Genomic DNA, 57,671 nt, shown 5'->3' on the forward strand with positions numbered 1-57,671 from the left:
TCCTGGCGATGACGGCGTTACATATACCGTGCGGATTACGGATGAAAACCATCCACTAACAGAAGGAGTGGACGATTTCGAAGTAGTCTCTGAACAGTATTACATGCATGTCGATCCCGCTGTGAAAGTCCATGCTGTCACAAAGTTTCCGGAGGCTGAAGGTCCCCATGAGCCGAATGGAGAAGTAGATATGCCGGTTGTATGGAGTAAGAAATGGGGAAAAGGAAAAGTGTATTACTGCTCGTTAGGACATGTTGCAGAAATCGTACGTATGCCGGAAGTAATGAAACTGATGAAAAACGGCTTTCTCTGGGCCGTAAGGGGACAGTAATATGAAATCATTAAAAGCAGGACTTGTAGGCTGCGGGCATATCAGCGATATTTATTTGCAAAATGCCAGAAAGTTTCCGTCGTTTGAGATAGTCGCGTGTACGGATTTAAATGAAGAAGCGGCACAGCAGAAAGCTGTGGACTATAACATAGCCAAAGTTTGCAGCCGGGAAGAGATGATGAATGATCGTGATATCGATTTTATTATTAATTTAACACCGCCGGCTGTTCATGCAGAGGTCGCACTGGAAGCCTTGCATGCCGGGAAGCATGTGTACAGCGAAAAACCGATCTCCATTTCAAGGGAGGATGCAAGTCAGGTGCTCCAGACAGCGAAGGATAAAGGACTGCATGTAGGAAATGCACCGGACACCTTTTTAGGCGGCGGCCTGCAGACATGCCGGAACCTCATTGATCAAGGACTCATCGGCCGGCCTGTTTCTGCAACAGCTTTTATGATGATCCCTGGCCATGAAAGCTGGCATCCGAACCCCGGCTTTTACTATCAAAAAGGCGGTGGGCCGATGTTTGATATGGGTCCTTACTATTTAACAGCGCTCGTATTTTTAATGGGACCGGTCGTAAGAGTGACGGGATCTGCAAAAACGACTTATTCTGAGCGTACGATTACGAGCCAGCCAAAATCCGGCCAGAAAATTCAAGTAGAAATCCCGACTCAAATCAACGGGGTGCTTGATTTCAAAAATGGGGGTGTGGCTTCTATCATTACGAGCTTTGATACGTGGCATCACCAGCTTCCCCCTATTGAAATTTACGGCACAGAAGGCAGCCTGTCTGTACCGGATCCGAATCATTTTGGTGGCAAGGTTCAGATCAGGCGCTTCGATGAACAGGAGTGGAGGGACCAGCCACTAACCCATGGATTTACCGAAAACAGCCGCGGACTTGGAGCCGCTGAATTCGCGCAGGCGATTATGAATGGAGAGTCCCCGAGAGCCAGCGGTGAATTAGCACTGCACGTACTTGATATTATGCAAGGCATACACGACGCTTCCCAGCAGGAAAAGCATTATAGGATCCAATCCTCCTGTGAGCAGCCGAAAGCTTTACCGCAGGGTCTGGAAATGGAAAACTTTGTGAGCATGCTTCATCATTAAACGAAATGGTGGAAAGGATGAGAGAAAGAATGAGCCGTAAAGAAATTAATATTGGAATGATTGGCTATCAGTTCATGGGGAAAATGCACAGTCATGCTTACCGTGATTTATCTTTCTATTTTGAGGACACATTAAAGCCCGTCCTCAAAGCCATTGCCGGGAGAAATGAAACCGCCGTTATCCAGGCTGCTGAACAAATGGGCTGGGAAAGCTATGAAACGGACTGGCGCCGTCTCGTGGAACGCGACGATATTGATGTGATTGACATTGTCACTCCGAACCATACACATGCGGAAATCGCGATTGCGGCGGCTGAGCACGGAAAGCATATTCTTTCTGAAAAACCGCTGGCACTGACGGTAGAAGATGCAGAACGAATGAAGGAAGCCGTCGAAAAAAATGGCGTGCTTCATATGATCTGCCATAACTACCGGTTTGCACCGGCTGTTCAATATGCGAGGAAGCTGATTGAGGAAGGCAAGCTCGGTCAAATTTATCATATGCGTGCGAACTACCTTCAGGATTTTATTATGGATCCATCCTTTCCTCTCATCTGGAGATTGAATAAAGAGGTCTCGGGCTCTGGGGCATTAGGTGATATCGGTGCCCACAGCATTGATTTAGCGAGATTTTTAGTCGGAGAGATTTCTGAAGTCAGCGGGATGATGGAAACTTTTATTAAAGAAAGGCCGCTCCCCGGTGCTGGGCAGGGACTGACCGCTAAAACGGAAAACAGCGAGTATGGAAAAGTGACCGTCGATGATGCCGTTGCTTTTCTTGCCCGCTTCGAAAACGGAGCCATGGGAACCTTTGAAGCCACCCGCTTTGCCGGCGGAAATCGTAATAAGAACAAATTTGAAATTAACGGATCAAAGGGCTCGGTACGCTGGGATATGGAAAATATGAACAACCTGGACGTTTACTTTGAAGATTCGCCTGCCGGACTTCAGGGCTTTCGGAGTATTAATTGTACAGAAGAAGTGCATCCATATGCGGAGGCTTACTGGCCGCCGGGCCATATTATCGGCTATGAACACACGTTTATTAATTTAATGCATGCATTCATGAAAGGCATTGAAGCAAAAGAAAGTCCTTCCCCTAATTTTGTAGACGGTGTGAGGAATCAGAAGGTGCTGGCCGCTGTGGAGACGTCCGCTAGTGAACGGAAATGGGTATCTATTTCCAGGTAGGATAGGCGAAAGGTTCTGTTATTTTCAGAATAGCAAAACTTGACCGAATTTTTCGTAGCTTATATATTGATGGTACACCATAAAGAGAAGGAGCTTCCTAGAATGCCTATTATTCAATCCGTAGAAAGAGCTTTTAAAATACTAGATTTATTTAATGAATTCACTCCTGCATTGAAAATTACAGAAATCAGCCGACAGATGAATTTAAATAAAAGCACCGTGCATTCCCTGCTTAAGACATTAAAGGAATATGGATACATTAAACAGGACACAGAAACAGGCAAATACAGTCTTGGTATGAAGCTGGTCGAGCGTTCCAGCCTGTTGATGAACAGTATTGATATCCGCTCGATCGCAAGACAGCCGTTAGTCGAACTCTCTAAAGCTGCGAATCTTTCGGTCCATTTAGTCGTATTAGACGGCCAGGCGGGAGTATACATAGATAAGGTAGACTCCCCCTCGGCCGTTATCGGCTATTCCCGGGTCGGCCGCCGTGTTCCCGTTCACTCCAGTGCGGTAGGTAAGGTGCTGCTGGCGTACCAGCCGCAAGACGTACAAAACGACATTTTAAGAAACTACCGTTACGTCAAACAAACCGATCGAACGATTGTCACGAAAAAGGATTATATAGAGGAACTGCAGCGAGTGATCGAAAATGGCTATGGTATCGATGATGAAGAGAATGAGCCAGGTATTACGTGTCTCGCGATTCCTATTTATGACTATAAGGCACGAGTAATGGCGGCTATCAGCATCTCGGCGCCTACAGCGAGATTTTCCGGAGGTAATATCCATACGGCTATCACACAGCTGAAGGAAACAGGAGCCGTTATTTCTCGCAAACTGGGCTATTCCTCTCCTATATTTCAAGTGTAAAGTCGCTTTTTTTTAACAATATATCGAAACTTAGTTTTATATTATAAAACGAAAGGGAGATTAAATGAATATTATTAAATTTGTTCAGGAAGATGATTCGCTCCAGCTAGCCGCTGTGACGGAGGATAATACTGTCTATCCGCTGCCCTATGAAGACTTTCTTGAGATTATTGAAAAATCAGAGGACGAGGGGGTTTCTTGCCTGGAGCTTGTGAGTGAAGCGGTTCAGCTCACAGAGCCGCTGGCAAAAGACAACGAAGGCCTGAAGCTGACTCTGCCGCTTGATGCTTATGAAGTCTGGGCCGCGGGCGTGACATACTTAAAGAGCAAGCATGCCCGTAACTATGAAGCCTACGGAGAGGAGGAAAAAGTCATATCGTATTATGACAAGGTGTATGAAGCGGACCGCCCGGAAATCTTCCTTAAATCCACAGGGCGAAGAACAGTAGGACCCAATCAGCCTGTATATATCCGCTCCGATTCCAACTGGCAGATTCCTGAGCCGGAACTCGGACTAGTGTTAAACAGCAGTGGAAAAATCGTCGGCTATACCGTCGGCAATGATATGAGCAGCCGTGATATTGAAGGAGAAAACCCTCTTTACCTGCCACAGGCGAAAATTTGGAAGCATTCCTGCTCCTTCGGTCCGTCCATCAGACTAGCAGAGACGGTCGAAAATCCTTATGATTTGCTGATTACTTGTAAGATCACAAGACAGGGGGAGGTCGTTTTTGAAGAAAGTGCCAGTACTGCTCAGCTTAAACGAAAATATAATGAACTAATCGAATACTTAACACGTGATAATGAAGTGTTTTCAGGGACTGTGCTCTTTACAGGCACCTGTATTATCCCTGGAAATGATTTTACATTAAATGAAGGGGATGTTGTGGAAATCACCATTCCTGAAATCGGCACACTCCGTAACACGGTGGAGAAACAGCCGGTAAAAGATACATTAACAACACCTTAAAAATTACGAGGAGGATGATGAAAGATGGCAACAACTACAAATACGAAAAGCTTTTCAAATTATATTAATGGAAAATGGAGCCCATCCGAGTCAAGCGAGGTGATTCAAAGTACGAACCCCGCCAAGCCGGATGAAGTGGTAGGAACGGTCCCCAGCTCGACAAAAGGAGATCTGGAAGAAGCCGTTCAGGCCGCTAAAGCCGGACAGCAGAAATGGAAAAAGCTATCTGGAGCAGAGCGGGGAAACGTCCTCTTTAAAGCCGCAGAAGTATTAGAAAAGAACCTGGAAGAAGTGGCAGAAACGATGACGAGAGAAATGGGAAAAACCCTGCCGGAAGCGAAAGGGGAAACAGCAAGAGGTGTGGCGATTCTTCGTTACTATGCAGGTGAAGGCATGCGCAGTGATGGGGATGTTATTCCTTCCACAGACCCTTCAGCCCTAATGTTCAGCAAACGTGTTCCGCTCGGTGTCGTCGGCGTAATTACACCATGGAACTTCCCTGTAGCGATCCCAATTTGGAAAATGGCGCCAGCGCTTATTTACGGAAATTCCGTCGTTATCAAGCCGGCCTCAGAAGGTGCTGTCACAGCGGCTAAAGTAATCGAATGCTTTGATAAAGCCGGATTTCCGGAAGGTGTTGTCAATCTCGTGACAGGAAAAGGATCTGTCATCGGCCAGGGGCTGGCGGAGCATAAGGATGTGGCTGCTTTAACGTTTACCGGCTCCAACGCCACAGGCACCCATATCGGTCAGACCGTTGCGGCACGAGGCGGCAAATACCAGCTGGAAATGGGCGGAAAGAACCCATTAATTGTCGCAGAAGATTGTGACATCGATTTAGCAGTAGACGCTGCGATAAGCGGCGGCCTAAAGTCCACAGGGCAAAAATGTACGTGCAGCAGCCGTGTCATCATTCAAGAAGGGATTTATGATAAATTCAAGCAAAAGCTTCTTGAAAAAGTAGGAGAAATTACGGTCGGCGACGGCTTAGAAGAGCACACATGGATGGGACCGTGCGCGACGAAAGAACAATATGACAGTGTGCAAAAATATATTGAAATCGGCCAACAGGAAGGAGCAGAGCTGATCTACGGCGGCAAGACAGTATCCAGTGAGAACAACGGCTATTACGTAGAGCCGGCAATCTTCGATCAAGTGGAGTCAACGATGAAAATTGCTCAGGAGGAAATCTTCGGCCCGGTGCTTGCTTTAATGAAGGTGAAAACCGTGGAAGAAGCGATCAACCTCGCTAACGATGTCGATTACGGCCTGAGTGCTTCCATTTTTGCGAAGAACATTGACCATATTCTCGACTTCATTGAAGACGTCGATGCAGGACTAGTACGAATCAATTCTGAAACAGCAGGAGTAGAGCTTCAGGCGCCATTTGGCGGCATGAAAGCCTCCAGCTCTTATTCGAGAGAGCAGGGTCAGGCAGCGAAGGAATTCTTTACGACGTTTAAGACAGTTTTTATAAAGAGGTAAACATCAATGGACACCTTTGTTCCGATTACGGAGCAAAGGTGTTTTTTTATTTCAGTTGGAAAGAAGATTACTTTTGCCATTTAAGGTAGTGGCAGAAGAAAATATTTTAGATATTCACAAGTGTAACGTACAAGTAAGGAAATTAAATAGTTAAAAACACTAGAAAAATAAGAGGTGCAACCGTTATTATATAACTTTCTTTATAAAACCTAAACAAAAACATTGATTGTACGTACGTATTGTTATATTATCTACATAAACATAAAAATATACGTACAAGGAGAGTGGTAACCTTGTTAGATGATTTAAAACAGCAGGTTCTGGAGGCTAACCTTGCTCTTCAAAAGCATAACCTTGTAACTTTTACATGGGGGAATGTAAGCGGTATCAATAGAGGGGCAGATCTGATTGTAATCAAACCAAGCGGCGTTTCCTATAAAGATATGACTGTTGAAGATATGGTGGTTGTCGATTTTGATGGCAATGTGGTGGAAGGGCGATTAAAGCCTTCTTCTGACACACCGACACACCTCGTATTATATAAGCATTTTAAAGACATAGGAGGGGTTGTTCACACCCACTCCACATGGGCAACTTCTTGGGCTCAATCAGGTAAAGAAGTCCCTGCCCTTGGAACTACTCATGCGGACTATTTTTATGGACCTATTCCATGCACTCGTCCGATGACTCAGAAGGAAATTCATCAAGATTACGAAAAAGAAACAGGAAACGTAATTGTAGAAACCTTTAGAGACAGAGACCCCAAACAAATGCCTGGGGTGCTTGTACATAAGCATGCTCCATTTACATGGGGGGCAAGCCCGGCGGAAGCAGTTCACAACGCGGTTGTACTTGAAGAAGTCGCTAAAATGGCTTTGCTTTCTCATCAGTTGGATCAGCAGGTGGAGAATATGGCTCAGGCTTTATTAGATAAGCATTATTTACGTAAACATGGCTCAGGCGCTTATTACGGACAAACCACATAGGAGGCAAATAAGTATGGGGAATAATAAATATTCGATTGGAATCGATTTTGGTACCGAATCCGGACGGGCTGTGCTCGTCAGGTTGGAAGATGGCCAGGAAATTTCTGAACATGTCACTTCTTACCCGCATGGAGTGTTGGATCGTAGACTTCCGCATAAAAACATAGAGCTTGGTCACGAATGGGCGCTCCAGCATCCCGGGGATTATCTGGAGGTTATTCGTCGATCCGTACCGGAAGTAATGAAAGATTCGGGAGTTAATCGTGAGGATGTGATTGGTTTGGGTATTGATTTTACAGCCTGCACAATGCTGCCGATCGACCGGAATCTTGAGCCGCTTTGTTTTCATTCAACCTATCAAGATAATCCCCACAGCTGGGTAAAGCTGTGGAAGCATCATGCTGCTCAGGATCAGGCCAATCGTTTAAATGAAACAGCCGAACGCAGAGGGGAAGACTTTTTGTCACGCTATGGCGGTAAGATTTCTTCCGAATGGATGATTCCGAAGATTATGCAGATTGCTGAAGAAAGCCGGGAGATTTTTGACAAAACCGATCGATTTATTGAAGCGACAGACTGGGTCATTTCTCAGCTGACAGGAGAATTGAAAAGAAATAGCTGTACGGCAGGATATAAATCCATTTGGCATAAGAAGGAAGGCTATCCTTCTTCAGAATTCTTTGCGGCGTTAGATCCTAAATTAGCTAATTTGAAGGAAACAAAGTTAAAAGGTGAAATTTTGCCGCAAGGTTCAAAAGCCGGGCGTTTAAAAAAGGAAATGGCGGAAGCCGCAGGTTTGAATCAAGGGATTGCAGTCGCTGTAGGGAACGTAGACGCCCACTCGGCTGTACCGGCGATGGGAGTAGTAAGTCCAGGTAAAATGGTTGTGGTAATGGGTACATCGACTTGCCATATGCTGCTGGGCACGGAAGAGAAGAAAATCGAAGGAATGTGCGGTGTTGTAGAAGACGGAATTATTCCTGGGTATTACGGATATGAAGCCGGACAGTCAGCGGTCGGCGATATTTTTGGATGGTTTGTTAAAAATCAAGTTCCTGCCTACGTTTACGCTGAAGCAGAAAAAGAAAATATCAACGTTCATACATGGCTTGAAGGAAAAGCAGCTACATATCAGCCGGGAGAAACGGGCTTATTAGCTTTGGATTGGTGGAACGGAAATCGTTCAGTTCTTGTCGATACGGATCTCAGTGGCATGATTTTGGGCTTGACTCTGCAGACAAAGCCGGAAGAAATTTATCGAGCTTTATTGGAAGCGACTGGTTTTGGAACAAGAAAAATCGTCGATGCATTTCATCAAAATGGAGTGGCTGTTGATGAAATATACGCTTGCGGCGGTCTGCCGCAGAAAAATAAATTATTAATGCAAATATATGCTGATATCACCAATCGAAGGATTATTATTGGGGATTCCGTCCAGACTCCAGCAGTGGGGGCCGCGATGTTTGGGGCTGTGGCAGCTGGCGGTGAGTATGGAGGATTTGATTCCATTCTTGAAGCGGCTGACCACATGGCAAGAGTCAAAGATGAAGTTATCGAACCAATCCCTGAAAATGTTGAAATATATGAGGAGCTGTATCAAGAATATGAAAAGCTTCACGATTATTTTGGACGCGGAGAAAACGAGGTTTTAAAAAGGTTAAGAACGATCCGGTCTCATTCTGGGGAACAATTATTGATACAGAAATAAAGGAGGAAATTAGATGCTAAGTGGAAAGCAGTACCTCTTCTGGTTTGTGACCGGGAGTCAGTACTTATACGGGGAAGAAGCTTTGCAGCAAGTAGAAAAGAACTCAAAGGATCTTGTTCAGCAATTGAATGAGAATGGAAATTTTTCCTATTCTATCGAGTTCAAGCAGGTGGCAGTCAGTTCCGATGATATTTATCAGTTAGCGATGAAGGCTAATGAGGATGAGACATGTGCCGGACTGATTACATGGATGCATACATTTTCTCCGGCTAAATTATGGATTGCCGGCTTAAAGGCACTGCAAAAGCCGCTGCTTCATCTGCATACTCAATATAATAAGGAAGTACCTTGGGATACTATTGATATGGACTTTATGAATTTAAACCAATCGGCCCATGGAGACCGAGAATATGGATTTATGGGGACTCGTCTCAATAAAGCAAGAAAAGTTATTGTCGGTTATTGGGGAAATGAAGAGATTCAAAAAAGGATCGCTTCCTGGATGAGAGTAGCCATCGGGTTCAATGAAAGTCAGCACCTTAGGGTGGCCAGGTTTGGAGATAACATGAGAAATGTTGCTGTTACCGATGGAGATAAAATTGAGGCACAGATTAAGTTTGGCTGGACGGTAGATTATTACGGAATTGGGGACCTTGTGGAAGAAATTAATCAAGTGAACGAGAGTAAAATTGAGACACTATTGGAGGAATACCAGGCGAGCTATCATTTACCCGAAGATCAACAGGACCTGTACAATGTTCGGGAACAGGCCCGAATTGAACTTGGACTTCAATCCTTTTTAGATAAGGGTAATTATCATGCATTTACAACGAATTTTGAAGATCTCCACGGTATGGATCAGCTGCCCGGACTTGCAGCTCAGCGTTTAATGGCAAAAGGATATGGATTTGCCGGGGAAGGCGACTGGAGAACAGCAGCCCTCGTCCGATTGATGAAGGTGATGGCAGATTTTGAAGCTACTTCTTTTATGGAAGACTATACTTATCATCTCGAAGAAGGGAATGAAATGATTTTAGGATCCCATATGCTAGAAATTTGTCCGAGTGTTTCTGCAGCAAAGCCATCAGTACAAGTTCACCCGCTTAGCATGGGCAATAAGGCAGATCCTGCCCGGCTAGTATTTGATGGAATCGGAGGAGAAGCCATAAACGTTTCTATTATTGAACTGGGCGGCCGGTTTCGAATGGTCATCAACAAAGTTGAGGCCGTACAGCCGGAGAAGGAAACACCGCATTTGCCAGTAGCCAAGGTATTATGGAAGCCGCTTCCATCCTTAAGTGTGGCAACAGAAGCGTGGATCTTTGCAGGCGGAGCGCATCACACAGTCCTTTCATTTCGTTTAACGACTGAGCAGATGGAGGACTTTGCAGAAATAACGGGTATAGAATGCGTAACAATTGATGAAGAGACTAAGTTGAGAAACTTAAAAAAAGAGCTGCAGTGGAATTCGGTTATTTGGAAGTGAGAGATCGGCTGAACAAGCCGGTCTTTCTTTTTAGTATCTAATTCATGCAATAAGTACATAATATATGATATGCTAACTTATACGAATATGTTAAGGAACTTGGAGTGAAGCATATGCAAACAAAGTATGGAATCGTGAAGCAATCGATCAAATCAAAAATTTTGGACGGGACATATGAAGCCCATCAGAAAATACAATCCGAAAGTGAAATGATGAAACAATTCAATGTCAGCCGCCACACGGTGCGTCTGGCTATTGGTGAATTGGTCAGTGAAGGGTGGCTTTACAGAGAGCAGGGAGCTGGAACATTCTGTGCAGATCGTACAATACAAACAGCAAAAAACGGAATCATTTCCAGAAAAAATATTGCCATCGTGACCACATATATCTCTGATTATATCTTCCCCTCTATTATCCGCGGGGCAGAAGCTTATTTGAGTGAGCAAGGATACCACGTAAGTTTGTTCAGCACGAATAACAACCATGAGAAAGAAAGAGAGTATTTGGAAAAGATTATAACTCAAGGTTTTGATGGAGCTATTATAGAACCGACCAAAAGTGCTTATTCCAATCCAAATATAAATTATTACTTAAACCTCGAAAGGCTTAATATTCCTTATATTATGATTAACGCATATTATGAAGCGTTAGAGCCTATCAGTGTAGTGGTCGACGATGAAAAAGGAGCGTTTATGCAGACCGAGCATTTAATTAAGCAAGGGCACCGGGACATCGTGGGCTTTTTTAAGACAGATGATATGCAGGGGACACTTAGAATGAAAGGGTACTTAAAAGCACACCGGGTTCATAAAATTCCTCTCAATCCTAAGCTGATTACTACCTACCAAACGGATGAGAAAAATAGTAAGCCCCTTGAGAAGCTCAAACAATTATTAACAAATACAGAGGATAAACCAACAGCTATTGTCTGCTATAATGATGAACTTGCCATTATGCTTATCAATGTGCTCCGGGAAATGAATTTGAAAGTACCCCAAGATATTTCTATTGTCGGCTTTGACAATTCCTTTTTCGCAGAGCTTTCAGAAGTGAAATTGACATCAGTTGACCATCCTAAAGCCGAGCTTGGAAAAACAGCAGGAAAAATGATTCTTAATTTAATTAAACAGCAGGAAAATAGTAAAGAAGCAAAGAAACCTGTAGAAAGCGTTGTTTTTCCTACCGAACTGATTGTCCGAAACTCGACCAGGGAACTGCCGCTGAAAGGAAAAAGTTTAGAAACAATAAAATAATAGCCTGATTATATAAAACAAATTACTAGATAGCTGGAAACAGGGGCAAGGGAAACGGTGAGCCTCTCCTCAGACTTTTTACTTTTCGGGATCTCATCGTCGCCTCTAGCCCCTAATAAAAATATTATTAGGAACGGAACACATGCAGAAGAACGTTTTCTTTTAAATAGGAAACTTTCTTCTGCATGTGTTCCGATTTTTTTGTTGCAATTAAAAAGGGAAAGAAGTTGCGAGGTTTAAAAAAACTGTAAAAGCCTGCTGTGCGTGGCAGGTTGTTTTATTTAGACCATACAAGTAAGGCGGCGTTTTGAATGTTAAGCTTTTATCCCTTGTAACTGTTTTAGAGCTAATTTATCAACAAAAGAACTAATGGTTATTTTACCATTTTACTATAATTGAACTACATATTTAATAAGGTACGTATAAGTAAATGATTATTTTTTCTGAAGATTCATTGACTGATTTAAAACGTAATGGTACTATTTATTCAACTACTTACTGAACATTATAAAAGATGAAATGTATGCGCTGTCATTTACGGGGGTGGAGTCAGGAGAGAAGAATTAAAGTTGGTAAGCCCATCACTTTCAATTAAGGAGAGGTTCTTAATGAAAAAAAGTTTAATGCTTTTGTTGTTTAGTTTATTGGCGCTTGTCTTAGCGGCATGCGGGGGCGGAGGAGACAGCGAAGCTTCAGGAGAGGCGGAAGAAGTAGATGTCATAGGGGAAGATATAGAAGACGCCACTGAACTGACCTATTGGACGTTTGCAGGCCAGCATATCGACTTGTTCAGGGATGCTGCTGAACGATGGAATGAAGAAAACCCGGATAAAGCAGTTAAATTAGTAGCGGAAACATATCCATATGATCAAATGCACAACAACTTACTGCTGAGTTTGCAATCAGGTAAGGGAGCGCCTGATATCGCAGATATTGAGATATCAAAATTCCCTAACTATATGCAAGGAGAGCCGCAATTTGAATCTATGAACGAATATGTTGAGCCAGTCCTTGCCGAATCTGTTAAAGAGCGATTTGAAATTTACGCTAAAGACGGCACTTATTATGGACTGCCCACCCATGTCGGTGCGACGGTCATGTACTACAACACTGAAATTTTAAATGAAGCAGGGGTAGAAGTTGACTCTATTGAAACGTGGGATGACTTCGTGGAAGCTGGTAAACAAGTGGTGGAAAATACTGATGCTGTCATGTGGAATGTGAACACTGGTGATTATATTGATTATTGGCCAATGATTTCCCAACAGGACTCAGATTTCTTTGATGAAAATGGGGAAGTGACACTTGATAACGAAACAAATATAGAGACTCTGCAGTTTATGCAAGATGCGATTTATAAACACGAAATCGCTGAAATCACACCAGGAGGGGAGCCCCATGCTGAAGAGTTTTACGGTTATATGAACGATGGAAATGCGGCTGCCCTCCTTATGCCTATTTGGTATATGGGAAGATTTATTGAAAATATGCCGGATTTAGAAGGGAAAATGGCGATTCGTCCAATGCCGGCCTGGGAAGAGGGCGGAAAGCGCTCAGCCGGTATGGGTGGGACAGGAACCGTAGTAACTAACCATTCTGAAAATCCTGAGCTTGCCAAAGAATTCTTAGCTTATACCAAACTATCAGAAGAAGGAAATATAAACCTATGGAAAGTTTTAGGTTTTGATCCTCCGAGGTGGGATGTATGGGAAAGTGAAGAAGTAAGAGAAGATAATCAGTATTACCAATATTTTGGAGAAGGAATTTTTGATACACTTCTGGATATCCGTGATGATATTAATACATTAAACATTACAGATCAGACCCCGGACGTTCTCAATGAATATACGACAAACATAGCTCAGAACGCCATCAGGCAGCAAACTGAGACACCAGAAGAAGCTTTAAAACAATCGGCAGATAAAATTAGAGATATGCAATAAAGGAAGACATAAGAGAGCGGGTTAAATGCTCGCTCTTTTTTCTGAATAATTTTTAATTTTGAAAAAGTTGTTGAAATAGTGTGAAGATTTGGCTATAATTTATACATGTACTTATACGTACATGTTTAGATTTTTCTTCTTTTTTGAAGTTTTTGTTCGTATGTGACAGCAGTGTACATGATTTGTAAGTAGTTATTTTTAAAAGACTAATTGTAAACGCATACAAATGAAGAGGAGGATTTTATGAGTGACCAATTAAAAGCGACCATGATTTTGGATAAAAGCTATGAAATTAGTGATGTTGATAAACGTATTTACGGTTCTTTCATAGAACATTTAGGTCGAGCGGTTTATGGAGGGATATATGAACCTGGCCACCCTAAAGCAGACAAGCAAGGATTTCGCACAGATGTAATGGAGCTTGTGAAGAGTTTGAAAGTACCTATTGTGCGCTACCCTGGAGGAAATATGGTATCTGCTTACAATTGGGAAGATGGCGTAGGACCTAAAAAAGAACGTCCCCGCCGTCTTGAACTGGCCTGGAGAACGATCGAAACAAATGAAGTCGGGACAAATGAATTTGCAGACTGGGCGAGGAAAATAAACGCTGAAGTGATGATGGCTGTGAATCTTGGAACTAGAGGAGTCGAAGCTGCAAGAAATTTAATAGAGTATACGAACCACCCGAAAGGTACTTATTGGAGTGACTTACGCCGCTCGCATGGTTATGAAGACCCGCACAGTATTAAGACGTGGTGTTTAGGGAATGAGATGGACGGGCCTTGGCAAGTGGGACAGAAAACAGCTGAGGAATATGGAAAAATTGCCAAAGAAACTGGCAAAGCGATGAAACTTGTGGATCCAAGTATTGAGCTTGTCGCTTGTGGAAGCTCTCATACAGAAATGCCAACCTTCCCAGAATATGACGCTACTACCCTTGATATTGCCTATGATCAAGTAGATTATATATCACTGCATCGATACTATGGCAACAAGTCAAATGATCCGGCTAACTACCTTGCAAAGAATATGGATATGACTCATTTTATTAAAACCGTAACCTCTACCTGCGACTACATAAAAGCTAAACATCGCAGTAAAAAAACAATCAATCTAAGTTTTGATGAATGGAATGTCTGGTATCATTCCAATGATCAAGATAAAGAAATTGATCCTTGGACGATTGCTCCTCCTCAACTGGAAGATGTTTATAATTTTGAAGATGCCTTACTGGTAGGCAGTATGTTAATTACCCTTCTCCAGTATGCAGACCGTGTGAAAATGGCATGTATGGCTCAGCTTGTTAATGTCATTGCACCCATTATGACTGAAAATGAAGGGCGAGCCTGGAAACAGACCATCTTTTATCCCTATATGCATACATCCATTTATGGGAGAGGGACTTCTTTAAAGCCGATCCTCTCCTCTCCTAAATATGATAGTAAAGATTTTACCGATGTTCCGTATATCGACAGTGCTGCTGTATTTAATAAGGAAGAAGAAACCGTTACTCTTTTCCTAATTAATAAACATTTGGATGAAGATATTCCTTTGCAGGCTGATGTTAGAAGCTTTGAAGGTTATACCTTGGTTGAACATACTGTCCTGGAAAACGAGGATTTAAAAGCTGTAAATACAGCTCAGCGGGAGTCAGTGAAGCCTCATAATCGTGGAGAAGCCACTTTGAAAGATGGGAAATTAGAAGCTTTTTTAAAGAAGACTTCCTGGAATGTCATTCGGTTAAAAAAATAAGCTTTTGACAGTAACTAATTTACCTTTCTTTGATGAAGGGGTTAGGAGGGAAACTGGTGAACACACTTTCAAATAGCAGTACGAAATATCGGGAGAAAGCGAGAAGAGAGCCAAGTAAGATAGGGAAATTTTTAAATTCAAAAAAAGTTGTGCCTTATATATTTGTAGCTCCTTTCTTAATAAGCTTTTTGGTGTTAACTCTTTACCCGGCTATCCAGGGAATTATTATGAGTTTCCAAAGCGTACTTCCCGGCCAAGTGCAGTATATTGGGTTGGAAAACTATGTTCGGATCCCAAACGCGACCTTCTATAGAGCTTTATCTAATACAACCATATATGTCATCCTGACCGTAGTTATTCTTACCCTTTTTCCCATGCTTCTTGCTGTCATGTTGAATTCTAGAATGGTTAAGTTTAAAACACTTTTTCGGGCTTCGCTTTTTATTCCAGCTCTAACCTCCACTATTGTAGGGGGAATGATTTTCCGATTAATGTTTGCAGAGCAGGATAGTGCGATAGCCAACCAAGTGATGAATTTCGTGGGCTTCGATTCGGTCAACTGGCGTTATTCCGCCTGGTCCGGAATGCTGCTGATGGTTATCTTGACTTCCTGGCGCTGGCTGGGTGTAAATATTTTATACTTTCTCGCTGCCCTGCAGACGGTTCCTGAAGAATTATATGAAGCTGCAGATATAGACGGAGCCTCAAGGCTGCAGAAATTTTTGTTCATTACGATTCCACAGCTGAAGCCCATTATTATTTTTGTAAGTACAATTACGATTATTAATGGTTTCAGAATGTTTGAAGAAAGCTTTGTCTTCTGGGAATCAGGATCCCCCGGCAACATCGGGTTAACGATGGTGGGCTATATTTATCAACAGGGAATCCAGCAGAATGATATGGGATTCGGTGCGGCTGTAGGCGTAGTCCTTATGCTTATCATATTCGTAGTAAGTATTATTTATTTAATCTTCACAGGGACATTTAAGAAAGGAGATGCGTGATGAAGAAATATACTTTGCTTGCATGGATTGCGAATATAAGCATTACCATCGTTTCGTTCATTGCTTTATTTCCTATTCTTAGTTTGTTAATTTCTTCTTTTATTCCTTCCTCACAGCTCATGAGGAATGGGATTACCCTTAAAGTAGATTGGAACCTTATCAGCTCGGTCAACTATGAATATATTTTCAGCCAGGCCTCAGAATATTGGACATGGTATGGAAACAGCTTAATTATCTCAGCCTTAACCATAGTACTCTCTCTATTCTTTTCTTCTATGGTTGGGTATGCACTAGCCTTATACGATTTCAAGGGGAGAAACTTCTTTTTCATCCTTGTATTGTTTATTCTTATGGTTCCATTTGAGATACTTATGCTTCCTTTATATCAAATGATGATTAACACCCAATTAATTAATACCTATTTAGCCGTGATTCTTCCTATGGTAGTAGCGCCTATCGCAGTATTTTTCTTTAGACAATATGCTATAGGCTTACCGAAAGAACTCATGGATGCAGCCAGGATTGATGGAGCTACAGAATATGGGATTTTCTTTAGAATTATGCTCCCTCTTATGGGGCCCTCACTGGCTGCCATGGCCATCCTCCAGGGATTAGGAAGCTGGAATAATTTCTTGTGGCCGCTTCTAGTTCTTCGATCCAACGATATGTTTACATTACCCATTGGGTTAGCAACCTTGTTGACTCCTTACGGGAATAATTACGATGTTCTTATAGCCGGATCAGTCATGACCATTGTTCCAATCATTATCCTCTTTATCTTTTTCCAGCGATATTTCGTTTCTGGATTAACGATGGGCGGAGTGAAAGGATAACCTTTTTTAAAGGCTGTTCGTGAAGCGGACAGTCTTATTTTTATATTAACTTTCTCATATTACCTAACTATAATTATAGAATAGAACTAAAGGTGGTAATAGAGATGAATGTGGATAACATCGTGAAAAATCTTGATAAGCTTCTCATGTGGATTACAAAACTAACTTTATTAAATATGCTCTGGTTCCTTTATTCAGTTTTAGGGCTGGTAGTCGGGGGTGTGTTTCCAGCGACAGTTTCTGCACTTGGGGTTGCGAAAAAGTGGTTGGCAGGTGAAAGGGAAATAAAGACTCATCTTATGTTTAAAGAAATTTTCAAAAGAGAATTTAAATCGGCAAATAAACTAGGGTGGACGTTAACCATTATAGGGATTCTCCTTTATATCAATTATCGATTAATTGATAATGATCAAGGACAGCTTTCTATTCTTGTTCCTGCCGCCTTTTATATCATTGTATTTCTATATCTCTTGATTACTCTGTGGAGTTTTCCAATGCTGACTTATTACCAAACTACTACATTTAAGTATATAAAAAACTCACTAGTTATCGGATTAACTAAACTTCACATTTCACTAGCGATCGGGGTTTTACTTTTTGCTGTCACTTATCATTCTTTAAATATTCCTGTTCTTTTTTTGTTCTTTTATATAAGTAGTTGTGCCATTGGCTGGATGTGGTTAGCAATAAGAGTATTTACTGCTATTCCGGCTGAAAAGACTTAAAACAATTGGTGTGAAAATTTTATCATAAGGAAGTGGTCTTCATGAAGCTTTCAAAAGAAATTTTGAAACTAACTGATGAACATCCAATAAAGTTAAATCAATTGCCAGAAATAGAATTGAAGCAAGGAAGTTTGAAAAGCATTCCAGAATACATAAAGAACAAAAACTTTAAACACATAGTGTTAATAACAGATGCAAACACGGAAGAAGCTGCAGGTGCTCGATTAAAGGAAGAGATCATTAAAGCGGGATTACAGGCTACAATTATTCAGTTAATATCCAATCATCATGGGCAAGTGAATGCTGATGAAACTTCCCTTATGCAGGTAATGGTCGAAACCCCTGTGGACAGTGATGCTCTTATCGCTGTAGGAGCGGGAACTATCCATGACATCACCAGGTTCTGCAGTGAGAAATTGTCAATACCGTTTATTTCAGTTCCAACCGCAGCTTCTGTGGATGGTTTTACTTCTAAAGGTGCTCCTCTTATCTTAAGAGGAAAAAAACAAACGATCCAAACCTGTTCTCCTATAGCCGTTTTTGCTGATACTGAGATCCTGAGCAAGGCTCCAATGGCATTAACAGCAGCGGGATTCGGAGATATTTTAGGAAAGTTTACCTCGTTATTAGACTGGAGAATTTCTCATCTAGTAGCGAATGAGCCATACAATGCGACGGCCGCACAGATTACAATTAATTCCCTTGAAAAATGTATTAACTATGCCGATGAAATTGCCAAATCATCTGAGGAAGGAATACTTCTATTAATGGAGGCTCTCATTGAATCAGGACTTGTTATGCTGATTTTAAATTTTTCAAGACCGGCCTCAGGTGGCGAACATCACTTATCCCATTACTGGGAGATGGACCTGCTTAAAAATGATGCTCCACAGCTGCTGCACGGTGCTAAAGTAGGAGTCGCCACTTGTATAATCATAGACCTTTATAAAAAATGGAGCGAAACTATTAATCTTGGATTACTTTCAAAAGAAGATACATACACAGAAAATCTAAGGGAGCATTGGAAGGAGATTAAACAAGAGATAGATCAATTACCAGAGGCCCAATGGCTGCGTCTGACTCTTGAACAAGTAGGGGCACCAAGTATAGAAGGGCTGAATATATCAGAAGAATTAGTAAAACGAAGTCTAAATGAAGCCTGGAAATTAAGAGACCGCTGCACAGGTCTCTTTTTAATCAATCGTTATAAAGAGAACGAAATATCTTTTTCTGTGCACTCACCCTTTCTGGAGAAATAGAACTAACCACTAGTAAAAAAGAGCTTCCTTTCCTTTATTCAGGCGAGGGAGCTCTTTTCTTCTTCATGCTGTCGAGTTGGTTAAGTAAGTGGTCGAGTTCTTGAGATATTTTAATGACTTCTTCATATTCCATGCCCTGATTATAAGCTTCATACATTTTCATCCGTAATTCTTCGATTTTGGCTTCAACATTTGCTATATCTGACAAGTTCTCCACCTCTCTCCGTCAAACTATGTCTTATACTTCCCTTTTTTGACGAATTAATCTCAATTTTATCATTTTTTTTATTTAAATAAAAAATGATAGGTTTTACAGATGGAATTGACAATTTTCTGCAAAAGAATAACAATTTGTACAAAACAGAATTCTGGAAAATATAACTAAATTCTTGTTAAATTAAAATTAACGTCTTGGACACGTCTTCACAAATATTAACGTTCCGTGCATTTCTTCGCTATGTAAGAGATAAGGTTGAATGAAAAAATGCAAGCGTTATCAAAAGGGCGGTTAGCTCCTGTAAGGAGTACAGCAGCAAAAGCGGGAATACTGCACAGCAAAATTTTTTAAAAAAAGGAGGTACTCAGGGAAAGACGCAATCAATCGAAAGGGAGAGTTATCAATGAATGCTTTTATTACGCCTCAAAACATTTATCATGGAGAAAACTCTATCGAGCGTTTACGCACGATCGTCCGGGATTTACAGGTGAAGCATGCGTTTGTGTTAACAGATCCTGCGTTAAAAGAGCTGGAAGTCATCCAGCCGATTGAGGATATTTTAGCAGAAGAAGAGGTGCCATACGCTTTATCAACAAACGTTGTGCCAGAGCCTCCGCTGGCTGTAGGAAATGAAGTTCTGCAGGAAATTAGAGAAATGGAGCCGGATCTTGTCATCGGAATCGGCGGCGGAAGTGCGCTTGATCTTTCGAAAGCTTCTGCCGTGCTCGCCGATCATGAAGGAACTGTGGAGGATTATTTGAATTTATCAGGAACTCGTAAAATTCAGTCACCCGGTATTCCTACAGTGCTCATTCCTACAACAGCTGGCACAGGTGCAGAGGTCACGGATATCGCTGTTTTTTCCTTAGAAGATACGAAAGATGTGATTACCCATAAGCATCTGCTGGCCAACTATGCGATTGTAGATCCCCAGTTAACGTATACGCTCCCGCCTAAAGTGACGGCAGCGAGCGGGGTGGATGCATTAACACATGCGATTGAAGCGTTCACTTCCGTTAACGCAACACCGTTAACAGATACGCTCGCTTTAGATGCGATGACACGGATTGTCAATCATTTAAGAAGTGCCGTGTGGAATCCGAAAGCTTATGAAGCGAGAAAAGAAATGTCGCTCGGCAGTCTGATTGCCGGACTTAGCTTTTATAATGCAGGCGTTGCCGGGGTTCACGGGTTAGCTTATCCGCTCGGCGGTTTATTTAAAATTCCTCACGGTGAGGCAAATGCTGTGCTGCTTCCCTATGTCTATCATCGGATCTGGCCATCATGCTTGGATAAAATGTATCGCTTAGGAGAGGTTTTTAACCTGTCCCTGGAAGGGAAGAGTAAACGGGAGGCAGCTTTAGAAGTCGTCCAATCTCTCCATGAACTCGTGAAAGACGTTGGGCTGCCAACCTCGATCTCAGCTTACGACATTACATCAGAAGATATCGAGCAATTAACGAGCAATGGCCTTAAACAGACACGCTTACTGGCGAGAAGCCCGATGCCTTTTGATGGAGCGAGCATTCGTAGTGTGTATCAGCACGCCCTTCGCGGGTGGGAATAAGCATTAAATAAAAAGAGGAGGAGAACAATGACAACAAATGAAAGCCCATTACATTTATTAAACTATGTAGGTGGTGAATGGCAGGGGAAAGATGGCGATACCTTTGACATTATCAACCCGGCCACAAGTGAAGTAGTAGGAACAATGCCGCTTGGGACAAAAGAAGATGTGACTGCCGCCATCGATGCAGCAGAAAGAGCACTAGGCGAATGGCGCGAGTTATCTGCAGAGGAAAGAGCCGATTACTTAGAGAAGTTCTATGACCGAATCATCGAGCGTCAAGATGAAATTGCCCAAATTTTAACCCTTGAAAACGGCAAGCCGATCAAGGAAGCCAAAGGGGAAATATTATATGCCGCTTCCTTCATTAAATGGTATGCCGAAGAAGGAAAACGCGTATACGGCCGGACCATTCCTTCGAAAGGGCCGAATCAGCGCATCCAGGTGCTGAAGCAGCCGGTCGGCGTTGTAGCGGCGATTACTCCATGGAACTTTCCAGCAGCAATGATTACGAGAAAGTTAGCTCCGGCTCTTGCCGCAGGGTGTACCTTTATCGTGAAGCCGCCAAAAGAAACGCCGTTAACCGCAGTAAAAATCATGGAATGTGCCGAAGAAGCCGGCATTCCGCGCGGTGTTCTTAATTTGGTCGCATGTAAGAATAAAAATTTCAGTGAAACCATTCATGAAGATGAGCGTGTCCGCAAGCTCACCTTTACCGGTTCCACGGAAGTAGGAAGACTGCTCATGAAGCAGAGCGCCGAGCAAATCAAAAACATTTCACTCGAACTCGGTGGACAAGCGCCTTTAATTGTCTTAGATGATGCCGATGTCGAAACAGCTGTTGACCAAACTATCGCTTCCAAATTTAGAAATGCCGGCCAAACTTGTATTTGTGCCAACCGCATATATGTTCAGGAAGGCATCTATGATGAATACGTCAGCCGGCTGAAAGAAAAAGTCCAGGAACTTAAAGTAGGGAATGGCCTTGATGAGGACGTTGATATTGGACCACTGATCAATAAAGACGGCTATGAAAAAGTCGTCGAGCATGTGAAGGATGCAAAAGAAAAAGGAGCAGAAGTTGTAGTTGGAGGCGAAGGTAAATACGATGCCCCATTCTATGAACCTACCTTAATTCTGGATGCGAAAGAAAACATGCTGTGCATGACAGAAGAAACGTTCGGCCCTGTCCTCCCGGTTCAGAAGGTGAAAAGCGATGAAGAAGCCGTCCGTCTGGCGAATGATACACCATTTGGACTCGCAGCTTATTACTTCACGGAAAGCATGAACCGCGGTACAAAAATTGCCGAAGCCTTAGACTATGGCATTATCGGCTGGAACCACGGTGCCCCATCTGCAGCACAAGCCCCGTTTGGCGGTCTGAAGCAGAGTGGGTTAGGAAGAGAAGGGGGAGCGGAAGGAATCGAACCGTTCCTTGAAACGAAATATCTATCGATTGGGATTAAATAATTGATCTGTCAAAAGCCCTCCTGCTCCGGGAGGGCTTTTTTTATATATATAATGAAGCTTATCCTGAAATTGAGTAAATCTCGCTCAATTTAAATACTATCCTAATATTACCATTGAAAACGTTTACGAAATTCCTTATCCTATCCATCTATGAAATATTAAATAGTTTATGCACAAGTGGGTAGATAAATGGAAAAGTTATGTCAGAATATCGTGAATTGTTGGAAAACTAAAATTGGCATGATTTTTGCATTGTACATAAGTGAGAGGACCTTATGACCCAAGGTTCAATACATTTATAGGGAGAGGGATTTATTTTGAATGGTAAGTTCGATAAGAAGGCGGTTAAAAAACCATCGTTAAAAGTAGCTATGATTCCGATTGTGTTTATGATTGTATCTCTTTACTTTGGTATTGCAGTGTTTGAATTAGATGCTCATATTCCTTTACTTTTAAGTGGTGTCGTAGCAGCTATTGTGGCCATGTGGCTAGGTCATTCGTGGAGTGATCTTGAAACTTCATTTCTAAATACTATCCGGCTGTCCCTTCAGGCGGTCATTATTTTAATTATTATAGGGTCGATTATTGGTACATGGATTGCTTCCGGAATTGTGCCTACGATGATTTATTATGGATTGAATTTATTAGCACCAGGTTATTTCCTCGTGTCTGCCTGTGCCATCTGTTGTGTAGTAGCGATGGCCTCAGGAAACGCATGGACTGCGGCAGGAACAATTGGGATTGCAATAATGGGGATTGGTCAAGGACTCGGTCTTGATCTCGCTATGGTCGCAGGTGCTGTCATTTCAGGAGTATACTTTGGTGATAAAGTCTCCCCACTATCAGAAACCACAAACATGGCACCTGGAATTACGGGTGCTGAACTATTTGAACATATTAAGCACATGATGTTTACGACCATCCCTGCTTTGCTTATTTCTTTAGTACTTTATACCATTATTGGACTGCGATTTACTAGCAGCAGTGCCAGTATTTCTGAAGTAGCTGACTTGCAAGGTCAATTAAGTGATATCTTTACAATTTCTCCTTGGCTGCTGCTGGCGCCACTGGCTGTTATTATCATGATGGTTCGTAAAATGCCGGCCATCCCTGCTTTAACTATTGGTTCATTAATCGGTGTTGCATTCGCCGCTGGGTTTCAAGGGATGCCCATTGGAGAAGCATTCAGTGTAATGTATTATGGATATTCTCAGGAAGTGGGCGTTGAAGTTGTGGACAACCTGCTTAATAATGGCGGCATGGAAAGCATGATGTATACAGTCGCCTTAATTATGATAGCTATGTCTTATGGCGGAATTCTGGAGAAAGCCGGGATTCTTGAAGCAATCGTAATCGCTTTGCTATCATTTGCAAAAAATACAGGAAGTTTAATTGCGACTACTGTAGCCACATGTATTGCTGCCAACATTGTGGCTTGTGATCAATATCTCTCCATTATTCTTCCGGGCCGAATGTATTCTAAAGCTTATCAGGACCGGAATCTTCATCCTAAGAATTTATCAAGAACGATCGAAGATGCAGGTACAATGACTTCACCCCTTGTTCCTTGGAACACTTGCGGGGCTTTCATGTTTGCCACACTCGGCGTGTCTTCACTCAGTTATGCCCCATTTGCTTTCCTTTGTTTAATCAGTCCAATCATTGCAATCATATACGGCTATTGCAATATTAAAATTGAATACCTGCCTGCTCAATCAGAAGATCAAGGACAGGGGCTGGAATTAGACGAAAAGACAAGCGCAGAAGCGTAGTGTTGGAGGGACAGACTGTAAATGAGCGATTATGAATGGATTCTTTCCCCCTGTCAGGGATTTGTGGAAAAGATTTTTATTTCAGAGGAAAGCCGCATCGGAAAGTGGGATGTCTTATTTAAGATACGTACTGATTATGGTGAAATTGACGTTGTCTCTATCGATATTAACGGATGCGTTCAATCTTTGGAGGTCACCCAGGAAGAAGAGGTTTTCAAAGGAATGGTACTTGCCTATATCAAAGAAGATCTAGTGGAAAACAGCAAACATTAATGGTAAAAGAGGGGAAGTTGTCAAGAAAACTTCCCCTTTTGTATGTCGTTATAATGTGTAATTTTCCGAAAAATTAAATTTTTTGCTATAATTATGTATTAGATTGCCAGATAGGAAGGGGTACCACACATGAATAACACCATCTTAGAGAAAATGAAACAGTTTACAAAGGTATCGGTTTATCCTCCGGAGAAAAATATTAAAGAGAAACTGGTCAATGCGGAAGAACCGTTTTTTTTCTTAACAAAACAGGATGAAATCTATGCCTATGTTTATGGAGAAGATATGATGGACGAATCTGCCCTTTCATTGGAAGGCCTTCAATCATGTTCAGTTCCAATTTCTAATGTCGCAGAATGGAAAATTGCCGAACCTGTATCCCTCCCTATGATTTTTCAGGTGCTCGGGGAACATATTACGATGGTGAACAATGAAGGAAGTTTGGTCGGCTATTTAAGGCGCGAAGATGCTTTAATAGAACTGCTGCGTAAAGATAATAAGAATCTTGATCTGATAAAAGTCATGTTGTCCTCTATTCCAATGGGCATATTTATCGTTGATACCAACCGGCGGATCGTCAACTGCAATGAGTCGGGCCTGAAGATGATTAAGTCTACATATGAAGAAATGATTAACAGCTCAGCTAAAGATATGTTTGAAGAGGGACATATTGAGAAGGTTTTTGAGTCTGGTGAAACGATGCTTAATCAAATTCTCATTACCGAAGACTTAGGGGTGCTTGTTGATTATAGTCCTATACTAACAGATCACAAACTGGTGGATGGAATAATGATCATCGTACAGGATCTCCCGATGGTTGAGGAGATGGCCATGGAGATTGAATATGTTAAAAACCTTAATACTGATTTAAACGCTATTTTAGCTACTATGTATGATGAAATTTTAGTTGTTAACCGTAAAGGCGAACTGCTGCGTCATAGTGAAAATTTTATCTCAGGATTCTGGGGTGTTGATAATTTAAGTGAACTGATTGGAAGAAGTTTATTAGAATTCGAAAAAAGAGGAGCGTTTAGTCCATCCGTTGCCCGCCTCGTAATTGAGAAAAAGAAGAAGGTTTCTGTAGTGCAGGAAACATCAGATGGAAAAAGCGTGCTGGCTGTTGGAAATCCTGTTTTTAATGATGAGGGAGAAGTCCATAGGGTAATTATTGCCTCCAGGGACATTACAGAAACGACAAAGCTGAAGTCTGAGTTAAAAGAAACGAAGCGGATTTCAAAAAACTATAAAAAAGAACTTGAAAAATTAAAGAGCAAAGACAGGCCGGCTGATAAAATCATTTATTGCAGTTCTAAGATGGAACAGGTGATGAACAGAACAAGGAAGCTGGCGGATTTTAACTCAACGGTACTTATTCTCGGAGAATCGGGGGTAGGTAAGGAATTGATAGCTAAAATAATTCACCGTGAAGGGAACCGTTCACATAAGCCTTATTTAGCATTGAACTGCGGGGCGATTTCGGAAGATCTTCTGGAGAGTGAATTATTTGGTTATACGAAGGGTGCTTTTACCGGGGCCGATGCTAAAGGGAAAATCGGATACTTTGAACAGGCAGACAAGGGTGTTCTGTTTCTAGATGAGATTAGTGAAATCCCCCCTCGGCTGCAGGTGAAACTGCTGCGAGTTTTACAGGAAAGGGAAGTTACCCCTGTTGGAAGTACTCAGGCCCATTCAGTTGATGTTCAAATCATTGCAGCAACGAACCGTGACCTCGATAAAATGGTGGAAAAGGGCACCTTTCGTGAGGATTTATATTACCGGATTAATGTAATCCCCATTCATATTCCTCCTTTACGGGAGAGATCTGAAGATGTGCCGCTGCTTGCTTTTCACTTTCTCCAGCAGCTAAATGATCAATATAGTAAAAGCTATCATCTCTCTCCTGAAGCTCTCAATATGCTTGAAGTCTATGATTGGCCGGGGAATATCCGCGAACTCCAGAATCTAATCGAAAGGCTTGTTGTGACTACAGATGATAAGGTGATTTCAGCTGAGTTTGTAAGTCAGTCTCTGAAGTTCGGAGAATCCAAACAAGCCAAAACGATGGTCACAGGAATACTTCCGCTCCAGGAAGCACGTGATCATTTGGAAGAGCAATTGATCCTTCTTGCGATGAAAAAATATAAAACGACGACTCGAGCAGCGAAGGCACTTGAAATCAGTCAGTCAGCGGTCAGTCGTAAATTTCAAAAAATCACGGAGAAACAAAATAAAGTAGAGTTATAAATGCCTGGGACAAGCTCCCGGGTTTTTTTATGCGTAATAAAATAGGTTATGCATATTTGCATGAATTCTGAAAATGGGTAGTTGCTTGTCGTCGGCAGGACGCTATTTTAAAGGTTGGCACGGAACTTGCATTATACATAAGTGAAGAGGGGAAAAATGAATTCCAGGAGGTTTATATATGACAGATCAAGTTTCACTGCATACAACAGCAGCAAAAAATTTAGAAGAACTAGATAAAAAACATTATCTTCATCCAACAACGGTTCCCAAAACTCATGCGGAGCAAGGGCCAAAGCTAACTTTCACCGAAGGAAATGGAATCTATGTGAAAGATCGCAAAGGAGATCAATATATCGATGGACTATCTATGCTGTGGAATGTAAACCTAGGCCATGGGAATGAAGAGCTGGCAGAAACGGCTAAGGCTCAAATGTCGAAGCTTGCCTTCAGTTCATCTTTTGCAGGTTTTTCTAATGAACCGGCTGTAAGGCTTGCTGAGAAGCTGGCTTCCCTTTCGCCGGGAAATTTAAATACCGTCTTCTATACTTCTGGTGGATCCGAATCCAATGACACGGCATTTAAACTGTCGCGTTTTTACTGGACGCTTCAGGGACAGCCTGCGAAAAAGAAAATTATCAGTCTAAGACAGGGCTATCATGGTGTCACAATAGCTGCCCAGTCGGCAACGGCCATTCCGTTGTTTCACAATTTTTCTTCATCGGCTATACCAGAGATGCTGCATGCAGCACCTCATCTGACAAATTGTGAACAGGGAGATAAAAATGATCCACACTATCATGAAAGTATTCGCGGCCTGATCGAAAAAGAAGGGGCTGATACGATTGCCGCTGTCATCGTGGAACCTGTACAGGGCTCAGGAGGAGTTCATATGCCTCCTGAAGGGTATTTGCAGGCTGTTCGAAAGCTTTGTGATGAGTTCAATCTCTTATTTATCGCGGATGAAGTGATCTGTGGATTTGGAAGAACAGGAACGATGTTTGGTGTCGATAACTGGGGAGTCGTTCCCGATCTCATGTGTGTGGCGAAAGGGATTTCCAGCGGATATTCACAACTTGGCGCTGTATTAATGAGGGAAGAGATTCGTGACACACTGTCTCAATATGACGAGGTTCTGGCGCATGGGTTTACTTACAGCGGCCATCCCACTGCATGTACGGTTGCCTTGAAAAATATCGAAATTTTGGAACGAGATCATGTGGTAGCCAATGCAAAAGCAATGGAAAAGGTATTGAATGCAGGATTTGAATACTTAAAAGAAAAGCATCCGACCATAACGAAAACAAGAGCATTAGGCTTGCTTGCCGGCTTTGAATTATATGCAGACCGTGATCGAGGTCTCCCGTTTGATTCATCGGTTCTGCCATCGACAGAGGTCGTTGAGGAATGTTTTCGCCGAAAGCTGATTTTGCGTCCGTTAGCTTCAAATGTGGGAAGAAATATCGTTGCTATTGCCCCGCCATTAATTATTAATCACCAGCAGGTAGAAGATATGGTCCATATTATTGATGAAGCGGTTACTGTCTTTGAACAGAAACACTGCTGAAAGGAAAGGAGTTCATTGTATGATTAAACGGTTAAATTTACAGGGCTCACCGCGAGAAATAGGAAGAAGACATGGTCAGGAAGGAAAGGCTGAGGTACTTAAAAGTCTGGAAACTTATGAAAAGCTATTTCATGGCTATAAGAGTCTTAACTGGGCTCAAGCTAAGGATATTGCAATACAGCACCTTTCCGCTATTGAACAATATGACATAGAGCTTTTAGAAGAAATGGAAGGAGTAGCGGAAGGAGCAGGCGTAGAATTTGAAGATATTCTCGCCCTAAACGCACGCAGTGAAATTGCGCTGGCTAATTATAAAGGAGCCGTGTTTGCAGACGGCTGCACAGCGATGTCTGTAGCGCCGCCTATAACAAAGGATACGATTATTGGCCAGAACTGGGACTGGAAATCCACTCAAAAGGACAGCCTTCTACTTCTGGATATTAAGCAGGACAATAAGCCGGATATTACGATGGTGACAGAAGGTGGAATGATCGGGAAAATCGGCTTTAACTCTGAAGGTCTTGGTCTCTGCTTTAATGCCGTGCTTACAGATAAGAAGTCAGATGAGGTGCCTATTCACTTAGGACTTCGAAGTGTGCTCAATTCTTCTTCCCTTAATGAGGCTATTTCTAAAATCAAAGATGGTAAAATGGCTTCCTCGGCAAGCTTCTTAATAGGAATCGATGAAGGCAGCCAAAATGGAATGGCCGTTAACATTGAAGTCTCACCATTTGGGATAGATATGGTTGGTGGAAATAAAGGCAGGCTTGTTCATTCGAACCATTTGATCTCGGAAACGATTAAAAAGAATGTGAAAGATATGAATGAATTTATTTTTGATGATTCGATGCTTCGTAAAAATAGAGCAGAGCAGCTGATCGATACGGCCATTGCCAGAGAAGAAACGATTGATGTGTCTGCCTTTAAAAACTGGTTGTGTGATGAATTTAATGCCCCAAATTCTATCAACCATTATGAAAATTTACAGGCCCCTGAGCATCGAAGGATGGAGACGGTATTTTCTATCATAATGAATCTATCACAACGTAAAGTATGGCTTAGTATTGGTCATCCATCAGTAGAACAATTTCAAGAAATATAAAGGAGGAAGAAGAGTGCTCTATATTAACGGAGAATGGAGACAAGCGAATTCAGGACAAACACTGGATGTACTTAACCCGGCAACAGGTGAAATCATCAATACGGTGGCTTCAGGAGGAAAAGAGGAAACCAAGGAAGCTATTCAAGCTGCAAAGAAAGCGTTTAAATCCTGGAAAAAAGCTACAGGAGAAGAGAGAGGGAAATACTTAGCCAAAGCTGCCGAACTTATGAAAGAGAAAAAAGGTGAGATCGCCAGAACCATTACGATGGAAATGGGAAAGCCTCTCCCTCACGCTGAAAGGGAAGTAGCAGGGGCTATTAATTATGTCGTCTGGTACGCAGAAGAAGCGAAGCGGGTGTATGGCGAAACGATACCGGCCTCCCATCCGGATAAGCATCTCATGCTGCTTCGCCAGCCGGTAGGTGTAGCTGCCGCGATTACACCATGGAATTTTCCCGCTTCCATGATTACTCGTAAAATTGCTCCAGCCATTGCGGCGGGCTGTACGGTTGTTTTAAAACCTGCTCCGTCTACACCTTTATCGGCCATTAAAGTTTTTGAGTGTTTCCATGAGGCAGGTTTTCCAGAAGGAGTCGCCAATCTTATCATCGGACCCGCTGATGAAATTGGCAAAGAACTGACTAAAAGTCCAGACGTGCGAAAGCTAACCTTTACCGGCTCTACCCCGGTCGGAAAGATGCTTTTAAAAGAATCAGCGGACACAGTGAAAAAAATATCGATGGAGCTTGGCGGCCACGCTCCATTTATCGTCTTTGAAGATGCAGATATGGGCGCCGCCATTAAAGGTGTGCTCGGTACGAAATTTGTGAACTCCGGCCAGACATGCATTAGTACCAACCGCATTTACGTAGCAGAGAGCATTGCCGAGGAGTTTGGACAAAGGCTTGCTGAGCAAGCTGCCAAGCTTAAGGTTGGAAATGGGCTTGAAGATGGGGTAGATGTAGGTCCGTTGATCAATGAACAGGCTTTAGAAAAAGTAGAAAATCATGTTGCCGATGCAGTCCAACAAAACGGAAAGGTATTATGCGGAGGTAACAGGTACGGCAATGGGAAAGGCAGTTTTTATGAGCCTACCGTAATTAACTTTGCTCAAGAAAGTATGAAAATAACCACAGAAGAAACGTTTGGTCCGGTGGCGCCCATTTATACATTTAAAGATGAAGAAGAAGTGATTGAACGAGCTAATCACGAGAGCTATGGGCTGGCTGCATACTGTTTTACAAAGGATCTGGGCCGGGGTTATCGGATGATGTCCGAACTGGAGTATGGAATCGTAGGAATTAATGATCCAGCACCCATTGTTGCACAGGCTCCATTTGGCGGCTTCAAAGAAAGTGGAATGGGCAAAGAGGGCGGAAGATCAGGAATATTGGAATACTTGGAAGAAAAATTCGTCTCTGTTGGAATAGGAAACTAAAAAATATAAATAGAAAAGGAGAGGATTCTTAGTGGGTAATATTCAACTTCCTCATTTAGAAGAGAAGCTTACCATCCGAACGATTGCTGAGAATGATGTAAAAGAAGTGGCCGCGTTGTCCGACAACAGTTTCGGACCCGACATTTCTTTTAAACGAGATCATTTTGCCAGTCAGACAAAGATTTTTCCAGAAGGGCAGATTTTAGCCGAGTATGAAGGAAGGATTGTCGGTTCGTGCTCAAGTCTAATTCTTAACTTTGATGAGTATGTGAATAATCATTCATATTCCGTGATCTGTGACAATGGCTACATCCGAAACCATAATCCAGAGGGGGCGAATTTGTATGGCGTGGAAGTTAGTGTGCACCCTGATTACAGGCAGCTGAAGCTTGGTCGTCGTTTATATGAAGCAAGAAAACAGGTTTGCAAAGACTTAAATCTTAAAAGCATAATTATTGGTGGGCGTATTCCTTATTACCATAAATATGAGAAGAAGATGACAGCGGAAGACTATGCAGAGAAAGTAGTTAACGGGGAGTTGTATGATCCTGTGTTAACCTTCCAGGTGAATAATGGATTCACCCTAAATGAACTTCTTCCCAACTATCTGCCGGAGGATGATGCATCAAGAGGCTTTGCAACATCCATGGAGTGGTATAACCCTGATTACAAAATTGATTAATAGAGTTAGTAGTTAATAGAAACTTTTTACAAAGCCATAACATTCCTTTTATATCACAAACATATATATTTGCTATTCTTTAGATGCTGGCAATCTGCTAAGACCTCCCCCTTCCAACTGTCTGGCTGCGCTGGCCACATATGTCTCCTGTCCCGTTTTTGGCGGGGCTTTTTTTTATATAAAAAAAGCCGAAGAAGCGGCAGGAACTATCTGGCTTCTTCGGCAAAACTAGGAGTCGAGGGTTAGAACCTTATAGCCTACATCCTCCTTGAAATTAAAATCAATAAAAATATCATTGATTTTTCTTCCGAGCATCTTTTCTATGGATTCCCTATCAAACGTTTGATCCTCAAGCTTACGTCTGACTTCGATTACTTGGGAACAGTAGCCTTTATTAATAAATTCTTTTTCAACGCTGCAAAGAATCCCTTGCTGCCGGATCACAAGTGTACGGTCTCCAGACCAAAAAGCTTCCGTATTCTCGGGACTTTTCTGCTTTCTTCCGGTAAACTCAGATATTTTATCTTCAAAAGCTTCCCTGTTCACATGAGCAGGCCATGCTCGTTGTCGTGGCTGTTCGATTTCGCCCCAGATCATACCTGATTGATTTTGAAAGTTCCAATCATAGTAGATGTCTTTAAATTTCATGTTCGTTTCTTCTCGTAATTTTACTTGAAATTCAGGAAGCAGCTTATTCATCAAGAGTACGCGTGTTTCTTCGATATGTTTAGTCTTTCCTCTTTCGATAAGCAATCTTTCAATCGGCAGCATAATCCCGCGTAGTTGAATGGTAAAGAAAGGAGGAACTTTTGTCATATAGACTGACTTCGGCCCCCGACCAAAGTAATAGCGGATGCTCTTTCCGAAGTAGCTTGTTAATTCCTTTTGTATCGTTTGTTCCATATCAGGCAAAACCTCCTCGCAAAGAGATTTAAAGTTGGGGAAATTCTTCAGAAATCTATAATAATATGAGGCGCTGAGTTTAGCAAGCAGCATTCCCCTTGTCTGGTCGGAATCCAACAGTGATTAGTTAGTCCTATAAAGGTAGGATATAAAAAGGCCGCACTCTAAATTAAAGGATGTATTCTTTATAAAATAAATATTTTGAAATAATTTAGAATAAAAGGTTTAACCTTGTGGTCTAAAGTGAATATACTCCAGTAAGGCGCTTTTTAGGGCCTATAAGGGTTCGAAATCAAACGAATTCTCTTTTAGTCAAAAATTTTAAAAATTAAATGAAGCCATTGGCGGGAATGAACCGGACAGTAGAGCTGGACATAAGTCAAAAAGAACAGAACTTTAGTAAAATCTGTCTTTTTGGCTTTTTTTAGTGAAAAAAAGGAGGTTTTTCATGTGAAAAAGGTAATAAATTTACCGAATGAAAACCAAACGTCTTATTTAAGGCGATCCATCTCGTTAAGAAAAGTAATGAGGCTTACGAGCATGCTCAATTCACTGCGGAAAACAGTCCGTCTATCGCTGATGAGATTTGTAAAACGTGTGCATCCATATCTGTAAAATGTGCGGAAACAATAAATAAATGGAAATCAGAAGACCTTGAAGGAATGAGTGAGATTTGTAAAGCGAATGCCCTGCTTTGCGAAGCTCTTAGTGTAGATGAAGGAAGAGACATAGAAAGGAGTGCGAGTGTTGTTAAACTATAATAAAGGACAAATCATCCAATATCGATGCCCTAAATGCTTTAATAATGAAGCCGTTGTGCTTAAGGCCGAGGATAAAGATTTTACGGAAAAAACAGCCGGAGTTTTATGGGTCCAGTGCCAGGAGTGCGGATTTAATGACAATGTGCTTCTTCCGGCAAAAGACTTTGCCTGAAGCTTTTAATAATAGATGGAAGAGGGAGCAGCTAGTGAGCTGCTCCCTTTCTATTTGCAAAATAATCAGATAATTATTTATGATGAGTAAAAGAGGAGGGAATGAAAGATGGCTAATATTCAAAAGGTAACTTCCTTTATAAAAGAAAACCGCGGTGAATATATCGAGTTGCTGCAGAAGATGGTTCGACAGCCAAGTAAGGCAGGAGACGAGAGCGGGATCCAGGATATTATGGAAAAGAGATTAAGAGAAAAAGGCTTTGAGGTCGACCGCTGGGAGCTGGATTATGAGGCTTTATCCAATGATAAGTATTTCTGTGCTTCAAGGTCTGACTTTCATGGAAGTGAAAATGTAGTCGGCGTGCTGAAAGGAGCCGGCGGAGGCCGATCGCTGATTTTAAATGGTCATGTCGATGTCGTTCCTGAAGGAGAACGGGATCAATGGACAGATGATCCTTTTTCTGGGGAAATTCACGGCAGCCATCTGTATGGTCGGGGTTCTACTGATATGAAAGGCGGCAACCTTTCCGCTCTTTTAGCGGTCGAGGCCATTCAGGCAGTCGGAATTACGTTAAAAGGCGATATTATTTTCCAAAGTGTCGTTGAAGAAGAAAGCGGCGGGTCAGGGACATTGGCAGCGATTGACCGTGGCTATACAGCGGATGCAGCTTTAATACCGGAGCCTACAAATATGAGGATCTTTCCAAAACAGCAAGGCTCGATGTGGTTTAAAGTACATATTTACGGAAAATCAGCGCATGGCGGGACACGTTATGAAGGGGTGAGTGCGATTGAGAAAGTACAGCCGGTCCTTCACGCTATCCTGGAACTTGAGAAGGAGAGAAATGAGCCCCTTCAAAGTCCTCTTTATGAAGGCAACCCGATTCCTGTGCCGATCAATGTTGGGAAAATTGAAGGAGGAACATGGCCGTCATCCGTCCCGGACCAGGTGACACTTGAAGGCCGTATGGGCGTGATTCCGGGAGAAGATTTAAATGAAGCAAAGAAACAGATTGAAAAAAGACTGGCTATATTAGCCGATGAGAATGCCTGGTTTGCGGAAAGTCCTGTTAAAGTGGAATGGTTTGGAGCCAGGTGGCTGCCCGGTGAAATTGCCGAAGATCATCCTTTTTTACAGGCGCTCGTCGAGGCCTACCAATCAAATAAAAGAGAAGAGCCTGTCCAGAAGGCCTCACCTTGGGGAACAGATGGCGGACTGCTAACGGAAGTAGGCGGAGTTCCAAGCGTAGTGTTTGGTCCCGGCGAGACAAGTGTGGCGCATTATCCAAATGAATATATCAACATGGATTATGTGTTTGAAACTGCGGAAATTATTGCCCAGGCGATTATGGATTGGTGCGGGGTGGACGAGTAAAAATAATTAAGAAGCGATTATCCATGCTGGGATAATCGCTTTTTTTACGGTTACGTTTTTCTCGCTTAATCGTTAGGTTCTTCCTCAACCATATGCTTCAGCATGGAAAGTTTATTATCCCAGAACTGTTCAAAGTAAGAGACCCATTCTTTTACTTCCAGCAGCTGTTCAGGCTGTAAAGAGTATATCTTCTCCCGTCCTGCTTTTCGGTCACTTACAAGTTCAGCATCAGATAATACATTTAAATGCTTAACAATAGCAGTCCGACTGATGGTGAAATGCTCACAAATTTCTTTGATGGAAGAGTCACTGTGAGAGAGTAACTTGAGCATTTCTCTTCGGGAAGGGTCCGCGATTGCCTGATACACATCATGCTTAGGAGCTGCGCCCATTATTGTTCTACTGCCTTACGCAATCTTTCCTTGACGATGCTTTCCCAGCCGCCATCCATTGTATTACGTGTCTCCTGATGTGTCTTGCCAGTCGGACGCATTTTCTCTTCAGGATGTCCCCACCCGGAATGGATTAACGTAAATTCAGTCTTTCCATTTATCTCTTCCAGCAGGAAATGTACGATCCATCCTTGAGTCCCCCAGGAGAAGGTAATCTCTTTTGGAGGTTTTACTGTTAAGACTTTACAGGCCGATGTTTCAAAAGGGCTTTCCAGATAAAATTCATGTCCTTCTTCTGCCTTGAAATTATTTGGCATAAACCATTCGGCCATTCCTTCTGAAGAAGCAACGGCTTCCCATACCTTTTCTACAGGTGCATTGAAAATCACTTGTTTTCTAATCTCTTCTACTGTTTGGTTTTGACTCATATTTACCCTCCTTAAATATAACACCAAATGGTTATATTTAATAATAACACCTTTTGGTTATATGTAAAGTGGAAAATGTCCATAGCAATCTGAGAAAGTTATGTCATATCTTCTGACAACCCCATATTTTCCCATGTGAACCACTCCTCCGTTTCTCCTACTAAACCTTCTAATCTAGTTATAGGATTTTTCATATGATCTTAAGTTACGAGTAATATGACTTAATTCGACAATTTACCCTTATATTTTACAAATTTCAGATATATAATTACCGTGTTTAAATAATTAATTGAGGTGGAGAAATTTATGAATGTTAAATGGGGGGCTGCCTTATTCGCAGTGTTCTTTACAGTTATGTTGTTGTTACCTGTCAGCGCGGAAGCAAATCAGAGGATTTTTATTGATCCAGGTCATGGAGGCTCAGACCCGGGAGCGATTGGAAATGGGCTAAGCGAGAAAAACGTAACACTAAATATTGCTTTAAAAACCCGGGACATTTTAAATCAGGAATATGAGGGCCACTCTGTCATGCTGTCACGTACTACCGATCAAACCCTTTCTTTGTCTACTCGGACAAACATGGCGAATAATTGGGGAGCCGATTACCTTGTATCCATACACATTAATGCAGGAGGCGGTACCGGTTTTGAGTCGTATACATACAATGGAAGTTATTCCGGGAAGGCCGAAACGAATCGGTTACGTGGAATCGTCCACAATGCGATCGTCGGGCAGACAGGCTTTATTGACAGGGGGAAGAAGGAAGCCAATTTTCATATGGTTAGACAGTCAGCTATGCCCGCCGTTCTTACCGAAAATGGCTTCATCGACAATTCGTCAGACGCAGCCGCGTTAAAATCGAACGCTTTTTTAACAGACATTGCAAGGGGGCATGCGGAAGGAATAGCCGCTGTATTAAATCTTCCCCGCAGCTCTCAGCAGGCTTATGTGGAAATTCTGGCTGACTCCCTATGGACGTACAATTCTGCCAACTGGAATGATCGTGGTAATATCGTTCACAAGGGAGAAGTCTATAAAGTGACGGGCAGCAAATTCAAGGTAGATGGTGGAAATATGTATAAACTGGCGAATGGCGACTATATTACGGCCAGCACTTCTTATGTAAGATATTTTAAAAAGTAAGTAGTCTAATAAGTACAGAGACAATTACTATAGGTGAATCCACAGATGAAATTTTTGATCTACAGTAAAATTTTAGATAGTATGTGGGTTAAGATTTTCTGCCTCATTTTATAATGAGGCTTTCTTTTTTTAAAGAAGTGGAAGGAGAATTTATATGGATGATACCATCCATGAAGGATTAGGAGACCCGGCAGGCTTTTGGAAAAGAGCAGGTGGAAATATAGTAGATGGTCTTATCCTGTCGGTAGCCGGCTTTTTATTAGTAGATTTAGTACTAATGCTGAATTCCAACCCACCTGCTGATAATCAGCCATTCTCTGCTGCAGATAACATCAAAACCGTTATACAGTTAGCCTATTCCATCATTCTTCCTGTAGTATGGGCCGGATATACAGTGGGGAAGCGTGCATTAAGTATTAAGATAACGAAGTTTGGAAGTCATGAGAAAGTTACGTTTGGTACGATGGTTCTGCGAATCCTCGTCGCTGGACTTGTATATGCTGTTTCTTTAGGAATCTGCTTTATTATTAGTCTGTTTATGGTTATTTTTAGAGAAGATAAAAGAGCCATTCATGACTTTATTGCCGGTACCCAGGTGAGAGAAGTACGTTAAAAGAGGCTTACACAAGCCTCTTTTTTATGGAAAAGGATTGAGTTTCCAATTTTATTTTCAAATAATTGGCAGGTAGAACTGTAAAAGAGGAGGAGTCTATGAGACAAGCTACATTAAACACATCGCTTATCATTGCAGGTGTCTGTATTTTAGCAGGAGCATGGATGATTTCCAGTGCTATCAATAACAGCGCGGTTTCCGGTATTGAACAAGTTACTATGAATCAAGCTTCATAGAGAAAGCAATTAATGAGTCACATAGAGTTACAAGAATACTTAGGGGTAAGCGATGAGCAATTTGATAAGTTACTGCCAGAGAATGAATCGGAACGTGAAGTACCATACATACGAATTGGACATGAATACTACTATCCAGTAAAAGCGGTAGATAAATGGCTGACAGAAATTGAAGCTGAAACTATTGAGTGACGGTCTAAGCGCTGAAAGAGAGCGGAGAAGCACTGAAAGAGAGCGGAGAAGCGCTGAAAGAGCGGGGGAAAGCGTCGAAAAGGAGAGGTCGACCGTCGAAAGAGGCCAGAACCGCTGAAAGAGAGCGAAGAAGCCTCCAAAGAACGGGACGAAGAGTCGAAAGAGACGGCCCCAACACAGAAAAAGAGCAACCTCCTCCATAGGAAAAAGTCCAGTTGTGGAATAAGAAGAACTGGACAAAGCGAAACTAAAAGTATTATATGTAAAATAAGACACAAATACAGGGAGGGACTTATATATGACAAATGAGTTATCATCCGAACAACGCGAAGAACTGCTCCATACGTTGGAAGACCGTTTTGAGAAAAACAGGCATCGCCATGAAGATCTTGAGTGGGTTGAAGTTCGGGCTAAGCTGGAGGAGCTTCCTCATAAACTTTGGTCGCTCTATCAAATGGAACAAACAGGAGGTGAACCAGACGTCGTGGGCCGTGATGAGAAGACGGGTGAATACGTTTTTTTTGATTGTGTAAAGGAAAGTCCAAAAGGGCGCCGAAGTGTTTGCTTTGATCGAAAAGCGCTGGAGTCGAGGAAAAAGTACAAACCTGATAATAATGCGATAGACATGGCAGATGAGATTGGGATTGAACTTTTAACGGAAGAGCAATATCGGGAGCTGCAGGAGATTAATCCTGTGGATCTAAAAACATCGAGCTGGATTCAAACACCATCCACTATTAGAGATCTCGGCGGGGCGCTTTTTTGTGATCGACGTTACGACACTGTTTTTGTTTACCATAATGGAGCAGAATCCTACTATGCAGCCAGAGGATTTCGCGGGTTATTAAGGGTCTGAATTGTACATGATATTTATGATTGAGAGGCGATTGTTCAATAGGACGATCGCTTTTTATTAATTAATGGGAAGGGAGAAAAAAATGAACGAAAAACTATGGAGAGTAGGAACTACCTATATACCGGTATTCAATGTGGAAACTTCTTCTGAGTGGTACGTACATAATTTAGGAGCAGAATTAAATTACAGAGATAAAGATAAAGCCATCTTAAATTTAGCAGATCAAAGTATTTTTCTTGTAGCATCGCAGGAAAACGAGACTTCAAATTTCCGGGACAAGCATGGAAAAGAGCATTTTTCTTTAACCTTTGAAGTGAATGGATTACATGCTTTGGAAGTCATGCATCAAGATTTTACTGAAAAAGGAATGCATGTAGGAGAAATCGAAAGCAGAGGACATGCTGGGAAGAACTTTGTCTTTTCCGATCCAGATGGGAATACCTTCGATGTGTGGAGCGAGCTTAGTCCATCTTTTAAAGAGAAGTATTTTAGATAGATGTATTTGTTTTACTACTGGGGGATAGTTTTTAAATGACGAAAACAATTGCGATCGCCTCCGTTTCCGGCGGAGGAAAGACTTCTGTTACTATTGAACTAAGGAAGCGGCTGAAAAATTCTCAAGCGCTGTTTTTTGATGACTATGATTTTAAGAAAGCGCCCGATGATCTCGTTCTATGGGTGGAGGAAGGCTCGGATTATAATCAGTAGGATTTGCAACCTCTTCACAAAGATCTAACATCGCTTTTAGAAAAAGAAGAGCCACCATCTTTCATCTTACTGGATTATCCGTTTTCCTATCAACAGGACCAATTGAAAAATTTGATTGACTTCTCTATTTACATCCATACTCCTTTAGACATTGCGATGGCCAGGCGGATGTTAAGAGATTATTCTCCCTCTTCCTCTTCTGAAATTTTTTCCGACTTAGCCTATTATTTGAAAAGCAGCAGAAGAGCGTTTGTTCATATGGAGAATACAATAAAACCAGATACAGACCTTATCATAAACGGAGCAGCCTCCATCGAAGAAATTGTGCAGGTTATCTTACAAGAGATAGAATAGTATCTTTTTAATGGTTAGTTGGTAAAAAATTTCCCTCATGATAAAATAAGTATAAAGAAGGCGATGGAGTTCGCCATAACTGCCGATTCGGCTGATGACTCCTACTAGTATTGCAGCATGCCTGCGGCTAGTGGGTTTTTTTATGTAGAAAAGGAGGTCCTTATTCCATGACATATATTTTGGTGGCCATTGCAGGCTTCTTAGGTGCTGTCCTTCGATATTCAGTCGGCGTGCTTATGTATGATGCCGATACCTTTTTCCCATTCTCCACCCTGACTGTCAATTTACTGGGGAGTTTCCTTCTGGCATGGTTCACTTTCAAGCTGTTTCATGATTTTCACATTTCCCCTAAACTGAAGACCGCGATCGGTACTGGATTTGTCGGTTCCTTTACGACGTTTTCCACACTGAGTGTTGAAACCGTGGAGCTGGCAGAGAGAGGCAGTTTCTTACTGGCGGCCCTTTATGTAGCCGTAAGCATCGCAGGCGGGCTGCTTTTATCAAGGGCAGGGTTTTCTTTAGGAAAAAGGAGGGAGACGGCATGAGCTTGGCTCATATTTTATTAGTAGGCACCGGAGGAGCGATGGGAGCCGTGCTTCGGTATTTGGTCAGCCAAATTGTTAATAAAAACTATACATTTCAGCTGCCGGTTGCTACGCTCCTTGTCAATTTACTCGGTTCCTTTTTATTAGGGCTGCTGCTAAGTCTGGAGCTGGCTGAATCTTGGAACTTGCTTTTAGGTGTAGGGATTATGGGAGCTTTTACGACGTTTTCCACCTTTAAACTGGAAGGCATTCAACTGCACGCAAATAAAAAGTGGAAAGTCTTTCTCCAATATAATCTTATCAGTTACGGAGGAGGAATTTTCCTTGCTTATGCAGGATTTCTTCTTGGCGGATTTATGCAGTAACTCAGGCTTTTCCTTAAAGTGGAGTTGCTAATTTTATATGAAAAATTTAGAATCCTAATATAGAGTCAGCTTAAGGGAGTTATTCACATGATACGTAGTCCTTACTGGAAATTTTTCAATTATTTCAATAAGTTATCTCCTTTTCAGATTATTGTTTTTTATTATTTGACGGCTGTTCTGGTTTCCACTTTTCTGCTAAACTTGCCTTTTTTACATAAAGGCGGTGTCCATCTCAGCTTCCTTGATGCTTTATTTACAGCTGTCAGTGCTGTTAGTGTAACTGGTCTAAGTGTCATTACGGTTTCTGACACTTTAAATACTTCAGGTTACTTTGTCATGATGTTTATTCTCCAATTCGGGGGGATCGGGGTCATGACACTTGGAACATTTATCTGGCTGCTGCTCGGCAGAAGAATCGGTCTAAAAAGACGGCAGTTGATTAAAACAGACCAGAATCAGACAACTTTTTCAGGAATGGTCGTTTTAATTAAGCAGATTTTGCTTCTCATTCTTGCGATTGAAGCCCTGGGGGCAGTAATTCTCGGCGTGTACTTTACGCAGTATTTTCCTACATTAGGGGAAGCGTTTGTCCAGGGAGCGTTTGCTTCTGTAAGTGCTACCACTAACGCAGGCTTTGACATTACTGGGAACTCGCTTGTCATGTTTCAGCACGATTATTTTGTTCAGTTTATTAATATGCTGCTGTTGACACTTGGCGCGATAGGGTTTCCCGTTCTTATTGAAGTTAAAGATTATTTAACTAAGAAAAATGATGCTTATATTCATTTTTCTTTATTTGCCAAACTGACTTCCTTTACTTTCGCTGCCCTCGTAGTGGTCGGCGGCCTTCTGATTTATTTATTTGACCGGTCTCATTTCTTTTTAGGTAAATCATGGCACGAATCCTTGTTTTTTGCTCTTTTTCAGTCCCTGACCACTCGAAATGGAGGTTTGGCCACGATGGATGTGGCAGAGTTTACCGGGCCAACACTTTTAATTATCTGTGTTCTCATGTTTATTGGAGCGTCTCCCAGCAGTGTCGGGGGCGGTATTCGAACGACTACATTTGCTATTGCCTTATTAAGTGTTATTGCGTATGCCAGGGGGAAGTCCAATGTACGGGTATTTCGCCGAGAGATTCACCAGGAAGATATTTTTCGTTCATTTATTGTCATTAACACCGCTATTGCAATTACAGGTATAGCTGTCGTGCTTTTAAGTTATGCAGAACCACAGTTTACCCTGATGGAAATACTATTTGAAGCCTGTTCTGCCTTTGGAACGACTGGATTGTCGATGGGCATCACTCCGGAACTGCATGGAGCCGGAAAAATCATCATTATCTGCTTAATGTTTATTGGGAGAATAGGAATCTTTTCCTTCCTGTTTATTTTAAGAGGAAAAGTATCCAGAGACCGCTACCATTATCCGAAAGAACCAATGATAATAGGTTAAGTCTTTATAAAAGCATTTAAATTTTTTCTACGAATTTCTAGAAATTGCAGATAATAATGAGTATGCTCTCTCCTCCTTCCTTTAAGGGAAGGAGGTTTTTTATTGTTTATATGTTGACAAAATGTCAACGTATATTGATAATAAAATCTGGCATACATAGATAGACAGGTGGTGATCAAAGAATGCTGGCTCGTTTCAAAAAAATGGATCACCTGCTGATAGGTACCGTTCTTTTTCTGGCACTGTTTGGAACACTTATGGTGTACAGCGCAAGTTTTGTAAAAGGGACGATGGATTATGGGAGTGCGTCTTTCTTTTTTAAAAGACAGATGGTGTCGCTTCTGATCGGCATTATCCTTATGGGGATGGCTGCTTTTTTTCCATATAAGCTTTACGGAAAACTGACGCGCTTTATGATTCTCACTTCCATTGTCCTGCTGCTCGCGGTACTGATTTTTGGTGTCGAAAGAAACAACTCGCAGCGCTGGCTTTCACTTGGACCTATTATGATTCAGCCGACAGAAATAATTAAGCTGATGATGATCATTTACTTTGCTTCCTTCTATGCAAAAAGGCAGCGCTGGATACATAGTTTCGGGAAGGGTGTAGTTCCTCCGCTTGTTATTTTGGGAATGGTGTTTCTGCTCGTTCTTCAGCAGCCTGATTTAGGGACAGCTTCAGCGATTCTCATTCCGTGCGGTTTTATTTTGTTATGTTCGGGTGCAAAGTTTAAGCATATTCTTCTGCTCGGTGGCACTGCTGCAGCAGGCGTCGCTTATTTTGCTGTGTCTGAGTCTTACCGGATGGATCGGCTGCTTTCCTTTCAAAATCCTTTTGCAAATCCGACAGGTGAGGGGTACCAGCTGGTCGGTTCTTACCGGGCGATTGCTTCAGGTGGATTGCTTGGAAGAGGGTTAGGAAACAGTACAGAGAAGCTCGGGTTTCTTCCTGAAGCCCATACGGATTTTATTATGGCAATTATTTTAGAAGAGTTAGGTTTACTGGGTCTGCTGGTTGTGATTGGGGCTTATATGATTATTATGTATCAAGGCGTTCAAATTGCTTTTAAAACGGACGACATGTTCGGAAAATTGCTGGCGATCGGCCTTACCTTTCAAATCATGCTCCAGGTGATCTTTAATTTAGGAGCAGTTTCCGGACTGCTGCCGATTACAGGAATTCCGCTTCCGTTTCTCAGTTATGGAGGATCTTCTCTCATTATAATGCTCTTATCGATCGGCGTCCTGGCCAACATTTCTCAATATATTAAATATAAGCCTTTCACCCGGAAGGAGAGCCCGTCTTCAAACTGAATGATGACAGAATGTCAACGCCAGAAATGTTATAATAAGAAGTATCTTATTTTTCGGTAAGGAAGTGCAAAAAAATGACTCAAACGAACGAACTGGGAATACAGCTGAAAGCATGGATGAAGGAACGATCTCTTTCTATGCGCGAGTTCAGCCGCAGAAGCGATATTGATCCTGGAACGGTTTCTAAAATAATAAATGGAAAGCGAAAAGCAACACCTCGCCACTTGGAGAAGTTTTCTAAAATACTGGGGGTTTCCATTACAGAGCTCTACAAAAAAGCTGATTATCCTGTGGCCGAAGAAGAACCTCAGCAGGAGGACCTCTATCAGTCGGTAGAAAGCATCCAAAGTATGTTAAAAGCAACAGATACGTATCATGGCTCTTTTTCGATCGAACGGATTAAAGAAGAGCTTGAAACATACGAGCAGTATGCCGGAACAGAAGAAGGGAAAACATCTATTCTTCAAAATTTCAAAAATAAAATAAATAATGTAGGAAGCGCTGCCGGTCCTTTTATTCATCAATTACAGCAGATGTACGAAACTTTCCAAAGCGGAAAAAAAGGGGGGAGGGAGCTTGCAGCCATTGGAGCCGTGCTTCTCTATTTTATTACAGCGGTTGACGTCATCCCTGATTATCTTTTTCCCATCGGTTACCTCGATGATGCAATGGCTGTGAAACTTTATTACTCCTTTATGACCAAAACGTAATTATGGTTGGGATTGCTTTATCACTGAGGAAGGATTATGGAGTGTACATGTGTGAACAGAAAGAAGAGATTTCATAAAAAAGCACTGACCTAAACAGAGGTCAGTGCTTTTTAGTTAATGCTCCTTTTTACTAAAAATTAGCAGGCGGCCGATTCTATAGCTCTTCCAGCAGTCGGCTGTTCCAGACGTTTAAGCAAGACCGTTAACAGCATGGCAGCAAAGACCATAATGGAACCGATCCACGGCGTGTGCTGCAGGCCGAGATGGTCCACGATCAGACCGCCGGCAAAAGATCCGATCGCAATGCCGATATTAAAGGCTGCGATATTTAACGCAGAAGCTACGTTAACTGCTGAAGGTACATATTTTTCTGCAAGGTTGACGACAAGAACCTGTAAGCCCGGGACATTCATAAAAGCAAATAATCCCATTAAGAAAATTGTAATTAAGCCGACCGTTTTAAACGGTGCGGTAAAGGCTAATAGCAGCAAAATGACAGCCTGAAGCATAAACATAGTGACAAGAGCTTTCAGCGTGTTTTTGTCAGTAGCTTTACCGCCGATAATATTGCCGATGGCTACCGCGGCTCCATATAGAAGAAGAATCGCGCTCACCCATTTCAGGCTGAACCCCGTTACATCTGTTAGTAATGGAGTTAAATACGTAAAAGTAACAAAAGTCCCTCCGTATCCTAAAGCCGTAATGGCAAAAGCAAGAAGCAGGGGGCCGCTGTTTAAAATCTTCAGCTGCTCGCGAAAGCTTGAAGGTGCGTCCTGCTTAAGGTCTTTCGGGACAAGCAGTGCACTAGCCGCCATACCGATAATGCCTAACAGGGCTACGCCAAAGAACGTTGCTCTCCAGCCAAAGCTCTGGCCGATAAATGTCCCTAATGGAACACCGGTGACTGTAGCAACCGTAAGGCCTGTAAACATAAAAGCAATCGCACTGGCCCGCTTATGTGCCGGCACGAGATCTGCCGCAATCGTCGATCCTATGGAAAAGAAAATTCCGTGGGAGAAAGCAGTGATAATGCGTGCAACGATAAGCAGGGCAAAGCTTGAAGACAAAGCCGAAACGAGATTACCTGCAATAAATAAGACCATTAACGCCATAAGCAAGGTTTTTCGGTTCATCTTACTCGTAAGCGCGGTCAGCACCGGAGCTCCTACCGCCACTCCAAGCGCATATCCGGAAATAAGCAGGCCGGCAAGTGTAATTGATATTGATAAATCATCAGCAATAGATGAAAGCAATCCAACGGGAACAAATTCTGTAGTACCTATACCAAAGGCACTAATCGCAAGAGCTAATAAGGCAGGTGTTCCGCCTTTTACCTTTTGAACATTCTGGCTCATGAAAGAGTCCTCCTCATGTTTGTAAATTCAAGAAATACTCACGACGGCGCCTGTCGTTTTCTCTGTAAGGAGTATTATGAACCAACAGAGTCTTCTTGCGAAGAACGCACTTAAAAGTACTATAGGCACTAAAAAGTAACATTTACGTCATTTCGGGCTCTATCGCTTGAAAAAAAGTTTAGGAGTCTCGTTTCATATGAGAAGTGAATTCCGTTTGCTTTACTATAGAGAACAGGGCATGGGGAAACAGCTCGCTTTCCATGGGCGAACGATGAGATTCCTCGGGCTTTTAGCCCTCCGGAATCTCCCCCTGTTCTTTTCTCCCATAGGAGTCTCGCCGTTTCCCCTGGCCCTTAATGTTTTTTAGAGTAACGGAACCTTAACGTAAGAGGCCAAAGGTAGAGGAGATTTCTACAAACCTAGCGTTTCGTTTGCACTATAAAATTTAAAGAGGCTGGGAAATGGTGAGACTCTTGCAGGGAGAAGAGCCAAGGTGAGATCCGCGAGTGTAACGAGCTAGCTCACCGGCTCCCCGCGGAAAGCGAGCTATTTCCCAGCCGCTTTTCACCATATTTAATAAACGGAACAGCTCTTTCTCTATCAAACTTATAAGGTATAAAAAAATAATGGTTAGTATCCTGCAGGGAGATAGAACTAGAATGTGCTCCGTGGGTGAAACGAGCTGGCTTACTGATGCCACGCTTAAAAAGCGAATTAATTCCAAACCGCTTTTCTCTATTAAAGGAAAAGGAACATCACCTTTTTTGCTCCCTAAAATAGGAAGTTCAACATAGTGGCAAGCAGGGCAGAGATGTGTTAAATTAGCAAAAGAAAAAACATCCTTTGAAAGAAGGGAATCACGTGAAAAAATATAATATTCCTGTAGAAGCTTCTCTTGAAGTCATCGGAGGAAAATGGAAAGTCGTTATCTTATGCCATTTAATCAAGCAGGAGTTAAGAACAGGGGAACTGAAGCGTTTAATGCCGAAGATTACCCAGAAAATGCTCACCCAGCAGCTGAGAGAGCTCGAAGAGGACGGCGTCATCGATCGTATCGTTCACCAGCAGGTGCCGCCAAAGGTCGTATATAAGCTGACAGATTACGGCTGGTCTCTAAAGCCTGCCTTAGACATGCTCTGTGCCTGGGGAGAACAGCATATTGAAAAAACTCACCCTAATAAAGAAGAAGTTCTTGTGCACGGTTCCGAACTCCAACAAGCTTAAGCTTATATAAATAAAAGCCGATCCTCTCATAAAGGATCGGCTTTTTACATGATTTAATCGTGTCTGCTTTCTTCACCGTTTTGATTTTTTTTACTGAGAAAAGGTGAAAATTAAGGGACGATCACTTCAAGGAAGGAGGACGCTCCTTTCCTTCGCTTATAGTGAGAATCATTTGTCACTAAAACCTTAATCAGTACTTCTATTTGGCGGTTGATTAGCTCAAGCTCCTTAGTTTTCTTGGTGGGGTCTTCTTTAAGACTCAAGAGGTGGACGAGTTCCTGTTCAAATAACCTTTTTTCTTCCTTGCTTAGCGGATTGTCCATAGCTCTACTCCTTTATCCGTTATGTTCCTATTCAATTATAAAAAAATCTTATGTTAAAGATATTAACATACTTAAAGAGAGTTACCGCCTTTTGAAACTAAAAAATTTGGAATTACTTCAAATAACAAGAATTCTCTTTTAGAAAATTTTCTTATGATCTTGCCTTATTCAAGCTCTTTTAGTAAGTCATTGATGTCGTTGATTTGTTCTTTCATTTCTTCTGCAGCATGAACGGCATTTCTGCGGAATAGCAAGAGGATACTTTGACCATAACTCGTTCCTGGAACGGCCCACTTTCCGTTTAGCTGTATCCATGTGGCGGCACTGCCCCTAGTGACTAAGTCAAATCTTGGATCGACTTTACTATAGCCTTCAGGAAGACTTCGAGAAGAAGCATAGGCATATAAGTGTTGAATATGAGCATGAACGCCTAACTCTGGAGACGCAAACACAGCACCTGGACATCCAGGTCCGGTTGCACCAATCCCTGCATAATTATTCTGGCTCTTATCAACGAGTCCTGTAAAACGGAAATAATTCGTTTCATGAAGCGCCTGGGCATAGGCGATATCTCCTCGCAGGCCATAAGCTTTTCCATATTGAATATAGTATTCTCCTAAAATCGGCGCATCAGGGTTTATAGTTTTTACAAATTCATCGAGCTGGCAGGCCTTGAGGATCGAATCTCCTAAAATGGAGAATTTCTCGACAGGCGTTAAAGGAGGAGGTATTGGAGCAGCTGGCGTATTTGTTTCCCTAATAAAATACGCGTCATTGATCCCGGCAGCCTTCAATAACTCTACCTGCTGTTCAGCATTTTGTCTGTTTGAGAAGGCTCCCGCCTGTACTCGATAATATTGGAAACCTGAAACTGAAATGGGGACGACACAGGAATGAATATTCTTTCTGTTTAAATACTGGACCCGATATTCAGCATTGCTTCTGCTCTTAAAAGAGCCGGCAATGACCTGAAATAATCCACTAGAATCCAATTTAGTCGGCAGATCGAATGCTTGTGCCACTCCTCTGGCAATAGCGGAGGAGATTGCATTAATAAAAGAAGTGTTTCGCAGCAGTGAAAGATCATGGTCATTATCCACAAACAGCACTTCTAACAATAAAGCAGACATGCGACTTTCTCTTAATACGTGAAAATCTTCCCGCTTTTTCCCTCTATCGACAATGTCATATTTAGAGCCAGCAGAACTGACAATCTGGTCATGAATTATGTGTTGATGATTCCGTGTAATAGAGGAGACTGATCCATTGAATATATAACTTTCGAATCCAGAACCGCCACCTGCATTATTGTGAATGGATAAGAAAAAATCAGCGTTCTGCGCATTTGCTAAATTTGTACGTTCGGTAAGGGATAAGGATGTGTCTGTGCTTCTCGTCAGCACAAGATGAACCTCATAGTTTTGAATAAGGAAATCACGTACCTTAACAGCAATCGATAAATTAAAATCCTTTTCCAAATCCCCTTGAGAAGCTGCACCAGAATCCGAACCTCCATGGCCAGGATCTATAACGATAGTCTTCATTTTTATTTTATCTTCCTTTCAAGGTTAATCTAGTAATTAATATGATAAAGATGTATGTTAAAGTTAAAATAATCATCCATAATTTACAAATAAAGGAGCGGAATAATGAGGCAGATTATAGCTCTAGGCGGTGGTGGTTTTTCTATGGAGCCTGAAAACCCCTTATTAGATGAATACATACTGAACCAGGCCGGAAAACCAAATCCTAAAATTTGTTATGTGCCAACGGCCAGTGGGGATAGTGATATTATGATCCAAAGCTTTTATGATTTTTTTAATAACTATGAATGTACTCCTTCCCATTTGTCATTATTTAAACCTCCGGTAGAAAGCCTTGAAAAATTTGTACTGGATAAAGACATCATTTATGTTGGGGGTGGAAATACAAGAAACTTATTAATTTTATGGAAGGAATGGGGATTACATACATTGATGAAGGAGGCATGGGAGCGGGGGATTGTTTTAGCCGGCATCAGTGCAGGTTCGATTTGCTGGTTTGAACAGGGAGTGACTGACTCTTATGGGGATGAGCTTCAACCTTTAGACTGCCTGGGCTTTTTAAAAGGAAGCAACTGTCCTCATTATGACGGGGAACTAAACAGAAGGCCAGCTTATCAAAAATTTATCGCTTCTGACCAAATCAAACCGGGAATAGCAGCAGATGACGGTGCAGCCATTCATTTCAAGGACGAAGAGATTTATAAAGTTGTTTGCTCAAGGCCACATGCTAAAGCATATCAAGTTTATTATGAGCAAGGGATTAAGGAAATTGAACTTCAAACAGAGTACTTAGAATCCCTGTAACTAATTGCAAACGGGTTCGATATTTTACAAAATTTACAGAAGGGGGATTAGGTTGAAGCCGCATTTTATAAATAAGCGTTACTGGATCCTGCTGCCTCCCTTTTTAATTTCAGCCATATTATTATATATGTTTCTTCCAGAACAGCACAGAATTTATTCTTTGTTATCTGTTGTATTATTTTGGGTTAGTTATCATCTATGGAATTATAAGGACGAGAAGAAGAGAGATGATCCATAGGAAGGAGGAGAATGATGGGCCATTATAAAATAATTACGGGGACTATATTCCTGTTAATAGGGGCGATACTTTTTTCCGCACAATTTATTACTTCAGCTATTCTTTCTATAGAGGGTGCATTCGTGTTTAATAAAGCTGGATTAACGCTGATTATTATGAGCATCTGCTCTTTTCTAATAGGAATTACAATTATTTTATACGGCGTGCGAGATCTATTGGAAAACACAGAGAGAATGCGAGAAGAAATTAAATAAACAGAACTGCCGTTAACCCATTTCAATAACGATTACACTCTTTGCAGGTGGGTATCTTTGAAGGAACCAGGATATTTTAAACCGTATCCCAACATACGATCCATTCCGATGTGTGCGGTCCAAATAATGCTTACACTTAACAGAAAGTCAGCATTAACCATCATACTGAATAGAGTAAGGATAACGGGAAGGGTGTACGTATGGCCGATGTTATAAATAATGGCGCCCATTCTATTATTAAAAATATAACCAAGCATAAATAAATCAGGAACAAATAAAAGGATAAGAAACAGCCACCAGCTTCCTCCTATGTTGGCGTAAAAATATAACGAAGCTGCAAAAACAAACAGCCCTTCCGTATGTAAAAAGAGTTTGTTCATTCAGTACCCCCCAATCCATTTACTACTTTACGTAAGTGGGCAAGCGAGGTTTCAATTATTTTATATAAAAGAGATCTTTCTTCTAAAAGAAAAAGGAAAAAACTTTCATAAGAATGGTATCTGATTTCGGTTTTTGACCATTCATTTCCCAGGCTATAAATGAATGGTTGCTCATTCACTTATCTGTTACGATATTACATATAGCATCCAATATTTGGGGAGGGATTTTATGAAAACAGGAGATGTGTACACATGGGACAGGACGTTTACAAAAGAAGAGGTTATAGAATTTAGCAGGATTTCTGGTGACCAGGGCAGGCATCACGTAGAACCTGATGATCAGGGACGATTAATGGTGCAGGGATTATTAACTGCGAGCCTTGGAACGAAAATCGGCGGCGATTTGAATTACATAGCCAGAGAAATGGTTAGTGAGTTTATCCGCCCTGTTTTTTCCGGCGATACGATCACCTGTGAAGTCACTCTCACAAATGTCGCCAATGCCGATGGTTTTAAAAAAGTCGAAATGAAGTCCGTTTACCTTAATCAGAAAGGAAAAGAAGTCCTTACAGGATCGAGTTACGGCATCATTAAAGATTAAAGGATAAGTAGAAAAGCTCCCTGCGGCGGCATGGAGCTTTTTTTTCGAGAGTTTTTAAACTGCTTTTTTTCTGAAGAACAGGTTTACAAAATTTGCCGCTTTGATCTTGGGATATAAGAAAGGGGAAACGTGCACTTTATATTCCTGTGCTTTCACAGCTTTTCTCAACTGATCAATTGTTTTACATTCTGGAAATTCATTGAAAATACAACCGTAATGAAAACGCTGAGAAGCATGACTGCCCCCGACTGCGCCGATCTGAAGCTGTTCAGCTAAAGCTTCCACTTCTGCCTTCATATTATGGCCGTACTTGTATAAATCTTTTCCGTTAATATCGAAAGCATCAAATTGTTTTAATGTTTTCTCACTGTGGTGGAGCCATGGATTGGATTCTCGGAAAGGATGTGCGCCAATTTTTAAGGCGTTATAATTGTTTAGTAGTCTCAGTAAATCGTCCGCAGGGATGCCCTTCTCCTGGAGATCTTTTACTTTCTTATAAATAAGCTTGATGGTCGCACGGTCAGCAATAATTAACAACGTGCCTTTTTCTTTCACTTCAACTCGCATGCCGGGAAACACTTTCAGTCCATTTACATTATAATAATCATCTTCATAAGTGAAGTTGTCGTCGAGCATATCATAAAAGCTAGTAAAATTAGGGTGGTTTATATCTTCCGTCAAAGCTAATGCATTTAGTCCATTTAAGCTGGCTTCTTCCATTTTCTGAATAAATTCATCTAAAGTAATTGGCGATTTCCTCAATATATTGGCGTGGGTATGGAAGTCGATTTGCATTTAGCTCTCTCCTTTTCACTAATTTACAACTCTCTTAAGCTCCTATTTGTCTATTATTGTAATAAAAATTTATTAAGGGAATTGTTGTAAAATGTTTACGGAATGTAAAAATTTTAAAAGAAAATGGGGAAATCAGATGATTAGACAACTGGATATTGAGGGTCACATAGATATCGGAAAGAGGCTGGAATCTGGCAGTGAATTCTATTAAACTTGACGTTTCTTAAGTATTATTATAAAATAATTTTGCAGTTTACGAGTATAAACTGTACATGAGCAGCTTATAATACTCCAAAGGGGAGTAGCTTACAGTGATGTCGACAAAACGTGGTGAACAACCACCGGCTAAACTGGCAACATTACGTTGTTTGCGAGACCTTTGCCTATATGGTGAAGGTATTATGATATGAAGATACAAAAAGACCTTTACCTTAAACGGTAAAGGTCTTTTTGTATATAAAGAAGCGAAAAGGAGGAGGATGGAGGGAGTGTAAGTATCGATGAAGTAATGGAAATGGAGCCTGAAAGAATAAAATAATGAATGATAAAGGGGATACGTTATGGAAACGTCGATTAAGCTTGCAGCAGTGGCGGTGTTAATACTGTTAACAGCGTTCTTTGTTGCAAGCGAATTTGCGATTGTTAAGGTACGAAAGACTAGATTGGAAGGACGGGCAAATGAAGGGAATAAGCGGGCAGAACGGGCCTTAAAGGTCACAAATAATCTGGACTATTATTTGTCGGCCTGTCAGTTAGGAATAACAATTACAGCCCTGGGACTGGGGTGGTTAGGAGAACCAACCCTTGAAGTCCTGCTTCACCCATTACTTGCAGGATTTGACTTACCATCTGGATTATCTCACACGATCAGCTTTGCTATCGCGTTTTTCATTATTACTTTCTTACACGTGGTATTAGGAGAATTAGCGCCAAAAACAATGGCGATCCAAAAAGCAGAGTCCATTACACTGATGCTTGCTCAACCTTTAATTCTCTACAGTAAAATGATGTATCCACTCATTTGGCTGTTGAACGGTTCGGCAAACATTCTCATTCGCATGCTCGGTTTCAAGTCCGTTAAAGAGTCCGAAGAAGTGCACTCAGAAGAAGAACTCCGCCATATTCTTTCCGAGAGTTATGAAAAGGGAGAAATCAATCAGTCCGAATACGAATACGTCGATCGGATTTTTGAATTTGATAACCGTATTGCTAAAGAGATCATGGTGCCGCGGACGGACATGTCGGTCATCGACATTGAGGATTCGCTTGAAGAGTCATTGGAGCATATTAAAAGTGAGAGATATACAAGGTATCCTGTAATTCGAGGAGATAAAGACCATGTCATCGGGGTTATTCATATTAAAGAGATTTTTCAGGAAGATCTCAGCAGTTCGAAATCCCTGGAATCCTTTATATATCCAATTGTGAAGGTTTTTGAAAACATTCCTATTCAAGAGCTGCTTATCCGTATGCAGAAGGAAAATACACAGCTCGTTGTCCTGTCAGATGAATACGGTGGAACTTCCGGAATCGTAACGATTGAAGATATCATCGAAGAAATTGTCGGTGACATCCGGGACGAATTTGATGAAGAAGAAGAGGATATTATTGATAAAAAAGACGGAACCTTCGTCCTTGACGGAAAAGCGTCCATATCCGAAGTGAATCACTACTTTGACATTCAGCTTGAAAACGGAGATGTTGATACGATATCCGGCTGGTTTTTAAAAAATAATATTGATGCACGTAAAGGCACGGTTGTCATGCATGAAATGTACAGTTTTGAAGTAATAGAAACAGAAGATGAACAGATACGGAAAATTAAAGTAACAGCTTAAAGCTTAAGAGGAGCGGCCATCACATCTGATAGGCCGCTTCTTTTTTTGATACTTTAAAAATATAAAGGAGTATCAAACAATCGATAGAATATATACATTAAGAGTAAATCTCAATATTAAAATCTACTAAAAAATAGGAGGATGGCGATGGGACGAGTCGTTCATTTCGAGATTCATGTAGATGACATGGAGAGGGCAAGGAAGTTTTACGGTGACATATTTGAATGGACATTTGAAGACTGGAGCGAGTATGCCGGCATGCCATATTTAGGAGCGGTAACCGGTGAAGAAAAAAATATGGGGATCAACGGTGCTTTAATGAAGCGTCAGGGGCCTCCTCCAGAAGCCAACCAGCCTTTAAATGGATTTGCCTGTACGTTAGAAGTGACAGATTACGACTCTATTGAAGCTAAAATTATTGATCATGGCGGTAAAGTAGCAGTGCCTAAACATGCGCTCCCAGGAATGGCCTGGCAGGGATATTACCTGGATACAGAAGGCAATATTTTCGGTATTCACCAGCCTGATGAAAACGCAAAATGAAGTCAAAAAGCATTCCTTTTCGAAGGAATGCTTTTTTATTTACATAACTTTTCACAATAATAATATATTATAATTAAATAAATATTTATTGTTTATCAATAAATGATGTGCTACATTTAGTTTAATTAAAAAGTGAGGTGCTTTTATGAAACGTGAAACGCTCTTTTTAAAGATCGCTGTGTTTCTAATTGGAGCCCCGGTGGCAGCTCTTTGCCTGTTTGGGGTTCCATCAATATCTAGAGGGATTGCGGAATTTTTGGAGCTTAATTATGTTCAATATCCTGTTTTCATTGGCTTATATATAACAGCCGCAGCTTTTTTCATTGCTTTGTACCAGGCGTTAAGACTGCTTGGCTATATCGATAAGCATAAAGCTTTCTCAGATTTATCGGTAAAGGCTTTAAAAATTATAAAATACTGCGCAATGGTCATCAGCAGTTGTTATGTGGCAGGCATGCCTCTCATCTATCTCACAGCGGAGAAAGATGATGCCCCAGGGCTCATCATTGTTGGTTTAGTCATTGTATTAGCTTCCATGGTGGTTGCTGTTTTTGCTGCTGTTCTTCAAAAGCTTTTAAAAAATGCAATTGAAATAAAATCTGAAAATGATTTAACGGTCTGAGGTGAGAATTATGGCCATTATTATAAATATTGACGTCATGCTCGCAAAACGAAAAATGAGTGTTACAGAGCTTTCTGAAAGAGTTGGCATTACGATGGCTAATCTTTCCATCTTGAAAAATGGAAAGGCAAAAGCCATACGTTTTACGACATTAGAAGCCATATGCAAGGCGCTGGACTGTCAGCCCGGTGACATTCTGGAATATAAGAAGGACTAATACAAATCAGCCGTTTAAACGTGGAGGGAAAAAAACAGTGAGAGCATTCAAGCAACTGTTTCATTTTGGCTGGCAGCAGGCCCTGTCGTGTTTATTTCCTGTCGTTATTTTTGCTTCCTTAGCCATTACCCAATCTATTACTTTCCCGCTCCTTCCTCGATATGACTGGCTGCTTCTCATTTTCCTTCTGATGCAGTGGTGGATGGTGCGCTCCGGGCTTGAAACACAGGATGAACTAAAGGTAATTACCCTGTTTCATCTGATTGGGCTGGCTCTTGAGATGTACAAAGTGCATATGGGTTCATGGTCATATCCTGAGGAAGGGTATTCCAAAATTGCGGGGGTGCCTTTATACAGCGGATTTATGTACGCCAGTGTAGCGAGTTACCTTTGTCAGGCTTGGAGAAGACTGAAAGTTCAACTGGTGAAGTGGCCGCCATTTTGGATAGTGGTCCCTCTTACGGCAGCGATTTATTTCAACTTTTTCACCCATCATTATTGGATAGATCTACGCTGGTGGCTGTCCGGCCTTGTCCTTATCGTTTTCTGGAAAGCTTCCGTTTTATACGAGGTCAATGGAAGCCTTTACCGGATGCCGATCGCTCTTTCATTTGTACTTATCGGCTTTTTCATTTGGATAGCGGAAAATCTAGCCACTCTCTTTGGCGCGTGGGAATATCCAAATCAAGCGGACGCCTGGAGTCTTGTTCATTTAGGAAAGGTGAGTTCCTGGGTTTTATTAGTCATTGTCAGCTTTCTTATAGTAGCGACATTGAAGCAAGTGAAAGAGAACCCCCATTACGTGGAGCCTGAAACCCGTTTACTAAAGGCAGAGAAAGGAATTTAAGAAATGATGCATTTGTGATCTAGCTCGCTGCACTCGCGGATCTCATCCTGGCTCTATCTCCCTGCAAGAGTCTCGCCATTTCCCAGCCTCTTTACCAGTGGTAGTATAAACGGACCGCTGTAGTTTCAGTAACCGCTATTAAGGAAATAGTCTTTTCTTACTCTGTGTTCCGTTACTCCTAATAAACGCAAAGGGCCAGGGGAAACGGCGAGACTCCTATGGGAGAAGAGAACAGGGTGAGCTCCCGGAGGGCTAAAAGCCCGAGGAAGCTCAGCGTTCGCCCATGGAAAGCGAGCCTTTCCCCAGGCACGGCTATCAATATCAAGGTAAACGGAACAAGTTATTTCCTTCAACTTTCTACCGGATTTTTCCTCACTATTCCAATGTTTTTTACTTACATAAAAGGCCTGGTGAATCGGCGAATCCTATGGGAGAAGCTCAGCGTTCGCCCATGGAAAGCGAGTCTTTCCCCAGGCACGCTTCTCATTCAAGGTAAACGGAACTTTCTCCTGGCCAGGAATGAAGCAAACAGATCAAGTTTGAGGAACAACAAAGACAAAACAGGTGGGAAAATCACCTTCCAACCAGAAGTTGTTATCCCGGAGTGACTACTAATAGTACCTGTTGATCCCCGTGATTATAAAGAACCATTTTGCAGCCTGTCGATAGCAGAGAGAGGCTTTTTTGCTGTAAAGAGAGATGAAAGTATAATGGAAAATTCTTGCGCAAATAGTACATATCATGTACTATTTAACTATCATTTAGTACAGGAGGTGTACTAATGTCGAAAGAGTTACGAGAAGCTTATGTAAAATTCAATGAAGCGATGTGGGGGATTAATACGTATGTAGCCCAGATTCTCTCATCCCATGAAACATTGAGCCGGTATTCCCAGCAGCAGATGGAGACATTAAGAATCATTAAACAGAATCCAAAAATATCTCAAAATGAAATTGCAGCTATTCAAGGGGTTTTCAAAACAGCCATTTCGAATCGAATCAAGAAGCTGAAGGAAGACGGGCTTATCCATATTACTTCAGACAAAGATCAGAGAAAGAAATCTGTATCTCTCACACAAGAAGGAATGCAGCTGCTCGATCTGTCCGAGGAAGTTGTTTACGGAAAACTTAATGAATTGTTTGAGGATCATTTTTCCAAAGAAGAAGTCATCTATTTCACTAAACAGCTTGATGAAGCAGCAAAGCTTCTGAAGAAGTAAAGGGTTTTCCAGCCTTTACTTAACAACCATAAATCTACTGAAAAGAAAGGGATGCTTCATAAATGAGTGAAGTCACAAATATTCCACAGCCTAAAACCTTTGGTCCACTTGGCAATGTACCTTTAATTGATAAAGATAAACCGATATTATCACTGATTAAGCTTGCGGAAGAACAGGGGGAAATTTTCAAACTGCAAACTACCGGCGATCCAGCGACAATTGTTTCTGGACATCGCCTTGTAGAGGAAGTTTGTGATGAATCCCGCTTTAATAAGAGCATTCAAGGACCTTTAGAAAAAGTGAGGGCATTCGGTGGGGACGGTTTATTCACGAGCTGGACACACGAGAAAAATTGGAAAAAAGCCCATAATATTTTGATGCCTACATTCAGTCAGAGGGCGATGAAGGATTATCATGAAAAGATGGTTGATATTGCCGTACAGCTTGTACAGAAGTGGGAGCGGCTGAATCCTAATGAAACCATTGATGTACCGCAGGATATGACCCGGCTTACTCTTGATACCATTGGATTATGCGGATTCAATTATCGATTTAACAGTTATTATAGAGAAGTGCCGCATCCTTTCATTACCAGCATGGTGCGCGCTCTTGATGAAGCGATGCATCAAAACAATCGATTGGAATTGCAGGATAAACTTATGATCCGCTCGAAGCGGCAGTTTAATCATGATATTCAAGTGATGAACAGCTTAGTCGACCGCATTATTGCAGAGCGCAAGGAAGGGAGAAACGAGCAGGAAAATGACCTGCTTTCACGTATGCTGAATGTGAAAGACCCTGAAACCGGTGAAAATCTCGATGATGAAAACATTCGCTTTCAAATTATTACTTTTCTCATTGCCGGTCATGAAACAACAAGCGGCCTGCTTTCCTTTGCTTTATACTATTTAATAAAAAATCCTGAAAAATTACAGAAGGCTTATGAAGAAGTGGATGAAGTATTAACAGGACCTGTACCTACTTATAAGCAGGTTACGAAGCTTAAGTATGTACGAATGATTTTAAATGAAGCGCTTCGTTTATGGCCGACAGCTCCTGCTTTTAGTCTTTATGCCAATGAAGATACGGTAATCGGCGGG

General features: G+C 41.7%; 61 protein-coding genes and 1 riboswitch (2 of these 62 running past the window's edge). Of the genes, 52 read left to right on the forward strand and 9 right to left on the reverse strand.

Annotation, left to right across the window (positions count from 1 at the left end; all coding sequences use genetic code 11):
• From B7E06_RS05235 to B7E06_RS05310, 16 genes are all read left to right on the forward strand, one after another.
• Positions 1-331, forward strand: partial view of a ThuA domain-containing protein gene (locus tag B7E06_RS05235; protein WP_082232990.1) — the 3' portion only. Its footprint begins 326 nt before the window's first position; the window shows 331 of its 657 coding nt (coding positions 327-657); the start codon falls outside the window, past its left edge; it ends in the stop codon at positions 329-331.
• A gap of 1 nt (position 332) precedes the next feature.
• Positions 333-1,448 (forward strand): Gfo/Idh/MocA family protein, encoded by a 1,116-nt coding sequence (locus B7E06_RS05240; RefSeq protein WP_082232991.1) that lies wholly within the window; start codon positions 333-335, stop codon positions 1,446-1,448.
• Positions 1,449-1,477: 29 nt separating this feature from the next.
• Positions 1,478-2,638: a Gfo/Idh/MocA family protein gene (locus tag B7E06_RS05245; protein ID WP_082232992.1), complete on the forward strand. Its 1,161-nt coding sequence runs from the start codon at positions 1,478-1,480 to the stop codon at positions 2,636-2,638.
• A gap of 102 nt (positions 2,639-2,740) precedes the next feature.
• Positions 2,741-3,514 carry an IclR family transcriptional regulator gene (locus B7E06_RS05250; RefSeq protein WP_082232993.1) on the forward strand — a complete coding sequence of 258 codons (774 nt, stop codon included), beginning with the start codon at positions 2,741-2,743 and terminating at the stop codon, positions 3,512-3,514.
• Between the two features lie 64 nt (positions 3,515-3,578).
• A complete protein-coding gene (locus B7E06_RS05255; protein ID WP_082232994.1) occupies positions 3,579-4,484 on the forward strand; it encodes a fumarylacetoacetate hydrolase family protein in 906 nt (301 codons plus the stop codon).
• Positions 4,485-4,508: 24 nt separating this feature from the next.
• Positions 4,509-5,969 carry an alpha-ketoglutaric semialdehyde dehydrogenase GucD gene (gene gucD / locus B7E06_RS05260; RefSeq protein ID WP_082232995.1) on the forward strand — a complete coding sequence of 487 codons (1,461 nt, stop codon included), beginning with the start codon at positions 4,509-4,511 and terminating at the stop codon, positions 5,967-5,969.
• A 293-nt stretch (positions 5,970-6,262) separates the two neighbouring features.
• A complete protein-coding gene (gene araD, locus B7E06_RS05265) occupies positions 6,263-6,955 on the forward strand; it encodes an L-ribulose-5-phosphate 4-epimerase (protein WP_082232996.1) in 693 nt (230 codons plus the stop codon).
• A 13-nt stretch (positions 6,956-6,968) separates the two neighbouring features.
• Positions 6,969-8,663, forward strand: coding sequence for a ribulokinase (locus B7E06_RS05270; RefSeq protein WP_082232997.1), 1,695 nt, complete (start codon positions 6,969-6,971; stop codon positions 8,661-8,663).
• 13 nt (positions 8,664-8,676) lie between these two features.
• Positions 8,677-10,149 (forward strand): L-arabinose isomerase, encoded by a 1,473-nt coding sequence (gene araA / locus B7E06_RS05275; RefSeq protein ID WP_082232998.1) that lies wholly within the window; start codon positions 8,677-8,679, stop codon positions 10,147-10,149.
• 113 nt (positions 10,150-10,262) lie between these two features.
• A complete protein-coding gene (locus tag B7E06_RS05280) occupies positions 10,263-11,402 on the forward strand; it encodes a GntR family transcriptional regulator (RefSeq protein ID WP_082232999.1) in 1,140 nt (379 codons plus the stop codon).
• 608 nt (positions 11,403-12,010) lie between these two features.
• Positions 12,011-13,345, forward strand: coding sequence for an ABC transporter substrate-binding protein (locus tag B7E06_RS05285; protein ID WP_082233000.1), 1,335 nt, complete (start codon positions 12,011-12,013; stop codon positions 13,343-13,345).
• A gap of 243 nt (positions 13,346-13,588) precedes the next feature.
• Positions 13,589-15,097: an arabinosylfuranosidase ArfA gene (gene arfA, locus B7E06_RS05290; RefSeq protein ID WP_082233001.1), complete on the forward strand. Its 1,509-nt coding sequence runs from the start codon at positions 13,589-13,591 to the stop codon at positions 15,095-15,097.
• Positions 15,098-15,216: 119 nt separating this feature from the next.
• Positions 15,217-16,101 carry a carbohydrate ABC transporter permease gene (locus tag B7E06_RS05295; RefSeq protein WP_425432222.1) on the forward strand — a complete coding sequence of 295 codons (885 nt, stop codon included), beginning with the start codon at positions 15,217-15,219 and terminating at the stop codon, positions 16,099-16,101.
• Entirely contained in the window at positions 16,101-16,934 is an 834-nt protein-coding gene (locus B7E06_RS05300; protein ID WP_082233003.1) for a carbohydrate ABC transporter permease, read from the forward strand. The genes B7E06_RS05295 and B7E06_RS05300 overlap by 1 nt, the downstream gene beginning before the upstream one ends.
• A 104-nt stretch (positions 16,935-17,038) precedes the next feature.
• Positions 17,039-17,659 carry a YesL family protein gene (locus tag B7E06_RS05305; protein ID WP_082233004.1) on the forward strand — a complete coding sequence of 207 codons (621 nt, stop codon included), beginning with the start codon at positions 17,039-17,041 and terminating at the stop codon, positions 17,657-17,659.
• A 41-nt stretch (positions 17,660-17,700) separates the two neighbouring features.
• Complete coding sequence (locus B7E06_RS05310) at positions 17,701-18,918, forward strand: sn-glycerol-1-phosphate dehydrogenase (protein WP_082233005.1); 1,218 nt, start codon at positions 17,701-17,703, stop codon at positions 18,916-18,918.
• Between the two features lie 34 nt (positions 18,919-18,952).
• Here the strand turns inward: B7E06_RS05310 and B7E06_RS05315 are convergent, their stop codons facing one another.
• Complete coding sequence (locus B7E06_RS05315) at positions 18,953-19,126, reverse strand: aspartyl-phosphate phosphatase Spo0E family protein (RefSeq protein WP_143414458.1); 174 nt, start codon at positions 19,124-19,126, stop codon at positions 18,953-18,955.
• 412 nt (positions 19,127-19,538) lie between these two features.
• On the opposite strand from B7E06_RS05315, the gene B7E06_RS05320 reads away from it, so the two are divergent.
• The 9 genes from B7E06_RS05320 to B7E06_RS05360 all read left to right on the forward strand — a co-directional run bounded on the left by B7E06_RS05320 (position 19,539) and on the right by B7E06_RS05360 (position 31,247).
• Entirely contained in the window at positions 19,539-20,702 is a 1,164-nt protein-coding gene (locus tag B7E06_RS05320; protein ID WP_143414459.1) for an iron-containing alcohol dehydrogenase, read from the forward strand.
• Positions 20,703-20,729: 27 nt separating this feature from the next.
• Entirely contained in the window at positions 20,730-22,172 is a 1,443-nt protein-coding gene (locus B7E06_RS05325; RefSeq protein WP_082233007.1) for an NAD-dependent succinate-semialdehyde dehydrogenase, read from the forward strand.
• Between the two features lie 317 nt (positions 22,173-22,489).
• Positions 22,490-23,944 carry a Na+/H+ antiporter NhaC gene (nhaC, locus tag B7E06_RS05330; protein WP_245807681.1) on the forward strand — a complete coding sequence of 485 codons (1,455 nt, stop codon included), beginning with the start codon at positions 22,490-22,492 and terminating at the stop codon, positions 23,942-23,944.
• A 21-nt stretch (positions 23,945-23,965) separates the two neighbouring features.
• Positions 23,966-24,217, forward strand: coding sequence for a biotin/lipoyl attachment domain-containing protein (locus tag B7E06_RS05335; RefSeq protein ID WP_082233008.1), 252 nt, complete (start codon positions 23,966-23,968; stop codon positions 24,215-24,217).
• A gap of 129 nt (positions 24,218-24,346) precedes the next feature.
• Complete coding sequence (locus tag B7E06_RS05340) at positions 24,347-26,461, forward strand: sigma 54-interacting transcriptional regulator (protein ID WP_082233009.1); 2,115 nt, start codon at positions 24,347-24,349, stop codon at positions 26,459-26,461.
• A 178-nt stretch (positions 26,462-26,639) separates the two neighbouring features.
• Positions 26,640-28,025, forward strand: a complete 1,386-nt coding sequence (locus B7E06_RS05345) for an aminotransferase family protein (protein ID WP_082233010.1) — start codon at positions 26,640-26,642, stop codon at positions 28,023-28,025.
• A gap of 19 nt (positions 28,026-28,044) precedes the next feature.
• Positions 28,045-29,127: a C45 family autoproteolytic acyltransferase/hydrolase gene (locus tag B7E06_RS05350; protein WP_082233011.1), complete on the forward strand. Its 1,083-nt coding sequence runs from the start codon at positions 28,045-28,047 to the stop codon at positions 29,125-29,127.
• A 13-nt stretch (positions 29,128-29,140) separates the two neighbouring features.
• Positions 29,141-30,565 (forward strand): NAD-dependent succinate-semialdehyde dehydrogenase, encoded by a 1,425-nt coding sequence (locus tag B7E06_RS05355; protein ID WP_082233012.1) that lies wholly within the window; start codon positions 29,141-29,143, stop codon positions 30,563-30,565.
• 31 nt (positions 30,566-30,596) lie between these two features.
• Positions 30,597-31,247 carry a GNAT family N-acetyltransferase gene (locus B7E06_RS05360; protein WP_082233013.1) on the forward strand — a complete coding sequence of 217 codons (651 nt, stop codon included), beginning with the start codon at positions 30,597-30,599 and terminating at the stop codon, positions 31,245-31,247.
• 228 nt (positions 31,248-31,475) lie between these two features.
• Here the strand turns inward: B7E06_RS05360 and B7E06_RS05365 are convergent, their stop codons facing one another.
• Positions 31,476-32,150: a Na-translocating system protein MpsC family protein gene (locus tag B7E06_RS05365; protein WP_179133973.1), complete on the reverse strand. Its 675-nt coding sequence runs from the start codon at positions 32,148-32,150 to the stop codon at positions 31,476-31,478.
• 450 nt (positions 32,151-32,600) lie between these two features.
• On the opposite strand from B7E06_RS05365, the gene B7E06_RS21760 reads away from it, so the two are divergent.
• The 3 genes from B7E06_RS21760 (at position 32,601) to B7E06_RS05375 (ending at position 34,457) form a co-directional block, all read left to right on the forward strand.
• Positions 32,601-32,765, forward strand: coding sequence for a hypothetical protein (locus tag B7E06_RS21760; RefSeq protein WP_179133975.1), 165 nt, complete (start codon positions 32,601-32,603; stop codon positions 32,763-32,765).
• Positions 32,766-32,897: 132 nt separating this feature from the next.
• Complete coding sequence (locus B7E06_RS05370; protein WP_082233015.1) at positions 32,898-33,083, forward strand: hypothetical protein; 186 nt, start codon at positions 32,898-32,900, stop codon at positions 33,081-33,083.
• A 108-nt stretch (positions 33,084-33,191) separates the two neighbouring features.
• On the forward strand, positions 33,192-34,457 hold the full coding sequence (locus tag B7E06_RS05375; protein WP_082233016.1) for a peptidase: 1,266 nt from the start codon (positions 33,192-33,194) through the stop codon (positions 34,455-34,457).
• 65 nt (positions 34,458-34,522) lie between these two features.
• Here B7E06_RS05375 and B7E06_RS05380 read toward each other — a convergent pair whose 3' ends face one another.
• Both B7E06_RS05380 and B7E06_RS05385 read right to left on the reverse strand, forming a co-directional pair.
• Positions 34,523-34,852, reverse strand: coding sequence for an ArsR/SmtB family transcription factor (locus B7E06_RS05380; RefSeq protein ID WP_179134123.1), 330 nt, complete (start codon positions 34,850-34,852; stop codon positions 34,523-34,525).
• Entirely contained in the window at positions 34,849-35,277 is a 429-nt protein-coding gene (locus B7E06_RS05385) for an SRPBCC family protein (RefSeq protein ID WP_082233018.1), read from the reverse strand. The genes B7E06_RS05380 and B7E06_RS05385 overlap by 4 nt, the downstream gene beginning before the upstream one ends.
• A 354-nt stretch (positions 35,278-35,631) precedes the next feature.
• Between B7E06_RS05385 and B7E06_RS05390 the strand changes: the two genes are divergently transcribed.
• The 13 genes from B7E06_RS05390 (at position 35,632) to B7E06_RS05440 (ending at position 43,767) form a co-directional block, all read left to right on the forward strand.
• The gene (locus tag B7E06_RS05390) at positions 35,632-36,420 is read left to right on the forward strand and encodes an N-acetylmuramoyl-L-alanine amidase (protein WP_179134124.1); all 789 of its coding nucleotides are present in this window, start codon (positions 35,632-35,634) and stop codon (positions 36,418-36,420) included.
• Between the two features lie 154 nt (positions 36,421-36,574).
• Positions 36,575-37,033, forward strand: coding sequence for an RDD family protein (locus B7E06_RS05395; protein ID WP_082233019.1), 459 nt, complete (start codon positions 36,575-36,577; stop codon positions 37,031-37,033).
• A 98-nt stretch (positions 37,034-37,131) separates the two neighbouring features.
• The gene (locus B7E06_RS21765) at positions 37,132-37,269 is read left to right on the forward strand and encodes a hypothetical protein (RefSeq protein ID WP_179133977.1); all 138 of its coding nucleotides are present in this window, start codon (positions 37,132-37,134) and stop codon (positions 37,267-37,269) included.
• A 12-nt stretch (positions 37,270-37,281) separates the two neighbouring features.
• Positions 37,282-37,461, forward strand: a complete 180-nt coding sequence (locus B7E06_RS05400) for a MerR family transcriptional regulator (protein ID WP_082233020.1) — start codon at positions 37,282-37,284, stop codon at positions 37,459-37,461.
• A 298-nt stretch (positions 37,462-37,759) separates the two neighbouring features.
• On the forward strand, positions 37,760-38,317 hold the full coding sequence (locus B7E06_RS05405; protein ID WP_082233021.1) for a DUF4256 domain-containing protein: 558 nt from the start codon (positions 37,760-37,762) through the stop codon (positions 38,315-38,317).
• An 82-nt stretch (positions 38,318-38,399) separates the two neighbouring features.
• Positions 38,400-38,813 (forward strand): VOC family protein, encoded by a 414-nt coding sequence (locus B7E06_RS05410; RefSeq protein WP_082233022.1) that lies wholly within the window; start codon positions 38,400-38,402, stop codon positions 38,811-38,813.
• 35 nt (positions 38,814-38,848) lie between these two features.
• The gene (locus B7E06_RS22050; protein WP_245807682.1) at positions 38,849-39,025 is read left to right on the forward strand and encodes a nucleoside/nucleotide kinase family protein; all 177 of its coding nucleotides are present in this window, start codon (positions 38,849-38,851) and stop codon (positions 39,023-39,025) included.
• A gap of 102 nt (positions 39,026-39,127) precedes the next feature.
• Positions 39,128-39,379: a nucleoside/nucleotide kinase family protein gene (locus B7E06_RS22055; protein WP_245807683.1), complete on the forward strand. Its 252-nt coding sequence runs from the start codon at positions 39,128-39,130 to the stop codon at positions 39,377-39,379.
• A 50-nt stretch (positions 39,380-39,429) separates the two neighbouring features.
• A riboswitch (Fluoride riboswitch) is annotated at positions 39,430-39,490 on the forward strand.
• Between the two features lie 56 nt (positions 39,491-39,546).
• Positions 39,547-39,924 (forward strand): fluoride efflux transporter CrcB, encoded by a 378-nt coding sequence (gene crcB / locus B7E06_RS05420; protein WP_082233023.1) that lies wholly within the window; start codon positions 39,547-39,549, stop codon positions 39,922-39,924.
• On the forward strand, positions 39,921-40,289 hold the full coding sequence (gene crcB, locus B7E06_RS05425) for a fluoride efflux transporter CrcB (RefSeq protein ID WP_082233024.1): 369 nt from the start codon (positions 39,921-39,923) through the stop codon (positions 40,287-40,289). Before crcB (B7E06_RS05420) ends, crcB (B7E06_RS05425) begins: the two co-directional genes overlap by 4 nt.
• Before the next feature lie 87 nt (positions 40,290-40,376).
• On the forward strand, positions 40,377-41,744 hold the full coding sequence (locus B7E06_RS05430) for a TrkH family potassium uptake protein (RefSeq protein ID WP_082233025.1): 1,368 nt from the start codon (positions 40,377-40,379) through the stop codon (positions 41,742-41,744).
• A gap of 182 nt (positions 41,745-41,926) precedes the next feature.
• On the forward strand, positions 41,927-43,057 hold the full coding sequence (gene ftsW / locus B7E06_RS05435; protein ID WP_082233026.1) for a putative lipid II flippase FtsW: 1,131 nt from the start codon (positions 41,927-41,929) through the stop codon (positions 43,055-43,057).
• Between the two features lie 74 nt (positions 43,058-43,131).
• Positions 43,132-43,767, forward strand: a complete 636-nt coding sequence (locus tag B7E06_RS05440) for a helix-turn-helix domain-containing protein (RefSeq protein WP_082233027.1) — start codon at positions 43,132-43,134, stop codon at positions 43,765-43,767.
• Positions 43,768-43,904: 137 nt separating this feature from the next.
• Here the strand turns inward: B7E06_RS05440 and B7E06_RS05445 are convergent, their stop codons facing one another.
• Positions 43,905-45,122: an MFS transporter gene (locus tag B7E06_RS05445; protein WP_082233028.1), complete on the reverse strand. Its 1,218-nt coding sequence runs from the start codon at positions 45,120-45,122 to the stop codon at positions 43,905-43,907.
• An 861-nt stretch (positions 45,123-45,983) separates the two neighbouring features.
• On the opposite strand from B7E06_RS05445, the gene B7E06_RS05450 reads away from it, so the two are divergent.
• Positions 45,984-46,346, forward strand: a complete 363-nt coding sequence (locus tag B7E06_RS05450) for a winged helix-turn-helix transcriptional regulator (protein ID WP_082233029.1) — start codon at positions 45,984-45,986, stop codon at positions 46,344-46,346.
• 110 nt (positions 46,347-46,456) lie between these two features.
• Here the strand turns inward: B7E06_RS05450 and B7E06_RS05455 are convergent, their stop codons facing one another.
• The gene (locus tag B7E06_RS05455) at positions 46,457-46,669 is read right to left on the reverse strand and encodes a hypothetical protein (protein WP_082233030.1); all 213 of its coding nucleotides are present in this window, start codon (positions 46,667-46,669) and stop codon (positions 46,457-46,459) included.
• Positions 46,670-46,833: 164 nt separating this feature from the next.
• The gene (locus tag B7E06_RS05460; RefSeq protein ID WP_082233031.1) at positions 46,834-48,213 is read right to left on the reverse strand and encodes an N-acetylmuramoyl-L-alanine amidase; all 1,380 of its coding nucleotides are present in this window, start codon (positions 48,211-48,213) and stop codon (positions 46,834-46,836) included.
• Positions 48,214-48,318: 105 nt separating this feature from the next.
• On the opposite strand from B7E06_RS05460, the gene B7E06_RS05465 reads away from it, so the two are divergent.
• Together B7E06_RS05465 and B7E06_RS05475 are read left to right on the forward strand one after the other, a co-directional pair.
• Positions 48,319-49,017: a Type 1 glutamine amidotransferase-like domain-containing protein gene (locus B7E06_RS05465; protein ID WP_082233032.1), complete on the forward strand. Its 699-nt coding sequence runs from the start codon at positions 48,319-48,321 to the stop codon at positions 49,015-49,017.
• 252 nt (positions 49,018-49,269) lie between these two features.
• On the forward strand, positions 49,270-49,509 hold the full coding sequence (locus B7E06_RS05475) for a hypothetical protein (protein WP_082233034.1): 240 nt from the start codon (positions 49,270-49,272) through the stop codon (positions 49,507-49,509).
• 32 nt (positions 49,510-49,541) lie between these two features.
• On the opposite strand, the gene B7E06_RS05480 is transcribed toward B7E06_RS05475, so the two are convergent.
• Positions 49,542-49,889, reverse strand: a complete 348-nt coding sequence (locus B7E06_RS05480; protein ID WP_082233035.1) for a DUF4260 domain-containing protein — start codon at positions 49,887-49,889, stop codon at positions 49,542-49,544.
• Positions 49,890-50,118: 229 nt separating this feature from the next.
• Here B7E06_RS05480 and B7E06_RS05485 point away from each other — a divergent pair, with 229 nt between their 5' ends.
• Entirely contained in the window at positions 50,119-50,490 is a 372-nt protein-coding gene (locus tag B7E06_RS05485) for an FAS1-like dehydratase domain-containing protein (RefSeq protein WP_082233036.1), read from the forward strand.
• A gap of 54 nt (positions 50,491-50,544) precedes the next feature.
• On the opposite strand, the gene B7E06_RS05490 is transcribed toward B7E06_RS05485, so the two are convergent.
• Complete coding sequence (locus B7E06_RS05490) at positions 50,545-51,285, reverse strand: hypothetical protein (protein ID WP_082233037.1); 741 nt, start codon at positions 51,283-51,285, stop codon at positions 50,545-50,547.
• 560 nt (positions 51,286-51,845) lie between these two features.
• On the opposite strand from B7E06_RS05490, the gene B7E06_RS05495 reads away from it, so the two are divergent.
• The 7 genes from B7E06_RS05495 to B7E06_RS05530 form a co-directional block, all read left to right on the forward strand.
• A complete protein-coding gene (locus B7E06_RS05495; RefSeq protein ID WP_082233038.1) occupies positions 51,846-53,123 on the forward strand; it encodes a hemolysin family protein in 1,278 nt (425 codons plus the stop codon).
• A gap of 147 nt (positions 53,124-53,270) precedes the next feature.
• Complete coding sequence (locus tag B7E06_RS05500) at positions 53,271-53,666, forward strand: VOC family protein (RefSeq protein ID WP_082233039.1); 396 nt, start codon at positions 53,271-53,273, stop codon at positions 53,664-53,666.
• 145 nt (positions 53,667-53,811) lie between these two features.
• A complete protein-coding gene (locus tag B7E06_RS05505; protein ID WP_082233040.1) occupies positions 53,812-54,288 on the forward strand; it encodes a DUF2975 domain-containing protein in 477 nt (158 codons plus the stop codon).
• Positions 54,289-54,298: 10 nt separating this feature from the next.
• Positions 54,299-54,505 (forward strand): helix-turn-helix domain-containing protein, encoded by a 207-nt coding sequence (locus B7E06_RS05510; RefSeq protein ID WP_082233041.1) that lies wholly within the window; start codon positions 54,299-54,301, stop codon positions 54,503-54,505.
• Between the two features lie 37 nt (positions 54,506-54,542).
• Positions 54,543-55,352 carry a DUF817 domain-containing protein gene (locus B7E06_RS05515; protein ID WP_082233042.1) on the forward strand — a complete coding sequence of 270 codons (810 nt, stop codon included), beginning with the start codon at positions 54,543-54,545 and terminating at the stop codon, positions 55,350-55,352.
• A gap of 781 nt (positions 55,353-56,133) precedes the next feature.
• The gene (locus tag B7E06_RS05525) at positions 56,134-56,571 is read left to right on the forward strand and encodes a MarR family winged helix-turn-helix transcriptional regulator (RefSeq protein WP_082233044.1); all 438 of its coding nucleotides are present in this window, start codon (positions 56,134-56,136) and stop codon (positions 56,569-56,571) included.
• Positions 56,572-56,633: 62 nt separating this feature from the next.
• Positions 56,634-57,671: the start of a bifunctional cytochrome P450/NADPH--P450 reductase gene (locus B7E06_RS05530; protein WP_082233045.1), read on the forward strand. Its footprint extends 2,142 nt past the window's final position; only the first 1,038 of its 3,180 coding nucleotides appear in the window; its start codon is at positions 56,634-56,636; its stop codon lies off the right edge, out of view.

Source organism: Halobacillus massiliensis, from assembly GCF_900166625.1.
Lineage (GTDB): Bacteria > Bacillota > Bacilli > Bacillales > Halobacillaceae > Halobacillus_A > Halobacillus_A massiliensis.

Coding starts and splice junctions, on each gene's coding strand:
- B7E06_RS05240 (WP_082232991.1), top strand. CDS start 333: ATGAAATCATTAAAAGCAGGACTTGTAGGCTGCGGGCATATCAGCGAT.
- B7E06_RS05245 (WP_082232992.1), top strand. CDS start 1,478: ATGAGCCGTAAAGAAATTAATATTGGAATGATTGGCTATCAGTTCATG.
- B7E06_RS05250 (WP_082232993.1), top strand. CDS start 2,741: ATGCCTATTATTCAATCCGTAGAAAGAGCTTTTAAAATACTAGATTTA.
- B7E06_RS05255 (WP_082232994.1), top strand. CDS start 3,579: ATGAATATTATTAAATTTGTTCAGGAAGATGATTCGCTCCAGCTAGCC.
- gucD (WP_082232995.1), top strand. CDS start 4,509: ATGGCAACAACTACAAATACGAAAAGCTTTTCAAATTATATTAATGGA.
- B7E06_RS05270 (WP_082232997.1), top strand. CDS start 6,969: ATGGGGAATAATAAATATTCGATTGGAATCGATTTTGGTACCGAATCC.
- araA (WP_082232998.1), top strand. CDS start 8,677: ATGCTAAGTGGAAAGCAGTACCTCTTCTGGTTTGTGACCGGGAGTCAG.
- B7E06_RS05280 (WP_082232999.1), top strand. CDS start 10,263: ATGCAAACAAAGTATGGAATCGTGAAGCAATCGATCAAATCAAAAATT.
- B7E06_RS05285 (WP_082233000.1), top strand. CDS start 12,011: ATGAAAAAAAGTTTAATGCTTTTGTTGTTTAGTTTATTGGCGCTTGTC.
- arfA (WP_082233001.1), top strand. CDS start 13,589: ATGAGTGACCAATTAAAAGCGACCATGATTTTGGATAAAAGCTATGAA.
- B7E06_RS05300 (WP_082233003.1), top strand. CDS start 16,101: ATGAAGAAATATACTTTGCTTGCATGGATTGCGAATATAAGCATTACC.
- B7E06_RS05305 (WP_082233004.1), top strand. CDS start 17,039: ATGAATGTGGATAACATCGTGAAAAATCTTGATAAGCTTCTCATGTGG.
- B7E06_RS05310 (WP_082233005.1), top strand. CDS start 17,701: ATGAAGCTTTCAAAAGAAATTTTGAAACTAACTGATGAACATCCAATA.
- B7E06_RS05320 (WP_143414459.1), top strand. CDS start 19,539: ATGAATGCTTTTATTACGCCTCAAAACATTTATCATGGAGAAAACTCT.
- B7E06_RS05325 (WP_082233007.1), top strand. CDS start 20,730: ATGACAACAAATGAAAGCCCATTACATTTATTAAACTATGTAGGTGGT.
- B7E06_RS05335 (WP_082233008.1), top strand. CDS start 23,966: ATGAGCGATTATGAATGGATTCTTTCCCCCTGTCAGGGATTTGTGGAA.
- B7E06_RS05340 (WP_082233009.1), top strand. CDS start 24,347: ATGAATAACACCATCTTAGAGAAAATGAAACAGTTTACAAAGGTATCG.
- B7E06_RS05345 (WP_082233010.1), top strand. CDS start 26,640: ATGACAGATCAAGTTTCACTGCATACAACAGCAGCAAAAAATTTAGAA.
- B7E06_RS05350 (WP_082233011.1), top strand. CDS start 28,045: ATGATTAAACGGTTAAATTTACAGGGCTCACCGCGAGAAATAGGAAGA.
- B7E06_RS05365 (WP_179133973.1), bottom strand. CDS start 32,150: ATGGAACAAACGATACAAAAGGAATTAACAAGCTACTTCGGAAAGAGC.
- B7E06_RS05375 (WP_082233016.1), top strand. CDS start 33,192: ATGGCTAATATTCAAAAGGTAACTTCCTTTATAAAAGAAAACCGCGGT.
- B7E06_RS05385 (WP_082233018.1), bottom strand. CDS start 35,277: ATGAGTCAAAACCAAACAGTAGAAGAGATTAGAAAACAAGTGATTTTC.
- B7E06_RS05390 (WP_179134124.1), top strand. CDS start 35,632: ATGTTGTTGTTACCTGTCAGCGCGGAAGCAAATCAGAGGATTTTTATT.
- B7E06_RS05395 (WP_082233019.1), top strand. CDS start 36,575: ATGGATGATACCATCCATGAAGGATTAGGAGACCCGGCAGGCTTTTGG.
- B7E06_RS21765 (WP_179133977.1), top strand. CDS start 37,132: ATGAGACAAGCTACATTAAACACATCGCTTATCATTGCAGGTGTCTGT.
- B7E06_RS05400 (WP_082233020.1), top strand. CDS start 37,282: ATGAGTCACATAGAGTTACAAGAATACTTAGGGGTAAGCGATGAGCAA.
- B7E06_RS05405 (WP_082233021.1), top strand. CDS start 37,760: ATGACAAATGAGTTATCATCCGAACAACGCGAAGAACTGCTCCATACG.
- B7E06_RS05410 (WP_082233022.1), top strand. CDS start 38,400: ATGAACGAAAAACTATGGAGAGTAGGAACTACCTATATACCGGTATTC.
- B7E06_RS22050 (WP_245807682.1), top strand. CDS start 38,849: ATGACGAAAACAATTGCGATCGCCTCCGTTTCCGGCGGAGGAAAGACT.
- crcB (WP_082233023.1), top strand. CDS start 39,547: ATGACATATATTTTGGTGGCCATTGCAGGCTTCTTAGGTGCTGTCCTT.
- crcB (WP_082233024.1), top strand. CDS start 39,921: ATGAGCTTGGCTCATATTTTATTAGTAGGCACCGGAGGAGCGATGGGA.
- B7E06_RS05430 (WP_082233025.1), top strand. CDS start 40,377: ATGATACGTAGTCCTTACTGGAAATTTTTCAATTATTTCAATAAGTTA.
- ftsW (WP_082233026.1), top strand. CDS start 41,927: ATGCTGGCTCGTTTCAAAAAAATGGATCACCTGCTGATAGGTACCGTT.
- B7E06_RS05440 (WP_082233027.1), top strand. CDS start 43,132: ATGACTCAAACGAACGAACTGGGAATACAGCTGAAAGCATGGATGAAG.
- B7E06_RS05445 (WP_082233028.1), bottom strand. CDS start 45,122: ATGAGCCAGAATGTTCAAAAGGTAAAAGGCGGAACACCTGCCTTATTA.
- B7E06_RS05455 (WP_082233030.1), bottom strand. CDS start 46,669: ATGGACAATCCGCTAAGCAAGGAAGAAAAAAGGTTATTTGAACAGGAA.
- B7E06_RS05460 (WP_082233031.1), bottom strand. CDS start 48,213: ATGAAGACTATCGTTATAGATCCTGGCCATGGAGGTTCGGATTCTGGT.
- B7E06_RS05465 (WP_082233032.1), top strand. CDS start 48,319: ATGAGGCAGATTATAGCTCTAGGCGGTGGTGGTTTTTCTATGGAGCCT.
- B7E06_RS05475 (WP_082233034.1), top strand. CDS start 49,270: ATGGGCCATTATAAAATAATTACGGGGACTATATTCCTGTTAATAGGG.
- B7E06_RS05480 (WP_082233035.1), bottom strand. CDS start 49,889: ATGAACAAACTCTTTTTACATACGGAAGGGCTGTTTGTTTTTGCAGCT.
- B7E06_RS05485 (WP_082233036.1), top strand. CDS start 50,119: ATGAAAACAGGAGATGTGTACACATGGGACAGGACGTTTACAAAAGAA.
- B7E06_RS05490 (WP_082233037.1), bottom strand. CDS start 51,285: ATGCAAATCGACTTCCATACCCACGCCAATATATTGAGGAAATCGCCA.
- B7E06_RS05495 (WP_082233038.1), top strand. CDS start 51,846: ATGGAAACGTCGATTAAGCTTGCAGCAGTGGCGGTGTTAATACTGTTA.
- B7E06_RS05500 (WP_082233039.1), top strand. CDS start 53,271: ATGGGACGAGTCGTTCATTTCGAGATTCATGTAGATGACATGGAGAGG.
- B7E06_RS05505 (WP_082233040.1), top strand. CDS start 53,812: ATGAAACGTGAAACGCTCTTTTTAAAGATCGCTGTGTTTCTAATTGGA.
- B7E06_RS05510 (WP_082233041.1), top strand. CDS start 54,299: ATGGCCATTATTATAAATATTGACGTCATGCTCGCAAAACGAAAAATG.
- B7E06_RS05525 (WP_082233044.1), top strand. CDS start 56,134: ATGTCGAAAGAGTTACGAGAAGCTTATGTAAAATTCAATGAAGCGATG.